The organism is Azospirillum soli, from assembly GCF_017876165.1.
GTDB lineage: Bacteria > Pseudomonadota > Alphaproteobacteria > Azospirillales > Azospirillaceae > Azospirillum > Azospirillum soli.
The window spans coordinates 1-45,329 of record NZ_JAGINQ010000036.1; the positions used below are offsets into that span (position 1 = coordinate 1).

Genomic DNA, 45,329 nt, shown 5'->3' on the forward strand with positions numbered 1-45,329 from the left:
GACGGCGAGGCGCATCTGGTCGAGGAGCCGGTGCCGCTGGGGCCGCGCGCCGCGCCGCCGCGGCCGTCCGGCTGGATGCCGTTCTCGCGCATCTTTGACTGCGTGTGGCACGGGCAGCGGCACGCCATGGTCGGGCCGACGCAGATCGACCGCTGGGGGCAGTCGAACATCTCGTGCCTGGGCGCGTACGCGCGGCCGAAGGTGCAGATGCTCGGGGTGCGCGGCTTTCCGGGCAACAGCCTGAACCACGCCAACTCGATGTTCGTGCCGGCGCACGGGCGGCGGGTGTTCGTGGAGGGCGAGGTCGACATGGTGGCCGGGGTGGGCTACCGGGCGGAGCGCTGGCCGGCCGGGGCGCGGGCGGACTTCGTGGACCTGCGGCTGATCGTGACCGACCTGTGCGTGCTGGACTTCGAAGGCCCGCAGCGGGCGATCCGGGTGCGCTCGCTGCATCCCGGGGTGACCTTCGAGGAGGTGCAGGCGGCGACCGGCTTTGCGCTGCACCGGGACGGGGAGATCGCCGAGACGGCGGCGCCGACGGCGGAGCAGCTGGCGCTGATCCGGCGGCTCGACCCGCACGACCTGCGCGCCGGGGTCTTGCGCGGCAACCCGCCGGGGGTGCGCGCGGCGGCGTGAGCCGCGCGGGGCACGGCACTCGCGGACAGCACTTGCGCTTCCTCCCTGGGCCGGGTGCTCGCCTCGGGCCGGGTCCCCCATCCGGGGCCCGGCCCTTTTTCCGTGCAGGGAAAGGGTCAGCGGCCGACGACGGCGCTCCTCGGGTAGCGGACCGCGTCGTCGAAGCAGGCGCGGTAGCCGGCCTCCCAATCCCGTCGCGGGCCCTCGGCGACCGGGATCCGGCGCACGATGTCGGGACCATCGGGGAACTGGGCTTCGGCCCGCCCGTTCTCGCACCCGTTCACATAGGACGACCGGTCGGCGACGCCGGCCGGCGGCTGCGAGGGATCGGCCGGGCTCTGGCAGGCGGCGAGCAGGGCGCCGACCGCGACGCAGGCGGCGAGGAGCCAGCCACTCCGCCGCGATTCTGCTGAGATGTTCATGATCGATCCGGAATGCAGGGTCTGTGCTCCGCCTGCAAACAGGCGATGGTCGGGCGGGTTCCCGGCTCTACCAATACGGAGCGGGTGGGGCGACGTGCTCTAATCCTAACGGACGATGCCGCGGCATGGCATCGCGGCTACACTCGGCGCCACGACATGCGGAGTGTGGGAAGACGATGTTTGGCGGATCAAGCTGCGACTACTCGAACAAAGTGGTGCTCATCACCGGCGGCACGCGCGGCATCGGCGCCGTCACCGCCCAGACCTATCTGAATGCCGGGGCCAAGGTGATCGTCACCGGCCGGACCCCGCCCGACAGCCTGCCGGCCGTGGGGGACGCCCGTGCGGAGTTCATGGCTCTGGACCTCGCCGACGTCGCCGGCATCGCGACCGTGTTCGACGAGATCGCCGCGCGCCACGGCCGCCTCGACGTGCTGATCAACAACGCGGGCGGCACGCCGCACGTGCCGGCGGCGACGTCGTCGCCGCGCCTGATCGAGGGCGTCGTGCGCTTGAATCTGGTGGCACCGTTCTGGGCCGCCCAGAAGGCCAACGCCATCATGCAGGAGCAGGAGGGCGGTGGTGTCATCCTCTTCGTCGCCAGCGTCAGCGGGCTCCGCCCGTCGCCGGGCACCGCCGCCTACGGTGCCGCCAAGGCGGGCATCATCAACCTCGTTCAGTCGCTGGCGTTGGAATGGGCGCCACGGGTGCGGGTGGTGTCGGTGACGCCCGGCCTCGTCCACACGGAAAGCGCGCTGTACCACTACGGCGGCGACGAGGGCCTGGCGGCGGTCGCCCGCACCATTCCGTTGCAGCGGATGGCCAAGCCCGACGACATCGCCCAGGCGTGCCTCTACCTCACCTCGCCGAACGCCTCCTACGTCACGGGGGCGAACCTCGTCGTGCACGGCGGCGGCGAGGCGCCGGCCTATCTGGCCGCCGCCGCCAGTGTCGCCACCTGACGCTCCGGCGTCCATGGCCATCCCACAACCGTTCCATCACGTTCGGAAAGCACAGACATGAGCGACGACGTTTCGGCAACGGGCATCCTCGCCCGGCTGGACCGGCTTGAATCGCTGGACGAGATCCGGCAACTCGCCGCGAAGTACAGCCTCGCCCTCGACATGCGCGACCTCGACGCGCTGGTCGGGCTTTTCCCGGAGGACATCCGCGTCGGCAAGGACGCGACCGGCCGGCGCGCCCTGCGCGCCTGGTTCGACGACACGCTGCGCAACCAGTTCACCGGCACCGCCCACCACATCGGCAACCACATCATCGAGTTCGACACCCCCGACAGCGCCCAGGGCATCGTCTATTCGAAGAACGAGCACGAGACCGGCGACGAGTGGGTCATCATGCAAATGATGTACTTCGACCGCTATGAGCGCCGCGACGGCCGATGGTACTTCCGGCGGCGGATGCCGCTGTACTGGTACGCCACCGATCTCAACAAGCCGCCGATCGGCCCGCAGAAGATGCGCTGGCCCGGCCGCGATGCCTACGACGGCTCGTTCCATGAACTGTTCCCGTCCTGGAAGCTCTTCTGGGAAGCCGCCGGATCGGCGGATGCGCCCTTGGCCGAACCGGCGCCGCTGGGCGAATTCATCAACCGCATGCGCCGGGGCAACGACGTTGCGTCGGTCCGCGTTCGTTGAGGATCAAGGATGAACGACCGGGCTTCCCCCCTCCTTGAACCGTTCCGGATCGGCGCGCTGGAGCTGCGCAACCGGGTCGTCATGGCCCCGATGTCGCGCTATTTCTGCCCGGACGGCATGCCGACCGAGGCGGTCGCGGCCTATTACGAACGCCGCGCGCGGCACGGCGTCGGCCTGATCATCACCGAAGGGACCTACATCGACCATCCGTCCGCCGCCAGCTATGAAGGGGTGCCGCGCTTCCACGGTGCCGGGCTGGACGGGTGGGCGATGGTGCGGGAGCGCGTGCACGCCGCTGGCGGGCGCATCTTTCCGCAGCTCTGGCACACCGGCAGCTTCCGCCGCCCCGGCGACGGTCCCGATCCCACCGTGCCGGCCTTCGGCCCCTCGGAAAACCTGAACGAGTACGCGAAGACCACCGAACCGACGAAGGCGATGACCGAGGCGGACATCGCCGCGGTGATCGATGCCTACGCGCAGGCCGCGGCCGATGCGCAGAGGCTCGGCTTCGACGGTGTGGAGTTGCACGGCGCGCACGGATACCTGATCGACGAGTTCCTGTGGGCCAGGACCAACCGCCGCAGCGACCGTTACGGCGGCGACCTGGTGGCGCGCACGCGGTTCGGCGTCGAGGTGGTGACGGCGATCCGCCGGCGCGTCGGTCCCGACTTTCCAATCTCACTGCGCTTTTCGCAATGGAAGCAGCAGGACTACACGGCGCGGCTGGCCGAGACCCCCGATGACCTCCAGCGGTTGCTGGAGCCGTTCGCGGATGCCGGCGTGTCGCTGTTCCACGCGTCGACCCGGCGCTACTGGGAGCCGGCTTTCGAAGGCAGCCCGCTGACGCTGGCCGGCTGGGCCAAGCGGGTGACGGGCCGGCCAGCCCTTGCGGTCGGGAGCGTCGGCCTTGACCAGGCAGGTCTGAGATCGGCCGCTCCGGCCAGCATCGACGCGTTGGAGGCTTGCCTCGATCGGGAAGAGTTCGACCTGATCGCGGTCGGGCGCGCGCTGCTCGCCGATCCGCATTGGCTGGAGAAGGTCCGGAACGGACGCTGGTCGGAGGCTCTCGGCTACGACAAGGCTCTGCTTGACCAGCTTTACTGACGGTGTGGGGGGCGGCAACGGGCGCCCGCGCGAAAGGCGCGGCGCCCGTTGCCGCCCCGAAATCGAATGACGAACCAATTCAGCGTTGTTGCGGATGGCGCTTCCCAATAATATCGGGACGCCCGCGCTGTGCAGCGATGAGCGACAATCAAGATGATAACCGGGCCTCGATGGCGAGGCGGAATGCGTAGCGGAGCGAATATGGCCGATAATGTCAGGAAGGAACTTGTAAGGGACGAATTGATCAACAAAGCGGCCGAACTTTTCTATTCAAAAGGCTATGCGCAAACGAGCATTAACGATATTGCTGAAGAATTGGGTTTGAAGCGTTCATCAGTTTACCATTATTTTAAAAATAAGGAACAAATTTTGTCAACGTTGGTGGAGGAAGAATCCACCGTTCCTTACAACAATCTAGTCGCATTGCTCGACCGGACGGACCTGACGCCGACTCAGCGTTTGAAGATGGCGGTCGTTCAGGGAATCGTCCGCCGCCTGAGCGGCGGTCCGCGCTTCCTCGTCCTGAGCCGTCTGGAAGCCGAGATGCCCACCGATCTGGCGGCGCTGTACAGCCGGCACAAGCGCCAGATCCTCGACATCTACACGGAGATGGTGTCCGAGGGGGTCCGTGTCGGGGAGTTCCGCGCGCTCGACGCCCGGATCGCCGCCTTCGCCATCATCGGCATGGCCAACTGGACCAGCTGGTGGTACTCGCCCAAGGGCAAGCGGACGCCGCAGCAGATCGCGGAAGAGATCGTAGACATCGCCATGCGCGGTCTGGCCAGCGACGGGGGTTCCCGGACCACCCCTGCCGCCGACAGCCTGGGGGCCGCCATCCGCAACCTGCGCCAGGATCTCGAAGTTCTGGAACGGCTGGCGGGCAGCGGTTCTTAAGCAAGGTTCCTGAGCAAGAAAGGCGCCCGCACGCGGGCGCCGTCCCCGTTGACGGTCACAGCATCCAGTGGCCGCCGTTCACCAGCAGGGTTTGTCCGGTGACGTAGCGGCTCCGGTCGCTGGCAAGGAATGTGATGGCGTTGGCGATGTCCTCGGGCTCGCCCATCGTCTTCATCGGGATGGTGGACAGAACCTTTTCCGTGACGTCCGGCGGCAACTGTTCGACCGCGCGGGTGCGCGTGATCCCCGGACCGACCGCGTTGACCGTAACCCCCGACGGAGCCACTTCCCGCGCCAGGGCGCGGGTGAATCCGATCACGCCCGCCTTGGCCGCTCCATAATCCCAGGTGAGCGGTGAGCCCATCACCGCCGCTTCCGACGTGATGTTGACGATTCGGCCGTAGCGGCGCTTGCACATGCCCTCGATCACCTGCCGCGACCACAGGATGCAGGATTTGAGGTTGACCGCGAGCAGGAAATCCAGCGTGTCCAGGTCGGCGCTGACGAACGGCGTCATGCGGTTGCGCGCGCTCTGCCCGACGTTATTGACTAGGATGTCGGCCGGCCCCAGCTCGGCTTCGATTCGCCGGTAGGAGTCCCGCGCCACGGCCGAGTCGGAGCAATCCGCCCGGACTGGGAGGGCCCGCCCGCCCTGGGCGCGGATCGTATCGGCAACCTCCTCCAGCGCCGTTTCGTCGAGGTCAACCAGCGCCACGGCGGCCCCCTCGGCCGCGAAGGTCATCGCCGTCACCCGCCCGATTCCGTTGGCCGCGCCGGTCACCACCGCCACGCGGTCCTTTAGAAACAAGTCCATGTTTTCCCTCCCTGGCAGTCCATTCCCGTTGGGTATCGCCGAGGCGCGCCGAAGGGGCCGGAATGGTGGCCGCCAGCGCCAAATACGAAGAGCAATGACTGATTTTCGACATAAAAGACGAACTCGCGTCCGTTGGAAAATCGCAGAAAATTGCAGATTTTGCAACAGGCACAGGAGCGGATGTGGTGGTTCGTCAAACTATCATTGTTGACTCATGACGAATTTTCGTCATCAATGTCGAGAGGCGGCGACAAGCCGTGGCGACCCGGCGCCGAAGCATTGGGCAGTTCGGGATCTCGGGAGGACACGCAATGGAAAGCATCGCATCCCTGCACCGCGCGCCGCTGCAGCGCAGGCTTTCGGCCGAGATGGCCGGCGGGTTCGCGCGGACGACCCAAAACACCGACTGGCCGGTTGCCGCCATGGTCGCCGGCCAGCCGGCCGAGGCGTCCGGCGGCGCCGACCTGAACGCCCTGGTCGGCGTGATCTATGACGGACTCGCGGAGCGGGTTCGCTGGACCGGGCTGCTGGAGCGTTTGCGCGGTCCGCTGGCTGTCGACACCATCATTCTGACCGTCCGCTCGCCGGGCGGCAGCGACGAGACCGTCATGATCGGCAACGGTTCCATGCGGCCGGTGCTGGCGATCGGCGCCGATCCCCTGGCCGCCCTACGGGCCGACCAGATCGAGGCGCTGAACGATCTGGGCGCCGACGCGCGGTTCGCCGACTCGCCTTATGGCCGGGCTCTCCTGGCGCCGGCCGGCATCAATCGCATGCTGGCGGTCAACATCCGCACCGAGGATGGTACGGAGTGCCGCTTGCGGCTGTGCCGCGACGCGCACGCCCAACCGTTCGACGCACGGGAGGAGGTCGCGTGCGCCCTGCTGCTTCCCCATCTCAAGCGCGCGCTCGCGCTGTGCTCGACCATCGACCTGATGGAGTCGGAGCGGCGGCTGTATTCCAGCGCCATGGATCGGCTGATGGTCGGCGCCATCATCCTGGACGAGTCCGGCCGGGTCCTGCGCACCACCGGTCTGGCGGAAGCGCTGCTGGCCGAGAAGGACGGGCTGAAGATCATCAACGGGTGCCTGCATGCGGCCTATCCCGCCGATGACGTGGAGTTGCAGCGGCGCGTGAAGGAGGTGGCGCGCCACGCCAGCGGCGCCGGGGCCGTCGCGGCGTCGATCGCCCGGCCGTCGGGTGTCCGGAACCTCGGCATCGTCATCCAGCGCATCGGGCCGAACGACCGCTTCGCCGGGATCCGCAGCGCCGCCGTCGCGCTGTTCATCCGCGATCCGGAGCGCAAGCCCGAGGTCAAGAAGGACATGCTCCGCCAGCTCTTCGATCTGACGCCCGCGGAATCCGCCCTGGCCATCCTGCTGACCGACGGGTTGTCGCTGGAGGAGGCGGCGGTCGATCTGGACATCAGCCGCAACACGGCGCGCGCCCATCTTCGCTCGATCTTCTCGAAGATGCTGATCAATCGGCAATCGGAGCTGGTAAGCATACTTCTCAGCAGCGCCGCCGCCCTGGGCGGCACCGGGCAGGCGTGACTCTTGCGTCTTCCTGAAAACCGGGCAAGATCGCCCGGAGGATTTCAGGGGGGCGTGCATGACTAGTCTGTTCAGACGATGCTGGTTATTTGCCGTTCGTGCTGTATGAACTTCGTGAGTTCGGGGCTCGGCGTGCCCTGGAGGTGGCGTTGCTGCCGGCGCATGTAGAAACTTAGAAAATGCTGGGAGGAATACAGTGATTCGCAAGCTTTCCGCGATCCGTGCCGCGTCGGGGCGCCGGCGCTTTCTGATGGCATCGGCCGCCATGCTGGCCGGTCTGGCGTTCTCGGCCGCGCCGTCTCCGGCCGCCGCGCAGTCGGACGCTCCGATTCGCGTCGGCGGTCTGTTCTCGCTGACCGGTCCAGGTGGCCTGATCGGCGAGTCCTACGTCCTCGGCGCGAAAATGGCGGTGGACGAGATCAACAAGGCGGGCGGCATCGCCGGGCGCAAGGTCGAACTCGTCCTTGGCGACACCCAGACCGATCCCTCCATCGCCGTCAACGAGGCCAAGCGCCTCGCCCTCCAGGAAAAGGTCGACATGGTGGTCGGCCCGGCGGTGAGCCAGGAAGCGCTGGCCATGGTGCCGGTGCTCACCGAGGCGAAGCTGTTCCAGATCTCCACCGCTGCCTCGCTTGCGCTGACACCGCAGATCGGCCCGTACCATTTCTCGCTGATCCCCAGCGCCGAAGGGCAGGGCATCCGCATGATCGACTACGCCGTCACGGTGCTGAAGTCGAAGGCGCCGGCCCTGCTCGGCGACAACGGCGGCCAGTCCAAGACCGGCATGGAGTCCATCCGCAAGCGCTTGGCCGAGCTGAAGATCGAACCCGCCGGCGTTCAGGAATACCCGTACCATGTCGATGACATGACGCCCCAGCTCCTGTCGCTGCGCAAGAAGAAGCCGGACACGCTGGTCTTCTTCACCAGTTCGCCCGAGGATTTGGCCAAGCTGCTGAAGACGCTTCAGGACATCGACTGGAACATCAAGGTCGTCGGCTCCAACTCGGTGGGCAACTACAGCCCGACCATCGGCAAGAGCCTGGACGACGAAGCCTTCACAAACCTGCTGGGGACGCAGTATCCGGGGCTGACCCACTGCTCGGGCGATCCAGTGGGGTCGTCGGAGTACGCGCAGTTCGTGCAGCGGCTGAAGGCGTACGATCCGAAGATGTCGGCGAAGCTGCCGCCGGCCACGGTGTCGGGGGCCTACATCCCGCTGTACATCATGAAGGCGGCGGTCGAGGCGACGGGCAGCACGGAGGGGCCGAAGCTGGCGGCGTGGCTGGAGGAGAACAGCGGCAGCGTGAAGAACATGTACGCCAAGCTGTCGGCCAGCAAGAGCTCGCACTTCCTGTTCGGCCCGGAGAGCCTGGGGGTGATCGAGACGCCCAACCGCGTGCGTGAGGACGGTCTGCAAAAGCGCGCCGGCTGCTGATCCACCCGTCTTCCATCCCTGGTGGCCCGGCGCCGACCCCCGGCCGGAGCCGGGCCACCCGCAACGGCGCGGCGTTTCCCCATGACTGTCCCGTACTTCGTCAGCTTTCGCGGCCGTGTCCTGGAGGACTGGGTTGACGCCAACCGCCACATGAACGTGGCCTTCTACGATCATGTCTTCCTGTCGGCGGAGATGGCCTTCTTCGCCGAACTGGGGATCGGCGAACCCTACATCGAACGCAATGGGCACGGGATGTTCCGCGTCGAGCGGCACACCCGTTACGAGCGGGAACTGCTCGTGGACAGCGCGATCGAGGTGCGCGGCTGGATCGCAGCGCTCGACTCCCGCCGTGTCCATCACGTTCACGAGATCATCGACCAGCAGAGCGCGCGCCGCGCGGCGTTGACCGAGATCGTCTCGGTCAACGTGGATCTCGGCACGCGGCGCTCCACCCCCATCACCGATCCCGCCGTGCGCGCGGCGCTGGAGCGCCACGCCGCAGCCTACGCCGCCGGCGCGCCGGTGCCGGGGCTCGGCCGCCGGATCGACCTGACTTAGGATCATGCACCATGACTTCTCGTGATCGCGCTTTCCCCGAAGGCGCCGCCATCGTCGTCGGCGGCAGCGGCGGCGTCGGGTCGGTGATCGGACAAACGCTGGCCCGCGAAGGCTGCGACGTCGTCCTGACTTACCTGCGCAACGCGGCGCGCGCCGAGCAGGCGGCGGAACTCGTCCGCGCCGCCGGCCGCAGGGCCGAGGCCGTCCGGCTCGACCTGGAGGACGGCGAGGGCGTGGCCGCGCTCGTCAACGACACCGCCGACCGCTTCGGCGGCATCCACACGGTGGTCTACGCGGCCGGTCCGGTGGTGCCGCTGCTTCATCTCAGCAGGGTCGATCCCGAAACGATGAAGCGGCACCTGCTCCAGGACACGCTGGGCTTCTACACGGTCGTGCACGCGGCGCTGCCGCATCTGCGCGCGTCGAAGGGTTCCATCGTGGCGGTCCAGACGGCGGCCTTCTGGCGCTACGCCCCGGCGGACGGGCTGTCCGTCGTTCCCAAGGCGGGCGTCTACGCCATCATGCGGGGCATCGCGCGGGAGGAGGGGCGCTTCGGCGTCCGCGCCAACGGCGTCGGTCTGGGCCTGATCGAGGCGGGGCAGTTCAACGCGCTGTCGGACCAGGGCTACATCAACGAGACCTATCTGAAGGCTGCGGCCGAGCACACGCCGCTGCGCCGCAACGGCAAGCCCGAGGATGTGGCCGAGGCCGTCGCCTATCTGGCATCGTCGCGGGCGGCCTTCGTGACCGGCCAGGTCATCCAGGTCGACGGCGGCTACACGGTCTGACCTCCGGCACCGTCCGATCACCATTCTTCGTGTATGCAGGGCAGCGACAAGCATGGATTACGAACGCACCACGATTCCGCGTCTGGCGTGCCTCGCGGCGGAACGGTTCGGCAACGCGACGGCCATCATGGCGGATGGGCGGAGCTACAGCTTCACGGAGGTGGAACGGCTGCGCCGGACGGCGGCGCGTGCCCTGCTTACGCTGGGCGTGCGTCATGGCGACCGCGTCGCCGTCTGGGCGCCGAACATTCCCGAATGGGTCTTCGCCGGGCTTGGCATCCACAGCGTCGGCGCCATCATCGTCCCCATCAGCACCCGCATGAAGGGGACCGAGGTCGCCGACATCCTCAACCGCAGCGAGGCGCGCATCCTCTTCTCGGTCGGCGATTTCCTCGGCGAGTATTATCCGGCGATGCTGAGCGGCCATAAGGTCGGTATCGAGCATTGCTTCGTCATCGGCACCCCCCGCAACGGCGACCGGAGCTGGGACGAGTTCCTCGCGCTGGCCGACCGCACGCCGGAGGAGGAGGCCGCGCGGCGCCTGGACGCGGTTTCCCCCGACGACCTGTCGGACATGATCTTCACCTCCGGCACCACCGGCTTTCCCAAGGGCGTGCTGACGGCGCACGGGCAGAACCTGCGCGGCGTGGCGACCTGGGCCGAGGTGGTCGGGGTCGGGCCGCACGACCGGCATCTCGTCATCACGCCGTTCTTCCACACCTTCGGGTACAAGTACGGCTGGGTGCTCGACCTCCTGACCGGGGCGACGATGCTGCCGCAGAGCGTCTTCACGCCGGGCGCGGTGCTTCGCCGCATCGTCGAGGACAAGGTCACGCTCATTCCCGGCCCGCCGACCCTGTTCGAGGGGCTGCTGGCCGAGGACCGGCGCGGGCTCGACCTGTCCAGCCTGCGGGCCGCGGTCACCGGCGCCTCCTCCATCCCGCCGGTTCTCGTGCGCCGCATGCGCGAGGAGTTGGGCTTTTCCAGGGTTCACACCGCCTACGGACTGACCGAGAGCTGCGGCTTCGCCACCATCACGCCGGACGGTGCGCCGGTGGAGGTGATCGCCAACACGTCGGGGGCGGCCATTCCCGGCACGGAAGTGCGCTGCATCGGCCCGGACGGCCAGGCGCTGGGGCCCAATGAAACCGGCGAGATCGTCATCCGCGGCTACAACGTGATGCGCGGCTACTTCAACGACGCGAAGGCGACGCGCGACACCATCGACGAGGACGGCTGGCTGCACACCGGCGACATCGGCTCGCTCGACGAGAACGGCAACATCCGCATCCTCGACCGGCTGAAGGACATGTACATCAGCGGCGGCTTCAACTGCTATCCGGCGGAGATCGAACGGCTGATGGCCGCGCATCCGGACATCGCGCAGGTCGCGGTCGTCGGCGTTCCCGACGGCCGGCTGGGCGAGGTTGGACACGCCTTCGTCGTCCTGCGGTCCGGCGCCTCGGCGAGCGAGGCGGACATCATCGCATGGTCACGCGCGAACCTCGCGAACTACAAGGTGCCGCGCCGTGTCGCGCTGGTGGAGGCCTTGCCCGTCAACGCGGCCGGCAAGGTGCTGAAGCGCACGCTGCGGGGCCAGGCGGCCTCGGCGGTCTGACTCACCGCCTGGCCGGTCCCGCGCCGCAGGAGCAGAAGGAAACGACATGGTTCGACAACAGCACGAGCGGCACGGCGACCGCGTGGCGCTGGTCACGGGCGCCGGGAGCGGCATCGGCCGCGCCACGGCCCTGGCCTTCGCGCGAAGCGGCGCCCGCGTCGTGGTCGCCGACATCGCGCGGCCCAGCGGTGAGGAAACCGTCTCGCTGATCGCTGGCGAGGGCGGCTCGGCGGTCTTCGTCCCCGTCGACGTCGCGGACGCTGCTTCGGTCGAGGCGATGGTGGCCGCCGCCGTCGCCCATTACGGCCGCATCGACTGCGCGTTCAACAACGCCGGCATTCTGCCCGTGAAGGCCAGGACGGCCGAGTGCAGCGAGGACGATTGGGACCGGACGATCGCCGTCAATCTGAAAGGCGTCTGGCTGTGCATGAAGCACGAGATCCGCCAGATGCTGGCGCAGGGCGGTGGCGCCATCGTCAACGCATCGTCGGTCGCGGGGCTGAAGGGCTACGCTCTGACATCGCCCTACGTCGCCAGCAAGCACGCGATCGTAGGGCTGACCCGGACGGCGGCCATCGAGTACGGCCCCGACAACATCCGCGTCAACGCGGTCTGTCCCGGCGCGGTCATGACCGATCTGGTGCGTGGCCTGGGAACGTCGGTGCAGTCGCTGGAGGGCCGCCCGATGGCCCGCTACGCCGAACCGGAGGAGATCGCCGCCGCCGTCCTGTGGCTGTGCTCGGACGAGGCGTCCTTCGTCACCGGCAGCGCCCTTCCCATCGACGGCGGCCTGTCCGCGCAGTGATCCATATCGCCGCCGACGGTGTCCGCCGGCCGGCAAACGAGAGAGGCAAGACATGAAGGTCCTTGTCCCGGTGAAGCGGGTGGTGGACTACAACGTGAAGGTCCGCGTGAAGGCGGACGGCTCGGGTGTGGAGACCGCCAACGTCAAGTTCTCGATGAACCCCTTCGACGAGATCGCCGTCGAAGAGGCGGTCCGCCTGAAGGAGGCCGGCAAGGCCAGCGAGGTGGTCGCCGTCTCCATCGGCCCGGCGACCGCGCAGGAGACGCTGCGCACCGCCCTGGCCATCGGCGCCGATCGCGCTATCCTGGTGCAGACTGATGCCGAGGTGCAACCGCTCGGCGTCGCCAAGGCGCTGAAGGCCCTGATCGAGAAGGAAGCCCCGCAGATCGTGCTGCTCGGCAAGCAGGCCATCGACGGCGACTGCAACCAGACCGGCCAGATGCTGGCGGCGCTGCTCGGCTGGCCGCAGGGCACGTTTGCTTCCAAGGTCGTGCCCGGCGACGGCGTGCTCACCGTCACGCGCGAGATCGACGGCGGTCTGGAGACGGTCGAACTGACGCTACCGGCGGTGGTCACCACCGACCTGCGCCTGAACGAGCCGCGCTACGCCAGCCTGCCCAACATCATGAAGGCCAAGAAGAAACCGCTGGAAACCGTCACGGCGGAAAGCCTGGGCGTCGATCTCTCCCCGCGCCTGACCACGCTGAAAGTGGCCGAGCCGCCGAAGCGCAAGGCCGGCATCAAGGTGTCAGACGTGGGCGCCCTCGTGGACAAGCTCAGGAACGACGCGCGGGTGATCTGACCGCTGCACGCAACCATCGGAGCAAAGGCCTTTCGCATGCAGAGCATAGCGTCCGCCACTTCGGGCCACGAAGCCGGCATCCGGTGCCTCGACGAGTTCGCGGCGCTGCCCGCGCATCTGCGCCCGCATGCCATGGGCATGCTCTTCCAGTTCCTGAACGCGCAGGATGACTGGGCGTTGAGCCGCGAGGAGATCGTTGCCGCGATCACCTCCCCGGCGTTCCGACCGATCCTTGAACAAGAGGCCAGGCTCAGCACGCTCGGCCTCGCGTCCGAATGAAAACAGGGTTTCTCAGCATGCCAATTCTGGTCCTGGCGGAGCACGACAACGCCCGCCTGAAGCCCGCCACGCTGAACGCCGTGGCCGCCGCCTGCCTGCTCGGTTCCGATGTGCACGTCCTTGTCGCCGGCCAAGGCGCGCGGGCGGTGGCCGATGCGGCATCCAAGATCGCCGGCGTCGCCAAGGTGCTGCTCGCCGACGCGGCGGCGCTGGAGCACCAGCTCCCGGAGACGCTCGCCCCGCTGGTCGCCGACACCGCCAAGGGCGGCTACAGCCATGTGGTCGCGCCCGCCACTTCGGCTGGCAAGAACCTGCTGCCACGCGTCGCCGCGCTGCTCGACGTGGCGCAGATCTCCGACATCCTCTCGGTCGAGAGCGCCGACACCTTCACCCGTCCGATCTACGCCGGCAACGTCATCGCCACCGTGCAGTCGGCCGACCCGATCAAGGTCGTCACCGTGCGCACCACCGCCTTCGAGGCGGCGCCGGCCGAGGGCGGTTCGGCCCCTCTAGAGACGCTGGCCGCCTCCGCCTCCAACGGCAAGTCCACCTTCATCAGCCAAGAGCTGACGAAGTCGGAGCGGCCCGAGCTGACGCAGGCCAAGATCGTCGTGTCGGGCGGGCGCGGCATGCAGTCGGGCGAGAACTTCAAGCTTCTGGAAGCACTGGCCGACACGCTCGGCGCGGCGGTCGGCGCGAGCCGGGCGGCGGTCGACGCCGGCTTCGTTCCCAACGACTACCAAGTCGGGCAAACCGGCAAGATCGTGGCGCCGGAGCTGTACATCGCGGTCGGCATTTCCGGGGCCATCCAGCACCTCGCCGGCATGAAGGACAGCAAGGTCATCGTCGCGATCAACAAGGACGAGGAAGCGCCCATCTTCCAAGTGGCCGATTACGGGCTCGTCGCCGACCTCTTCAAGGCGGTGCCGGAGCTGACCGGCCAGCTCTAGTTTCCCAGGCGTTCCCCCGCGTTCCGCTTCACCCCGTAGGGGCGCGGCACTTGGTCGGGCGTGCGCGCCCGACCCTTTTTCTTATCTGGACGGCGAACCCGGACGGCGTTCGCGCGCCCCATCGTTGGCGCACGCGTCCGACGAGGATTGAAGATGAGCACACGTGACAGTCTCGAGTTCGACGTGCTGGTTATCGGCGCCGGCCCGTCCGGCTTGAGCGCGGCCATCCGCCTGAAACAGCTCGCCAATGAGGCCGGGCAGGAGCTGTCGGTCTGTGTGATCGAGAAGGGCTCGGAGGTCGGCGCCCACCTGCTCTCCGGCGCCGTGTTCGAGCCGCACGCGCTCGACGAGCTGATCCCCGACTGGAAGGACAAAGGCGCGCCGCTGACCACGCCGGCCCGCGAGGACCACTTCGTCTTCCTCACCGAAACCAAGGCGCACAAGTTCCCGGTCACCCCGCCGCAGATGAACAATCACGGCAACTTCATCATCAGCCTCGGCAACCTCGCCCGCTGGATGGCCGCCCAGGCCGAGGAACTGGGCGTCGAGATCTACCCCGGCTTCGCCGCCGCCGAGGTGCTGTACGACGAGCAGGGCGCCGTCAAGGGCGTGGCCACCGGCGACATGGGCATCGGCAAGGACGGCGCGAAGACCGCCAACTACACGCCGGGCATGGAGCTGCACGCCAAGCAGACCATCTTCGCCGAAGGCTGCCGCGGCTCGCTGACCAAGACGCTGTTTGAGACGTTCAACCTGCGCGACGGCGTCGACCCGCAGACCTACGGCCTCGGCATCAAGGAGCTGTGGGAGATCGACCCCGCCAAGTCCCAGCCCGGCCTGATCGTCCATACCATCGGCTGGCCGATGGACGCCAAGACCTACGGCGGCAGTTGGCTCTATCACATGGACGGCAATCTGGTGTCGGTCGGCTTCGTCGTCGGGCTCGACTACGCCAACCCGCACCTCAGCCCGTTCGAGGAGTTCCAGCGCTACAAGACGCACCCGGCCATCCGCCCGACCTTCGAGGGCGGCCGGCGCATCGCCTACGGTGCCCGCGCGCTGTCGGAGGGCGGCTTCCAGTCGATCCCCAAGCTGACCTTCCCCGGCGGGCTGATCGTCGGCGACGCGGCGGGCTTCCTGAACGTGCCCAAGATCAAGGGCAACCACACCGCCATGAAGTCGGGCATGGTGGCGGCGGAAGCCGTCTATGAGCACCTGACCGGCGGCAGCAACGGCCGCGAGGTGGTGGAGTATCCGGAGCGGCTGAAGGCGTCGTGGGTGTGGTCGGAACTGCACGCGGTGCGCAACATCCGGCCGGGCTTCCAGAAAGGGCTGTGGGCGGGGCTGGCCAACGCGGCGTTCGAGACCGCGACTAGGGGCAAGGCGCCGTGGACCTTGCACCACCACGCCGACCACACGACGCTGAAGAAGGCTGCCGAGGCGCCGCCGATCGTCTACCCCAAGCCGGACGGGGTGGTGTCGTTCGACCGGCTGTCCTCGGTGTACCTGTCGAACACCAACCACGAGGAAAACCAGCCGGCGCACCTGACGCTGAAGGACGCGGAGACGCCGATCCGGGTGAACCTGGCGCTGTACGACGCGCCGGAGACGCGCTACTGCCCGGCGGGTGTGTACGAGATCGTGCGCGCCGAGGACGGCACCGCCCCGCGCCTGCAGATCAACGCGCAGAACTGCGTGCACTGCAAGACCTGCGACATCAAGGACCCCACCCAGAACATCAACTGGGTCGTGCCCGAGGGCGGCGGCGGGCCGAACTACCCCGGCGGCATGTGAACGAGCTGTTCGGCTTTTGAAGGAGCAAGGACAATGCGTCTGATCGTCTGCGGTGGGAGCAACTATCGCCTGACGCATGCCGATTGCGGCCGTCTGGATGCCCTGCACGAGGCGGGGGGCGTCCGTACGGTGCTGACCGGCGGTGCGCCGGGCGCCGAACTCGGTGGCGAGCTGTGGGCTGCGATGCGGAACATCCCGATCCGCCGCGTCGCCATCGCAAGCGTGGGGCAGGCAAGCCCCCTGTCCAAAGGGCTCGATCTCGCCGCCGTGGCGGATGCGGTGGCGGTGTTCCCCGGGGACCGCAGGGTGCAGGCGCTTCTCGACGATGCCAGGGCGCAGGGGCTGGACGTCCATGACTGGCGCAAGATCGCGGAAGAGCAGAGGGCGGTCGGTGATCTCATCCGCCGGTTCTGCGCCCCCGGCTTTTTCGCCCGCGCGGCCGTCGCACCCGCTGGTTCGCGAAGGTGATGCGCTTTGTCCTATTTCTCGGCATATTCAAGGATCATCGATGAAGATCGCGGTTTCCAAAGACCGGACGCTGATCTTTTGAAACGGAGATGAAAAAGCCATGTCAGACCCCGTTCTCCTGACGCGCGAAGGCGCGGTCGCCTGGGTGCGTTTCAACCGGCCGGCCGCGCTGAACGCGCTGGATGAGAACACGGCGGCCGCCTTCCGCGACGCGTGCCGCGCCGTGGCGGACGATCCCGAGGTTAGAGCTCTGGTCCTCGCCGGCCAGGGGCGCGGGTTCATGGCCGGCGGCGACCTCAGCCGTTTCGGCGCCGATCCGGACCGGGCGCCGGAGGTGGCCTCCGCCATCATCGAGCCCCTGCACGAGGCGCTGTTGATGATGGACGCCCTGTCCGTGCCGGTGATCGCGTCGGTCCATGGCCCGGTCGCCGGTGCCGGCTTCAGCGTCGCCGCCGCGGCGGATCTCTGCATCGCGGCGGACGACGCGCGCTTCACGCTGGCCTACGCCCGCATCGGAGCGACGCCGGACGGGTCAGGCAGCTATCACATCCCGCGTCTGGTCGGGCTGCGCCGAGCCCTGCAACTGGCGCTTTTGGCCGACACCATCGACGCCGACGAGGCGCTGCGCATCGGGCTGGTCAACTGGGTCGTCCCGGCGGCGGCGCTGGAGGAGGAAACGCAGGCGCTCGCCGGGCGGCTCGCCGCCGGTCCCACGGCGGCCTACGCCCGCATCCGCCGGATGATGCGCGATGCGTGGGACGCCGACCTCGGCCGGTGCCTGGAGGTCGAGCACGAGAATTTTCGGGCCTCCGCGGCAACCGCCGACTTTTGCGAAGGGGTCGCCGCCTTCCTGGGCAAGCGTCCGGCCCGTTTTCGCGGCTGCTGACCGTCGCCGCTTCCCGTCACCGCTCCCCGTCGGCGGACGCACCGCCGGTCGGGGAGAACCCGTCGAACAGGGTGTTGACGATTTCGGCGGCGATCTGCGCAGGAGACTTCGGGCCCGGCTTGTACCATTCCCGCGTCCAGATCAGCGTGCCCATCAGCATCTGCGTCGCCAGGGAGGGATCGACCGAGGGGCGGATCGCGCCCGCGTCGTACGCCTCGCGCACCAGCCCCCGCCAGAAGTCGTTGAACGCCGCCAGAAGCGAGAAGTGGCGGTCGCGCACCTCCTGGGGAACCTGATTCACCACATTGCCGTGGGCGGTGATGTATTCGGTCTTGTCCAGGATGGCGCAGAGGAATTCGGTGGCGGCCGCCAGTATCCGGTCCCGGGGAGGCGTCCGTTCGGGCAGGGTCTCTACGCTGGCGCGGACCCGGTGGTGCACCGTGTTCACCAGACTGTTGATCAGCTCCTCGGCCAGCGTGTCCTTGGTGGGGAAATGGTAGCCGATGGCCGTGACGTGCACGCCGACCTCGTTGGCGATGTCGCTGAGCTTGGCGAGCTGATACCCCTTGGTCGCGAAGACCTTGGCCGCGGCGTCGAGGATGCGTTCCTGGACGATCTCGGACTTGCGCGACGGCTTGCGCCCCGCGGCGTTCCGGCTGGTCCGCGTGAGGTCGCGCGCCCGACCGATCGTCGGCGATTCGTGCTTTGTCGTGGTCACCACAGATCCCGATCCGTTGTTGCGGAGCCACCCGGCGCCGCGACACCAGTCTGTAGCGCCCGCGCTCCCCGGCGGCAACGTTTTTCTGTTTGGACCAGAAATTTGCCTTGCCGAGTCGGCGGCTTCCGTTACCCTGCCGTCCATCCGTATGGCGCCGGCGACGCTTCGACCTTGCGGCCGGCGGAAGCAGGGAGAACCTCCATGACACTGGATTTCAGCGGCCGGCGGGTCGTGGTGACCGGCGGCAGCCGTGGAATCGGGCGCGCCGTCGCCGCCGCGTTCGCCAGGGCCGGCGCCTCCGTTTCCATTTGCGCGCGGGGGCGGGCAGGGCTCGACGAGGCGCGCGCGGATCTTGAAGGCCATGGCGGAATCGCGCACACGGCGGTCTGCGACGTCGGCGATGGCGACATGTTGCAGCGGTACATCGACGAGGCCGCCGTGACGCTCGGCGGCATGGACGTGCTGGTGAACAACGCGACGGGGCAGAGCGCCGGCGGGACGGAACGGGACTGGCGCGTCAGCATCGACATCGACCTGATGGCCACGGTGCGGGCCACCAACGCCGCCGAGCCGCACCTGAGCGCCGCCGGGCGCCCGGAGGGCGGGTGTGTGGTCAATGTGGCGTCGCGCAGCGCCTTCCAGCCGACCCCACGGACACCGGCCTATGGTGCCGCGAAGGCTGCGGTCATGCACCTCACGCGTTCGCAGGCGGCGGCTTTGGCGCGCCGGAACATCCGCGTCAACTGCGTCGCGCCCGGCTCGGTGGATTTTCCCGGCGGATGGTGGGACCGTTGCCGAGCCGAGAAGCCGGAGCAATACGAGGCCACGCTGAAAAGCCTGCCCTTCGGCCGCTTCGGCAGCCCGGACGACATCGCGAACGTCGTTCTGTTCCTCGCGTCGCCGTGGGCCGGTTGGGTCACCGGCCAGATCATCCTGGCCGACGGCGGCCAGACGCTCGGCGTCTGACCCCGCCGCCTTTCGGTCCGCGCCGTCAACCCTGGCGCGGATCGCCGCCGGCTCCGGCGGGTTCGGCTCCGGCGGTTTCGGCATCAGCGGCGAAGAACCGCTCGTACTTGCCGGTCATTCCCTTGAAGCGGTCGGCGTCGGCCGGCGGCACGCCCTTGACCGTGATGTTCGGCCACACGGCCGCGTGACGGCGGTTCAGCGCCAGCCAGCGCCCGGCCTCCGGCGCGGTGTCGGCGACGATGGCGCCGGCCGGGCATTCCGGTTCGCACACGCCGCAATCGATGCACAACTCGGGGTCGATGACCAGCATGCTGGGGCCCTCGTGGAAGCAGTCCACCGGGCAGACGTCCACGCAATCCATGTACTTGCACCGGATGCAGGCGTCGGTGACCGCGTATGCCATGGCGTTCTCCTCTCAGTTCTCGTGGTCGGCAAGGCCGGGAGAGTGCCTGAAGGAAATTTCTGTCTCAAACTGAAATTTCTGCTTGAAACAGAAAAATTGGCTTGCGCCCCGGTGGGGCCGCGCATACGCTTGTCCTCAAGAACGAAATTCGCCAAAGGCACGAGGGAGGCTGCTCTGGAATTGGAACTCTTCATATCCGGCATCGGCGGTCAGGGCGTGCAACTCGCCGGGAAGGTCCTGGCTCTCGCCGCCGTGGCCGAAGGGCGGCACGTGATGCTGTCGGGCGATTACGGCGGGCACATGCGCGGCGGCAGTTCGGTCGGAACGGTCGTCGTCGGCCCCGGCCCGCTGCGCGCCCTTCCGGTGCTGCCGAGCGCCGGTTCGGCCATCGCCATGCACAACCAGTATTGGGAGAATGTCGGCGGCCGCCTGCGGCCGGGATCGCTGATCCTGGCGGAGGCGTCCATCGCCCCGGCGCTGCCCGGCATGGAGGGGCACCGGCTGGTCCAGGTTCCGGCGACCGCCATCGCCACCGAGATGGGCGCCCGGATGGCGGCGGGCATGGTGCTGCTCGGGGCCTACGCCGCCATGACCGGCATCGTCGCGGTGGACAGTCTGGTCGCCGCGATGAAGGAACAGATCCCGGTTTACCGCCGCCAGCACATCGAGGCCAACGAGCGGGCGATCCGGGCCGGGGCCGACGCGCTCCCCGCCCTCGGCGCCCCGTTCGACCTCGACGGCGCCCCGCTGCGGGAGGCCGTGTGATGAGGACGGTGACCCGAGGAACGCTGGTGATCGCCGAGGACCGCTGCAAAGGGTGCGAACTGTGCATCGCCGCCTGTCCGCCGAACGTCCTGACCATGTCCCGGACGGGCAACCGGCTCGGCTACCTCTATCCGGAACTCAAGCCGGGCTGCACCGGCTGCACGGCCTGCCAGCAGGTCTGCCCCGACTTCGTGTTCGAAGTCTTCAAGTTCGAGGATCCCGTCCTGTTCGACACGCCGCCGGAAGGAGCGCGCCCATGTCCCTGACCCTTTTCGAAGGCAGCGAAGCGATCGCGGAAGCCGCCATCGCCGCGGGCCTGCGCTTCTACGCCGGCTACCCCATGTCGCCCGCGACCGAACTGCTTGAACATCTCGCCCGCAAGCTGCCGGCCTCCGGCGGCACCTGCATCAACGCGGCGACGGAGATCGAGGGCGTCAACATGGCCATGGGCGCCGCGGCGGCCGGCTTCCGCGCCGCGACCGGATCCTGCGGCCAGGGGCTGGCGCTGATGCAGGAGGCCATCGCCGAATCCGCCCTCAACGAGACGCCGCTGGTCGTCTTCAACATGGCGCGCAACCAGCAGGACTATTTCCAGGCGACGCGGGGCGGCGGCTGGGGCGATTACCGCACCATCGCGCTGGCACCGAAGGATCTGCCGGAGGCGGTGGAGCTGACCCAGCTCGCCTTCCACCTCGCCGACCTCTACCGGGTGCCGGTGATCGTGCTGGGCGACAACCTGCTGGCCCGCACCCAGGTCAGCGTGGACGTCGGGCGCCGCGACTTCGGCCCGCTGCCGCCCAAGGACTGGCAGCTCGACGGCACCTCCGGCGGTTCCGGCAAATCCCGGCAGATCTGGACGTGGGGTGCCGGCAAGCACAACACCCCCGGTCCGGGGCCGAGCGTCCACTGGGCCCGCATCGCCGAGAAGTTCGACCGCATCGCCGAAACCGAGATGCGCTGGGAGGAGGGCTTCGTCGAGGACGCCGAGACCGTGGTCGTCGCGTTCGGCACCGGCGGCAAGTTCGTCGAGCATGTGGTGCACGACCTGCGCGGGCAGGGCCACCGCATCGGCTTCTTCCGTCCGGTGACGCTGTGGCCGTTCCCCGGCGAGGCGCTGGAACGGGCCACCGCCAACGCGCGCCGCGTCCTCGTCTTCGAACTGAACGCCGGGCAGATGATCGACGACGTCCGCCTGAACGTCCGGGACCGGCGCATCGTCCGGCCAATCGGTGGAGTCAGCTTCGACAGTTCGGGCCTGAACCTCGGACCGCTGATGGACGCGACCGTCATCCGGCAGCGCATCCTCGACACCCTGGAAGGAGCCACCCTGTGACCCTGATCGACACGCGGCAACCGCCGGAGCAGGCGAGCCGGAAGGTCGCCGACTACAAGCCGTCGCTCCTGCAATCGGAAGAGCACGGGCTGTGCCCCGGCTGCGGCGAGCCGGTCGCCATCCGGGTCGTCCTCGAAGTCATTGAGGAGCTTGGTCTGGCGCAGAACAACATCGCGGTGCTGGGCCACGGCTGCTACGGCGGCTTCATCATGCTGCTCGACGTGGACAGCACGCTGTGCCTGCACGGTCGCGCCCCGGCGACGGCGACCGGCATCAAGCGGATGCGGCCCGACACCGCCGTGTGGACGCTCCAGGGTGACGGCGACATGGTCAACGAGGGCCTAGCCGAGATCCTGCACGCCACCGCCCGTGGCGAGAACATCACCTGCATCCTCCTGAACAACGGCGTGTTTGGCGACACCGGCGGGCAGATGACGGCCGCGTCGGTGATCGGCCAGCGCACCAAGAACAGCATCGACGGCCGCACCGCCGACGACCACGGCTACCCCATCGCGATCGCCGAACTGGTGGCGTCGTTGCAGGGCTCGGCCTATGTGGCGCGCTGTTCGGTCCACAACGCCGCGTCCATCGCCCAGACGCGGCGCTGTGTGCGCAAGGCGTTCCAGCGCCAGACCGAAGGGCAGGGGCTGTCGCTCGTCGAAATTCTCACAATGTGCCCGACCGGCTGGTTCGTCGCTCCGGAAGCCGGGACGGACTACCTGATGGAATCGCTGGGGAAGACCTATCCGCTCGGCGAGATCAAGGACCGCGCGGCCGCGCCCGCGGCGACGGCGGAGTGAGGCGGCCATGTCCCGTCCTGCCGGATTCCGTCTTGTCGGAACGATCCTCGACCTCGCCGTTTCCGCCACGCCGAACCGCATCGCCGCCACGCTCGGCGAGCGGGCGGTGACCTTCGCCGAGATCGACCGCTCGGCCAACCGCATGGCGCGGGCCCTGCGCTCGCTCGGTGTGGGGCGCCACGGCCGCGTGCTGTTCAGAAGCCGCCTGACGCTGGCGACGCTCGACCTGTTCATGGCGACGCAGCGCATCGGCGCCACCTTCGTGCCGCTGAACCCTGCCCTGTCCGCCGAAGAAACACAGCAGGCCGCCGCCTACATTCGGCCAAGCCTGTTCGTCGCCGACTGGGACCAGCGCGAGATCGCCGAGAGCGTCGGGGCGGCGCTGGCGCTTCCCGTCGCCGTGCTGGGCGCGAACGGGCGGACGGTGCCCGGCGACGACCTGGACCGGAGAGCGGCGGCCGCTTCGGACGCGCCGCTCGACGATGCGACCGTCGGGGAGGAGGACATCCACGCCATCTTCCTGACCAGCGGCAGCACCGGCCGCCCCAAGGGCGTCATGCTGTCCCACCGGGCGAGCTGGCTGCGGGCGCTGCTCGGCGCGTCCAAGTGCGTGACCTCGGGTGGCGGCGGCGAGCTGGTCACCTTCCCGCTGTTCCACTGGGCGGGGTGGAGCTACGTCCTAGACGCCTGGGCGCACCGCCGCACCGTCCATTTCGTGGAGAGCCTGGACGGCGACCGCATCCTGTCCGAGGTCGAGCGGTGGCGCCCGTCGCTGCTCTACTGCATCCCCTCGGTGTGGGAGCGCGTGCTGGCCACCAGCCATCCGTACGACACCCGCTCGCTGCGCAGCACGTCCACGGGCACGTCGCGGGTCGATCCGCGCCTGATCGCCCGCATCCGGGAACGGTTCCCCGGCAGCGCGTGCGGCGTGCTCTACGGTTCGACCGAGTTCGGGACGGCGCTCGGCCTGAACGACAGCGAGATCGACGAGCGGCCGGGGAGCGTCGGGCTGCCGGCGCCGGGCAAGGAGGCGCGGATCGTCGACGGCGAGCTGTGGCTGCGCAGCGATTCCATGATGACCGGCTACTTCGACCTGCCGGAGCAGACCGCCGAGGTCTTCCGTGACGGCTGGTACCTGTCCGGCGATCTGGCCGAGCAGGACGCCGACGGCTACCTGACCATCACCGGACGGCGGCGCGAGGTCATCCGGTCCGGCGGCGAGACGATCGCTCCGGCCGAGGTGGAGGCCGCCCTGTCCTCCTATCCGGGCCTGCGGGAGGTGGCGGTCGTCGGCCTGCCGGACCCGGCCTGGGGCGAGGTGGTGTGCGCGGCGGTGACGCTGTCGCCCGGCGCCGCGTGCCCCGATGTGAACCAACTCCGCCAGCACGTCGGCTCGTCCCTGGCGCCCTTCAAGCACCCGCGCCGCGTGATCGCGGTCGAGAGCCTGCCGCGCACCTCGGCCACCGGCCAGATCATGCGGTCGAGCATCCGGGCCTTCCTCCTCGAACGGCAGGGAGACGCCTGACACCCCTGAAACACCGCTGCTGGTCTGCACACAACGCCGGGAATCCGGCACCGAACATCGGGAGGAAACACGCAGTGACCATGAAGCGCAGAACAGTCCTGACAGGTTTGGCGGCCGGCGCCGGGATTCTTGCCGCACCGGGCATCCTGCGAGCCCAGGATAGCGGCCCCGTCCGCATCGGGCTGATCACCACGCTGAGCGGCCCCGGCCAGTTCTACGGGAACCATATCCAGACCGGCGCTGAGATCGCGGTCGAGCGCATCAACAAGGCCGGCGGCGTCGCCGGGCGGCCGCTCGAACTGGTGGTGCGCGACGACAAGGGGAATCCGAACACCGCCGTCACCGTGTTCCGCGAGCTTTCGGGATCGGGCATCCGCCTCTTCGCGCAAGGCACCTTCACCGCGCTTTTGCTGGCCACCACGCCCCTGCTGAAGGAGGCGAACGCGACCATGGTGATGGTCGGGCCGCAGGCGCTGGCGCTGACCCACGAGGCTTTCACGCCGAACGCCTTCCGCCTCGGCTTCAGCTCGCCCATGGCATACGGCGCCTTCGGCGCCCTCATGGCGCGCCGCTTCCCGGACATCGGGCGTTGGGCGATCATGATGTCCGACGTGGCCGCGCTGCGCGACATCGCCAGATACTTCGAGGTCGGGCTGAAGCGGGAGTACGCCGCGCTGGGGCGGAGCGAGCCCGAGGTCATGAACCCGGTGCTCGCCACGTTCGGCGCCGCCGACTACCGCAACCAGATATCCACGCTGATGGGATCGGGCGCGGAAGGGCTGCTGAACGTGCTGCAAGGCACGGACTCCGTCAGCTACTACAAGCAGGCGCGCACGTTCGGCCTGGACGGCAAGTTCAAGGCCGTCGCCGACAGCGGCAACGAGCTGAGCATCGCCAAGGCCATGGGGGGCAACACCCCACGGTCGATCTGGGGCTGGACCGGCTGGTACCAAGACGCCGCGCCGAACCCGGTCAGCCGCGAGGTGCTGGACGCCCACATCCGCCGCACCGGGGACGGGTACCCGAACTGGTACGTCGGCGTCGCGCACGACAGCATCGCCGTGCTCGCCGCCGCCGTGGCCGCCACCGGCAGCACCGACAGCGCGGCGCTCATCCCCACCATCGAGGCGGGGAACACGATGGGATGCACCGGCACCATCGCCTTCCGCAAGGACGACCACACCTTCGTCGGCGACGTGACCTTCGTCCGCTTCGGACGCGAGACCGGCGATCCCAAGGGATGGCGGGTCTTCGAGACGGCGACCCTGCCCGGCGACCGGTTCGTGGAACCGGCGACGCCCGGCAAGCCCTTCGGCTGAGCGTCCCCCCGCCGCGCGCGGGCCATCGGAGATCCATCCATGTTCGCTTTGATCAACGGCCTGTCGGCCGGCATGGCCATCTTTTTGGTCGCTGCCGGGCTGACGCTCATGTTCGGGGTCATGCGGATCCTGAACTTCGCCCATGGTGCCTTCTTCATGATCGGCGCCTACGTCGCGGCGACGCTCGTCGGGAGCGGGCCGCACTCCATCGCAACGCTGATCGGTGGGGCGGCGGTCGGCGGCGCCGCCGTCGGCCTGCTCGGCCTCGCGGTCGAGCGGGTGGTGTTCCGCCGCATCCAGCACGTCGAGGAGCACTTCATGCTGATCGCCACCTTCGCGGTCATGCTGATCTGCGTCGGCGCCGTGAAGCTGATCTGGGGCCTCGACTTCGTTTCGGTCGATCCGCCGCCGGGGCTGGATGGGGCGGTGTCCATCGGCGACCTGTTCGTGCCGCAGTTCTCGCTGTTCGTCATCGGCGCGGGCGTCGCGGTCTTCCTGGTTCTCGAACTCTTCATCCACCGCCTGTGGATGGGGAAGATGATCGTGTCGATCACGGCGGACCGCTGGATGGCCAACCTGCTCGGCCTCAACGTGCCGGTGGCGGTGACGCTGGCGGTGGTGGCCAGCTTCGCGCTGGCCGGCGTGGCCGGCGGGCTGCTGCTGCCCAACCAGACCCTGTCGCCGGGGTTGGGCGACGCCTATCTCCTGCTCGGCTTCAACGCGGTCATCATCGGCGGTCTCGGCAACGTGCGCGGCGCCTTCGTGGCGGCCATCCTGCTCGGCCTGATCGACAGCTTCAACGCGGTCCTGCTGCCCCAGGCGCCCGGCATCGCGGTCTATGTCGGCATGATCGGCTTCCTGCTGCTGCGGCCCGAGGGCATCTTCGCCGGGAGGCGCGCATGACCCGCGCCGCCCGCCTTGCGGTCCCGACCGCCGCCGTGCTGCTCCTCGTCAGCCTGCCGCTGTGGGCCAACTCCGGCGTGGTGTTCCTGGCCGGCGTGACCATGACCTCGGCCGTGTTCGCGCTGTCGTGGAACCTGCTGTTCGGCTACACCGGCCTGGCGAGCTTCGGCAGCGCCGGCTTCTTCTCCATCGGCGCCTACGTGTCCGCCGTGCTGCTGCGCGAGGGGTACGGGTCGCTGTTCCTGCTGGTGGTCGTCCTGGCCGGGCTGGTCGGGGCGGCGGTGTCCTGGCTGGTCGGCTGCGTGGCTCTGCGCCGGTCCAAGGGCATCCACCTTGCCATCCTCACGCTGGCGCTGGCCGAGCTGCTGCGCATCACCCTCAGCCACACGCGCTGGCTCGGCAGCGAGGACGGCCTGCCCAACATTCCGCGTCCGACCCTGCCGTTCGGGTTCGTCAGCGTCGATCTCGCGGCCGGCAACAACTACTACTGGTTCCTGTGCGCCGCCTGCGGCGTGCTGACGGCCGCCCTCTGGTGGATCGCGCACGGGCGCTTCGGCCGCGTGCTCCGGTCCATCCGGCAGGATCCCGAGCGCGCCGCCTTCATCGGCATCGACGTGCACGCCTGCCGCCTGGGGGCCTTCACCCTGTCCGGCGGCTTCGGAGCGGCGGTCGGCGCGCTCTACGCGCCGTGGTCCCAGATCGTCACGCCCGACCTCGGCAGCATGATGCACTCCACCCAGCCGATCCTCTTCACGCTGATCGGCGGCGCCACCTCCTTCTGGGGGCCGATGATCGGCGCGGCGGCCTTCGCCGTCATCGACTTCGGCACGCGGACGCTGGTCGGCATGTCGGAGATCGTCACGGGTTCCATCCTGCTGGCCATCGTGCTTTTCGCCCCGCACGGGCTGGCGGGGGCGTGGCGGCGGCTTGCCGGTGCGCGGGTGCGGCCCAATCCGAACGGGAACACAGCGGCCGGCGGCGCCATCGGGCGCCCGGCCATGCGGGAGGGAGCATGGTGAACCGGATCCTGGATGTCCGTGGCGTCCGGAAGAACTACGGCGCCTTCGAAGTCCTCAAGGGCATCGATCTCGACGTCGAGGAGGGCGAGACCTTCGCCATCATCGGCCCGAACGGCGCGGGCAAGACCACGCTGTTCAAGGTGATGACCGGCGAGGTCGGGTGCAACGGCGGCCAAGTGCTGTTCGACGGCGCCGACGTGACCCGCCAGCCGTCATTCCGTCGGGTTCGTCGCGGCATGGGGCGTACCTTCCAGGTGGCCCGCGTCTTCAACGAATTCTCGGTGTTCGACAACGTTCTCGTCGCGGTCGAGGCGCAGTTCGCCGCCGCCGGCGTGCCGTCCGGGCCGCGCCACACGGTCCGTCCGGGGAGCGCGGCCGTCGACCGCACGCATGAGCTTCTGGACAAGCTCGACCTGTCCGCCAGGGCCGGCACCCCGGCACAGTCGCTGTCGCATGGCGACCGCAAGCGGCTGGAGCTGGCCATCGCACTGGCCGGAAGGCCGCGCATCCTCATGCTCGACGAGCCGACCGCCGGCATGTCGCCCAGCGACCGGACGGCGGCAGCGGACCTGATCCGCCGGATCCGGGCCAGCGAGAGGATGACCGTGGTCATGACCGAGCACGACATGGGCGTGATCTTCGGTCTGGCGCACCGGATCATGGTGATGAACGGCGGGACGCGCATCGCCTGCGGGACGCCGGACGAGATCCGCCGGGACCCGGTGGTGCGCTCGGTCTATCTGGGCAGGGAGGCGCAGGATGCTTGAGGTTCAGGCCGTCGACGCGTTCTACGAAAGCAGCCAGATCCTCCACAAGGTCAGCATAACGATCAGGGCCGGCGAAAGGGTCGCGGTCATCGGGCGCAACGGTGCGGGAAAGTCCACCCTGCTGAAGAGCATCATGAACGCCGGGCCGCGCACCGAGGGCGTCGTGGCGTGGGAGGGCACCGCGCTGGCGGACCTGCCGCCGTTCCGCCGGGCCCGCCTGGGTATCCAACTCGTCCCGGAGGACCGCCGGGTGTACGGCCATCTCACCGTGGCCGAGAACATCCGCATGGGCACCCACGCCGCCCCGGCCGGTCGAAAGGGGCTGCCGCCCGAGGAGGTGATCGCGCGCATCCCCATGCTCGGCCCCATCGCCCGGCGTTTCGGCAACCAGATCAGCGGCGGCCAGCAGCAGATGGTCGCCATCGCGCGGGCGGTGGCGAGCCGCCCCCGACTGATGCTGCTGGACGAGCCGACCGAGGGCCTTGCCCCCGCCATCGTCGAACGGCTGGCGGAGGACGTCCGCGCCGTCTCCACCGGCGACGACACCGCCCTCCTGCTGTGCGAACAGAATCTCTGGTTCGCGCGCACCACCACCGACCGGGTCTACGTCATCGACGCCGGCACCATCGTCTTCGACGGCGACTGGGCGGCGTTCGAGGAGCGCAATGACATCAAGCAGCGTTACCTCGCCGTTTGATCCCCCCTTGCGGCCGTTCGCGCCGCGCCTTTCCAACATGGACGATCAATGAGCTCCTTCAACGTCGAGCGCGTGCTCAGCGTGCACCACTGGACGGACACGCTGTTCAGCTTCACCACCACCCGCGACCAGTCGTTCCGCTTCCGCAACGGGCAATTCACCATGGTCGGCATGGAGGTCGGCGGCCGGCCGCTCCTGCGTGCCTACAGCTTGGTGAGCGCCAACCACGAGGATGTCCTCGAATTCTTCTCGATCAAGGTGCCGGACGGTCCCCTGACCTCCCGCCTTCAGCACATCCAGGTCGGTGACAGCCTGATGGTGGGGCGCAAGCCGACCGGGACGCTGCTTCTGGACAACCTTCTGCCCGGCCGGAACCTGTATCTGCTCGGCACCGGCACCGGGCTGGCGCCGTTCCTCAGCATCATCAAGGATTTCGAAGCCTACGAGCGGTTCGAGCGCATCATCCTGGTGCACGGCTGCCGGCTGGCGTCCGAGCTTGCCTATGGGAAGCGCATCACGCGGGAGCTTCCGCAGGACGAATATCTGGGCGACTGCGTGCGGGAGAAGCTGATCTATTACCCGACCGTCACCCGCGAGCCGTTCCGCAACCGTGGACGGATCACCACTCTGATCGAATCCGGCCGGCTGTCCGCGGACGTCGGCCTGCCGCCGCTCGACCGGGAGGACCGGGTGATGCTCTGCGGCAGCCCCAGCCTGCTCGCGGACATGCGGGTCATCCTGGAAGATCGCGGCTTCGAGGAAGGAAACCAGGGCGAGCCGGGGCATTTCGTCATCGAGAAGGCCTTCGCCGAACGCTGATCGGTCGCACCCCGGAGACGCCCATGGACTACAGCCACTACACCCACCTGTCCGTCACCAGGGCGGACCGCGTCGCCGTGGTGACGCTGAACCGCCCCGAGGAGGGCAACGGCATCGGCCCCGTCATGCACACCGAGCTGGAGCGGGTGTGGCTCGACCTTGCGGAAGACGAGGCGGTGAACGCCATCGTCCTGACCGGGGCGGGCGACGCCTTCTCCGCCGGGGGCGACCTGCGGGCACTGGCGGAGGCGGCCGGCAGCGAGGAGGCGTTCGCGCGCTCCCTGCGTCTGCCCGCCGCGACGCGCCGGCTGCTTCAGAACCTGCTCGACGTCGGGCAGCCGGTCGTCGTCGCGGTGAACGGGAACTGCCTGGGCCTGGGCGCGACGCTCGCTCTGTTCTCCGACATCGTGGTGGTGGCCGAAGGCGCGAAGTTCGGTGACACGCATGTGCGGGTCGGGCTGTCGGCCGGTGACGGCGGCACCGTCGTCTGGCCGCTGCTCATCGGGCCGCTGCGGGCCAAGGAGTTCCTGATGCGGGGCCGGCCCGTCACGGGCGCGCAGGCCGCCTCCATGGGGCTGGTCAACTACGCCGTGCCGGCCGCGGAGGTTCTCCCCAAGGCCATGGAGCTGGCCGCCGAGCTGGCGGTGGCTCCGGTCTGGGCGGTGCGCTGGACCAAGCTGTCCGTCAACAAATGGCTGAAGGACCAGCTGAACCTGCTGCTCGACGCGTCCATCGCCTACGAGATGCTGACCATGCAGAGCCGCGACCACGGAGAGGCGATGCGGGCTCTCCTGGAACGCCGCCAGCCGGTGTTCCAGGGACGCTGAAAGCCCGCCGGCGTCGCCGTGCCGGTCAGGTCCGTTGCCGCGTGACGCTGTGCTTCTCGACCCAGTCGATGATCAGCCGGCGCTCGGAAAACCGCCATCCCTGGCCGTCGCGACGCAATCGGTCCTGATAGCGAACCGCCCACCGGATCAGCGTTTGTCCTCCATCGTCGGCCTTCACGTGATCGGCGATGCCATAGGTCTCCCCGGTCGCCGTGTCGTCGTCCACAGTCAGAACCTGATTGAAGACGCGATGCTGCGTGATCTCGTAGGTCGCCGCCAGACCGTCGAGCAGGGGAAGGACGTTGGCAAGCCCTTCCGTATGCCGGTCCCGAACGATCAGGGCGATGTCCTGCGTCATCAAGGCGGCCCAGACGGCCTTGTCGCGCCGGTCGGCGCCGAGCGCGTACTGGACCGCCAGATGACGGTAGGCAGCCTCGTCCAGAAGGGTTTCGAGGCTCGGCATGTCAGGCATATTTCGCGACGATCTCATCGATGGCGCGCGTCACGTCACCGCGCGTGTAGCGAAGCAGCGCCACTTCCGCCGGATCGGGTTCGAAGAAGATGGTGCCGCCCAGCCCGGCATAGCTGCCGATCAGGGGGTGGGTCTGCTCGACCAGCGGAATGTCGCCCAGCTTGCCGACCGCGCGGAAGAAGGCGGACAGATACTCCTGGAACGTCAGGTTCTCGTCGCCGACCAGATACGAGGTGCCTCCGACGCCGCGCTCAAAGGCGCCGGCGATCGCCTCGGACAGCGAGCGGGTCGTCATGAAGTTGACGCCCCCCGGCGGCGCGTACACGGGAAGTTCGGGCATCTCGCCGCGCGCGTATTGCAGGATCCGCTTGAACGAACCCAGCTTGGCGCCCTTGAGGGCGCCGAGGATGAAGGGCGGATTGAGCGAAACGGTCTTGAAGCCGGGGGCGTTGAGCGCCTTCACGGCCTCATCGACCGCCAAGCGCGATTCGATGTAGGCGTTCCCGGCGACCAGCTCCGGGGCGACCCAGGGATAGAAGCTGCCGATGTTGACGACTTGGGACACGCCTGCCTTCTTCGCGCGTTCGAGGAAGCGGGGCACGGCGATGGTGTTGGTCTGCTCCCAATACTCCGTGGTGTTGCCGTCCTTGGGGACGTGCCGTGGGTCGTTTCCGGCGGCGAAGAGCAAGGCGTCGAACGCCGAAAGCTGGTCTTCGGAAATCGATTCGTCCGTGTAGCTTCCTTGGAGGAAGGGGAGGTGAGCAACCTCGCTGTCGGCAGCCGGCGGGCGGCGCGACGAGATGGTGACGCTGTGGCCAAGCGACTGCAAATGGAGCGCGGCGGATGCGCCGATCAGGCCCGACCCGCCGATGACGAGAATGTTCATGACAATCCTTTCTTCTATAATCCGGGTGGCAGGAGTTCAGGCCCGGGAACTGCGGTGGGCGGGCTGCGGTGGGCGTTGGCCTCGATCACCGGCCGGTTCGTCCACCGTCCGTCCCGCGTCTGCCGCCAGCCGCCGGCGGCCAGTGCTCCGCCATCGAGGTTGATCGTGGTTCCGGTAATCCAGGCCGCCAGCTCCGACGCCAGGAACACGGCGCTGCCGGCGGCGTCGCGCGGTTCGCCGTAGCGGCCCAGTGGAATGAAGCGTGGCACCAGATCCCGGTACTCCTCGGGGATCCAGCGGCTGATCGGAACCTGTTCCGTTTCGGTGGTTTCCGGCGCGATCGCGTTGACCCGGATGCCTTCCGGGGCCAGTTCCAGGGCGAGGCTGCGGGTGAAGCCGGTGATCGCCGATTTGAACGCGCTGTAGACGGCGGCGTTCGGGATGCCGCGAAACGCCTCGATGGTCGAGACGTTGATGATGCTGCTTCCCGCTCCGGTCCGCCGAAGCAGGGGAAGGGTCGCGTGCGTCACCAGGAAGACGTGGTGCAGATTGACTTGGTAAAGCGCGTTCCAGCCGGCCGGCGTGGTCTCGGCGAACGGCGCCGCCATTCCGAGGAAATCGCCGACGTTGTTGACCAGCACGTCCAGGCGGCCGAAGCGCGCGTCGATCGCCGACATCAGCGCATCGACATCGCCCGCGTCGGCGGCGTCGCCGCGCTGCACCAGGGCATCGACACCGGCCTCCACCAGGAGCGAGCGCACGGCCTCGCATCGGTCCTGGGCGATTTCCAGCACGGCGACCCGGGCGCCCAGCTCACCGAACAATTCGGCCGTCGCGCGGCCGATGCCGGCACCGCCGCCCGTGACCAGAACCACCTTGCCCTTGAAGTCGAACATGCTCCGCTCCCATGCATGGCCGGCAGTCGGTCGGCCTCCGGTCGCCTCCCAGGAACCCGCCCAGGAACCGTTGTGTGGCGGCCGCCTTCGCTGGCGGGGGGACTGGCGACAGGTATGGGGGCGTCGGCGGCGGCCGGCATCGTCCGTTTGAACGACGCCGGCCGAGGCGAACAGGGTGGGTGCGGCAGGGGAGCGCGTCCGGCGATGTGGATGCCTTCGTGGATGATCCGCCGGTCAGGCGGTGTCGTGGTCGAGGGCGTTGCCGCCGTACAGCCACGCGAGGTGGCCGTAATAGTCCTCCGACGTTTTGGCGCGCATCACCGCGTTGCGGGCTGCGGCGTGGGCACCGGCGGGGTGGTAGACGTGCTCCCCGATGGCGCGGGATTGCAACTGGACCCGCGCGGTGCGGACGGCGCGGCGTCGGCGGTAGGCTTCAAGCGCCGTCGGCACGTCGTCCGGCCGGGCGCCCAGCGCGTCGGCGATGCAGACGGCGTCCTCCATTGCCATGCAGGCGCCCTGGGCGAAATACTGGAGCATCGGGTGGGCGGCGTCGCCGAGCAGGACGACGCGGCCGTCCACCCAATTCTCCACGGGCTCGCGGTCGCACAGCACCCACAGCTTCCAATCGCGGCCGTGGCGGATGATCGACTGCGCGCGCTCATGCACGTGCGTGAAGCCGGCGAGCACCTCCTCCACCGTCACCGGCTTGCCGGCGACGGGTTCGGGCGCGTCGTTGTGGTAGGTCACGACCAGATTGAACAGCTTCCACCGCGACAGCGGGTAATGGACGATGTGGCATTTTGGGCCGGCCCACAGCGTGGCCGCGTTCCAGCGCAGATCCTCCGGCATGTGTTCGGTCGGAATGACCGAGCGGTAGGTGGTGTGGCCGGACACGCGCGGCTGGCCGTCGCCGACGACGCGCGTGCGCACCTTCGACCACAGGCCGTCGGCGCCGATCAGCAGGGCGCCTTCGACCGTCGCGCCCGAGGCGAGGCGGGCGGTCACCCGCTCGGCCGTCTGCTCGTAGTCCACGACCTCGCTGGCCACCCGCAGGTCGATGTTCGGGTGTGCCTGGCAGGCCTTGAGGAAGACGCCGTGCAGGTCGCCGCGATGGACCACCGCGTAGGGGTTGCCGAAGCGCTTGCGGAAGGCGTCACCCAGGTCGATCGAGGTGATCTCCTCCGCCGTGAGGGCGTCCATCAGGCGCAGGGCGTCGATGTAAACCGCCATGCCGCGGGCCTGCGCGCCGACGCCGAGCGCGTCGAAGGCGTGGAAGGCGTTCGGGCCGAGCTGGATGCCGGCGCCGATCTCGCCGAGCTGTGGCGCCCGTTCCAGGACGACCACCGAAAAGCCCTTGTTGGCCAAGCCGACCGCGGCCGCGAGTCCGCCAATTCCGCCGCCCGCGATCAGGATCGGCAGGTCGTTGAGGCTGTCTTCCGACATTCCCTATCTACTCCAGTGCGATGGTCTAGCGCTTCGGCGGCGTGCTCTGGGGCACCCGGGAGGCGTTGTTGTTGAGTTCGACGAGCTGCGTCAGCAGCGCGATGAAATGGTCCCGGTCGGCGGGGGCGAGCGGCGCGAGGATGCGTTCCTGGGTGCGCTGCACGCCCAGCTCGGCCTTTTCGACGATGTCCACGCCCGCGTCGGTGATGTGCAGGAGCTTCAGGCGCCGGTCCTCCGGGGAATTGACCCTCACGATCAGGCCCTTGCCCTCCAGGCGTTCGAGCACGTTGCCGACGGTCGAGCGGTCGAAGGCGACCAGCGCCGACAGGCGCGTCGCGTCCAGGCCGGGCTGGCTGCGGATGGCGACGAGCGCCGCGTACTGCACCGGCGTCAGGTCGAGCGCGCCGCATTCCTCGACGAAGATCGAAACAGCGATCTGCTGGGCCCGCCGGATGAGGTGACCGGGCCGGCTGTAGAGGCGTTCCACGGACATGACCGTTTCATCACTCGGCATCGGGCTGCTCCTCGGGTAAGGCGGCGGTGAAGGCCGGAAGCTCCAGCGCCGCGCGTTCGGCGGCGAGCAGCCGGGGAAACCGCTCCACGTCCACGCCGAAGCGGCGGGCGTTGCCGAACTGAGGAACAAGGCAGACGTCCGCCAGCGTCGGCGCGTCGCCGAAGGCGAAGGGACCCGGTTCGTCCGCGATCATCGTCTCAAGAGCAGCGAAGCCCTCCTCGATGACCCATTTGGCCCAGCCGCCGACATCCTCCTCGGCCACGCCGAGATGGCGCAGGCGCGCCAGCACCTTCAGGTTCTGGATGGGGTGAATGTCGCAGGCGATGGCCAGGGCGAAGGCCCGGACCCTGGCGCGCCGGCCGGGATCGCTCGGGAGCAGCGCCGGTTCGGGATAGTGCTCCTCCAGCCATTCGATGATCGCCAGCGACTGCGTCAACACCGGGCCATCATGCGCTGGGCCGTCATGCGCCGGGCCATCCTCCGGGAGCAGAGCGGGCACCAGCCCTTGCGGGTTGAGCGCCAGATATCCGGGGTCCCTTTGCTCGCCCCGCCGCAGATGGCGGGGCACGAGATCGGCCTGAAGCCCTTTCAGGTTCAAGGCAATGCGCACGCGCCAGGACGCGCTGCTGCGAAAATATCCATAGAGCCGCACCCGTTCTCCCCCCTCAAAGCGTCGTGTCGTTTCTGCAATCCGCAGAGTGCGGTGCCGCCCGCCGTCCGGAGCGGTTTGGAACCGGATTCTTCGCCGTTCCCTGGGCCGGGCGATCATTAAAGGCCGTCACCCAAACCATCGACATCCGGATCGTCAGCAAGGCGATTGACAGCATACATAAGTTCAGCATACTGTCAATTAGCACACAGATGATTGCATATATAAACCATCAGTGCCCGAACGAACGGGCCAACCGGGGGAGGGAATTGGCAGTGGAGCACGTCGCCCACGACACGCCTGAACGGCGAGCCTTCTACGAAGCCATTGACAAGGAAGGGCTTTCAGCGCTCTGGACGAACCTGTCCACCCTCATCACGGCGGAACCGCGCAGCACCTGCCAGCCCTTCCTGTGGCGCTTCGACACCATCCGCCACCGCATGATGGAGGCCGGCGGCCTCATCACCGCCAAGGAGGCAGAGCGCCGCGTGCTCGTGCTGGAGAATCCCGGCCTGCACGGCCAGTCGAAGGTCACCACCTCGCTGTACGCGGGCGTCCAACTGGTGCTGCCCGGCGAGGTCGCGCCGGCCCACCGCCACAGCCAGACCGCCCTGCGCTTCGTGCTGGAAGGGAAGGGGGGCTACACGTCGGTCGACGGCGAGCGCACGATCATGTCGCCCGGCGACTTCGTCATCACCCCGGCGATGACGTGGCACGACCACGGCAATGACACCGACGCGCCGATGTTCTGGCTGGACGGCCTGGACATTCCGGTGGTGCAGTTCTTCGACGCCTCCTTCGCCGAACGGCTGGACGAGGACGAACAGCCGGTCACGCGCCGCACCGGCGATTCGCTGGCCCGCTACGGCCGCAACCTGCTGCCGGTGGACCTCAAGCGGACGACGCACAGCTCGCCGATTTTCAATTACCCCTACGAGGAAACCCGCGACGCGCTGGAACGCATGAAGGCGCAGGACGAGTGGGATCCCTGCCACGGGCTGAAGCTCCGCTACACCAACCCGGTCACCGGCGATTTCGCCATGCCCACGCTGGGGGCCTTCATCCAGATGCTGCCCAAGGGCTTCTCGACCCTGCGCTACCGGGCGACCGACGCCACCGTCTACGTCCCCATCGAAGGGCGCGGCCGCTCGCGGGTCGGCGACCGGACGTTCGAGTGGGGGCCGCGCGACATCTTCGTCGTGCCGAGCTGGCATCACGTGACGCACGAGGCCGACGAGGACGCCGTCCTCTTCAGCTGCTCCGACCGTCCGATCCAGGAAAAGCTCGGCCTGTGGCGCGAAGACCGCAGCAACGCCTGACCAACGCCCAGACCCCACGCTCTGCCCAAACGCCCTGCCGGAGAGACTTTGTGAGCCAGTTCACCTTTTCGCCGCCGCCGCAGGCGTCCGTCGCCGTCGCCGGTGAGGACGCGCGCTTCCCGGTACGCCGCATCTTCTGCGTCGGCCGCAACTACGCGGCGCACGCGCGTGAGATGGGCAAGGACCCGGACCGCGAACCGCCCTTCTTCTTCACCAAGCCGGCCGACGCCGTGGTCGATGACGGCACGTCCATCCCCTATCCGCCGGAGACCGGCAACTTCCACTATGAAATCGAGCTGATCGTGGCCATCGGCAAGGAAGGCGCCGACGTCCCGGTGGCCGAGGCCAACGGCCTGATCTGGGGGTACGGCGTCGGCATCGACCTGACGCGCCGCGACCTGCAACTCGACGCCCGCGACAAGGGGCGGCCCTGGGACTGGGGCAAGGCCTTCGACCGGTCGGCGCCCATCGCGCCGCTGCATCGCGCCAGCAAGATCGGCCATCCGACCAGCGGGCGGATCTGGCTCGCGGTCAACGACGCGGTGAAGCAGGACGCCGACATCGCCGATCTGATCTGGGACGTGCCCGAGACCATCTCGATCCTGTCACGCTCGATGACGCTGAAGCCCGGCGACCTCATCATGACCGGCACCCCCGCCGGTGTCGGCGCCATCGTCCCCGGCGACCGGGTGACCGGCGGCATCGACGGTCTCGGCGACATCGCGATCACCATCGTGGATGGGGCCGCCGCGGTCCCGCAGGCGCGCTGAACGGGGACATCCGATCATGCAACTTACCGGATTCAAAGACGCCGTCGCCCTGGTCACGGGCGCCGGCGGCGGGATGGGCGCGGCCACGGCGGTGGCGCTGGCGGCTGCGGGCGCCAAGGTCGCGCTGCTCGACCTCAAGGCCGATGGGCTGAACGAGACGCTGGCGGCGATCCAGGCCGCCGGCGGCGAGGGCCGGGCCTATCGCGTCGACGTGTCGGACCGCGCGTCGGTGGACGAGGCGGTCGCCTCGGCTGAACGGGACCTCGGCCCCATCGGCCTGCTGGCCCACGCCGCCGGCATCTTCCGCACCGCGACCGCGCTGGAGATGACGGCCGAGGACTGGAACGCCTGCCAGGCGGTCAACGCCACCGGCGTCTTCAACGTCACCCAGTCGGTGGCCCGCCGCATGGCCGAACGCCGGTCGGGCCGCATCGTCGTGGTCGCCTCGCAGACCACGGTGGTCATCCGCACCGGGCAGGGCGCCTACGGCGCGTCCAAGGCCGCCGCCGAATATTACGCCAAGTGCCTGGGCCTGGAACTGGCGCCGCTGGGGGTCCGCGTCAACATCGTCCATCCGGGCGTGACCGAGACCCCGATCGCCACCGCCACCTGGGGCGATCAGGCCGACGCCATGCGCAAGGGGCACATCGACGGCAACCTCGACCGCTACCGCGTGCCGATCCCGCTGCGCAAGGTCGGCCGGCCGGAGGACGTCGCCAACACGATCCTGTTCCTGCTTTCCGACCAGTCCGGCCACATCGCCTTGACCGACATCGTCGTCGACGGCGGCTCCGCGCTCGTCGCGTGACGCCGGCCCGTCCGCCTTCCGGGAATTTGAGATCATGAAGATCGAACGAGTCACGCTGTCCGTCGTGGTCATGAGCCTGCACACGCCCTTCAAGGCCAGCACCCACGGCGCCGACGCCCTGCGCCACATTCTGGTCAAGCTGGAGGGCGACGGCATCACCGCCTGGGGCGAGTGCGCCGCCCCGACCGAGCCCTATTACATGGGCGAGACGACCGAGACCTGCTGGCACATCATGAAGGACTTCCTGGCCCCGGCGGTGGTCGGCAAGGAGTGGTCCGACCCGTACGAATTCGCTAGGCTTTACGAGCGGACCAAGGGCAACGGCTTCGCCAAGTCCGGGCTGGAAATGGCCGCCTGGGACTTCGCGGCGCGGGCCAACGGCCGCTCGCTGTCGGCGGAGCTGGGCGGCACCCGTCCGGAGATCCTGTCCGGCGTCAGCCTGGGCATCCAGCGCGACCTGGACAAGCTGATCGCCACCATCCAGAAATACGTCGATCAGGGCTACCGCCGCGTGAAGATGAAGATCGCGCCGGGCTTCGACGTGGAGCCGGTGCGGGCCGTGCGCGAGCGCTTCCCCGATCTGGCCGTGATGGCCGACGCCAATTCGGCCTACAGGCTGGCCGACGCCGACCACCTGCGCCAGCTCGACGCCTTCGACCTGATGATGATCGAGCAGCCGCTGGAGTGGGACGACATGGTCAACCACGCCCAGCTTCAGACCATGATGACGACCCCGATCTGCCTGGACGAATCGGTCCGCACCGTGGCCGACGCCCGGCGCATGATCGACAGCAAGGCCGGCAAGGTCATCAACATCAAGGCGCCGCGCGTCGGCGGCTTCGGCGAGGCCAAGGCGATCGCTGAGCTGGCCGCCGCCAACGGCATCGGCGTGTGGTGCGGCGGCATGCACGAATTCGGCGTCGGCCGCGCCGGTGCCGTGGCGCTGTGCAGTCTCGCCGCCTTCGACCTGCCCGGCGACATCTCCGGTTCGGACAAGTACTTCGACGAGGACATCGTCGAACCCGTGATCCTGGCCGAGAACGGCGCCATCCGCGTGCCGACGGAGCGCGTCGGCCTCGGCTGGGAACCGGTCGAGGGCCGCATCGCCGCGCGCACCCTGGCCACCGACGTCATCACCGCCTGATGTCCGAATCATAAAAAAGGGAGGGACACAAGAATGTCGATGAAGAGTTTCATGACCTACGCCGTCACGGTGGCGGCCCTTAGCAGCATGGCCATGGGCACCATGGCCACGGCAAGCACGGCGCGCGCGGACTCGCTCGCCGATCTGGCGAAGAAGGCCGCCGCCGCCGGTCCGATCCTCTGGTACGAGAGCAGCCCGACCGAGGAGATGAAGCCGCTCATCAAGAAGTTCCAGGAGCGTTTTCCGGGCGTCGAGCTGCAACACGTGCGCGACACCGGCGGCAACGCCATGGCCGCCCGCATCATCCAGGAGACCCAGGGCGGCGGGCGTACCGCCGACGTGGCGTCCAACGGCCCGCCCATCCTGATGCAGCTCGCCAAGCGCGACATGCTGATGAACGTGGACTGGAGCGCGCTGGGAGTCGCCAAGGAGATGGCGCCGGAACCCTACGCGGTCTCCATCGCCGCCAGCGCCTACGTCATCATCTACAACAACAAGGCGGTGAAGGAGGCGGAGGCCCCGAAGACCTTCGAGGCCCTGCTGGATCCGCGCTGGAAGGGCCGTATCGGCCTGTGGAACCGGTCGGAGTCCGAGACCTCGCTGTCGGCCGTGTGGGGCGAGGAGAAGACCACCGCCTACATCGAGAAGCTCAAGCAGCAGAACCCCATGCTGTTCCCCAGCTCCTTCCCGATGGTTCAGTCGATGGCGTCGGGCGAGCTGGCCGTGGGTTGGGGCGCGGCGCACGCCACGCTGCCGACCGTCCGCAAGGGCGGCCCGATCAGCCTGGTGATCCCGAACCCGATCCCGGTCACCACCATCTACACCTTCATCCCCAAGGGCGGAAAGAACCCGGACGGCGGCAAGCTCTTCGCCGCCTGGCTGACCACCACCGAGGGCGCGCTGGCCTACGAGGGGGCCACCGGCCGGGGTAACCTGCGCGTTCCGGAGACCAACTACGGCAAGATGGCCGCCGGCAAGGAGGTCGCCGAAATCCCGCTGTCCCGCTACGACGAGTACGCGCGCATCTACGAAGCGTACAACGCCCTGCTGGCCAAGTAAGCGACCATCATGCCCGCAGACATCGCGACGCACTCCCCCGTTTCGGCGGCGCCCGTCCGTCGGAGCGGCCGGGGGTGGAGGGAATGGATGCCGACGCTCGCGCTCGGCGCCATCCTCGCCTATCTCGTCGTCGCCCCCCTGGCGGCGCTCATCATCAGCAGCCTGCGGCCGACCGGCTTCCCGCTGGATGACGGCTGGACGCTCGGGAACTACGCCAAGGCCTACGGCAACGTCGAGTTCCTCAGCCTGCTGTCCAACACGGTGGTGTTCGCCGTCGGGGCGACGGCCGTCGCGGTGTCCACGGCGCTTCTGCTGGCCTGGGTTCTGGAGCGGACGGACGTGCCCGGCCGCGTCCTGTTCCGGATCATGGTGCTGATCCCGATCGCGATTCCCCCGCTGCTGCTGGCCCTCGGCTGGGCGTTGCTGGGGAACCCGCGCAACGGCCTGATTAACCAGATGCTGCGGCCCTTCATCGACGGGCCGCTGCTGAACCCCTACACCATGACGGGGATGATCCTGATCCAGGGGCTGTCCCTGGTGCCGACCGCCTTCCTCATCATCGCGCCGACCCTGCGCAACCTCGACCCCAGCCTGGAGGAGGCGGCGCGCACCTGCGGCGCCGGCTTCCTGAAGACGGTGACGCGCACGGTCCTGCCGATGATCGCCCCGGCGCTGGCGACCGCCGGCATCATCATCCTGATCGCCTGCTTCGTGCTGTTCGACATTCCCGGCGCGCTCGGCATGCCGTCGCGGATCTACGTGCTCAGCACCCGCGTCTTCTACCTGATGAACAATTCGCCGACCGGCGCGCCGCTCTACGGCGAGGTCAGCGCGCTGGCCATGCTGTTCCTGGTGATGCTGCTGGCGATGGGCTGGGCCTACCGGCGCATGACCGCGCAGTCGCGCCGCTTCGTGACGGTGACCGGCAAGGCCTTCCGGCCGCGCATGTACCGTCTGGGGCCGTGGAAGTGGGCCGTCGCCGGCCTGCTCGGCCTCTATGTGCTGGTGGCGCTGTTGCTGCCGCTCGGCGTGCTGGCCTGGATGAGCCTTCTGCCCTATCCGACCGCCCCGACCATGGACAGCCTCAGCCTGCTGACGCTGGAGAACCACGCCGGCCTGTTCGAGAGCGACGCCTTCGTCGGTTCGGTCGGCAACTCGCTGACCGTGGCCGTGGTCGCGGCGACGCTGGTGACGATCATCGGCGGGCTGGTCTCTTGGATGGTGGTGCGCAGCCGTTTGCCGGGGCGTGCCGTCATCGACAACCTGGCCTTCATCCCGCTGGCCATTCCGGGCGTGATGATCGGCGTCGCCCTGATCTACGTCTATCTCGCCCTCGGCAGCGCCGTTCCGATCTACGGCACCATCTGGATCATCGTCGCCGGCTATCTGACGCAGTATCTGCCCTACGGCGCGCGTCTGGCCGGAAACGTGATGCTTCAGGTCCACAACGAGCTGGAGGAGGCCGGGCGCACGTCGGGCGGCTCGCCGGCCAAGGTCATGCTGCGCATCACCCTGCCGATCGTGCTGCCGGCCCTGCTCGGCGTCTGGGTCTGGGTCGCCTCGCACTCCCTGCGCGAGCTGTCCACCGCGCTGATGCTGCAGGGCTACGACAATTCGGTCGTCACCACCCTGCTGTGGGACGCCTGGGCCGGCGGCGACGTCACCCGCTCCGCCGCGATCGGCATCTGGCTGATCGTCGGCACCTCCAGCCTGCTTCTGCTTTGGCAGCTGGTCTCCCGCCTGACCACGCGCACCGCCACGAACTGAGCCTTACGGAGATCCCCATGCCCTTCATCCACGTCATGCTCACCGAAGGCCGCAGCCTGGACCAGAAGCGCGACCTCATCGCCTCCTTCACGCGGGAGACCGTCCGCGCCATCGGGTGCAACGACAGCTCCGTCCAGATCGTCATCACCGACGTCGCCCGCACCGACTGGGGGTCGGCCGGCCTGAACCTGGAGGACAAGGCGGCCGCCAAAACGACCGTGGCGGCCACGCCGCCGGCCGAGCCACGTTGACGCCCCAAGGAAGCGAGAGAGACCATGCTCGAGGTCAATGATCTTCAGCTCACCTACCGGTTGGGATCCCTGTCCCACCACGCCCTGAAGGGCGTTTCGCTCTCGGTGGGGCGGGGCGAGTTCTTCACGTTGCTGGGGCCTTCGGGCTGCGGAAAGACCACCTGCCTGCGCAGCATCGCCGGCCTGGAAAATCCGGACACCGGCCGCATCGCCATCCAGGGCGCCACCGTCTTCAAGGATGGGGCGAGCGTCCCGACCGAGAAGCGCGACATCGCCATGGTCTTCCAGTCCTACGCGGTGTGGCCGCACATGACGGTGGCGCAGAACGTCGCCTTTCCGCTGGAGATGGCCCGCGTCGGCCGGGCCGAGCGCGACGAGCGGGTGCGCAAGGCGCTGGCGATGGTCGGGCTGGAGCCCTACGCCGACCGCTCGGCGACGATGCTGTCCGGCGGCCAGCAGCAGCGCGTGGCGCTGGCCCGCGCGCTGGTCAAGAACGCCAAGCTGATCCTGCTGGACGAGCCGCTGTCGAACCTGGACGCCAAGCTGCGCGACCAGATGCGCGTCGAACTGCGCGAATTGCAGCAGCGGATCGACACCACGGCGATCTACGTGACGCACGACCAGGACGAGGCGATGTCGATGTCCGACCGCGTCGCCCTGATGCGCGCGGGCGAGCTGATCGAACTTGGCAACCCGGCGGACCTCTACCTGCGTCCGCGCCACCGCTTCACCGCCGAGTTCCTCGGCCAGGCGACGTTCCTGCCGGCCCGCTTCGAGCGCGACGAGGAGCGGGGCGCGGTCTTCTCCACCACGCTCGGCACCGTGGTCACGACGCAGCGCCGCTACGGCGAGGCATCGGCGCACACCCTGGCGGTGCGGCCGGAGCACGTCCACATCGGCACCGCCGACGAGTTGCCGGACGGCCTGGACGCGACCATCGTCTCGCGCCTCTTCTCCGGGCGGATGCTCGAATATGTGGTGCGCATCGGCGAAACCGTCCTGCCGGCCCACGCCACCTCGCGCCTGCTGTTCTCGGCCGGCGACCGGGTGAAGGTGTCCATCGCGGCGGAAAACTGGATCGTTCTCGAGGACTGAAGTCCTTCACGCTTTCAATTTTTAAACGACGGCCTCACCGAAGGGGAGGCCGCAGGGAGCATATTGTCATGACGGCACAGAACACCGACGCCATGGTCGTCGAGAAGGACGTTTTCGTCACCATGCGCGACGGCGTGCGCATCGCCACCGATGTGTACCGCCCCGAGGGCGCCGAGAAGGTTCCGGCGCTGCTGGCGCTTGGCCCCTACGGCAAGGAACTCCAGGCGCTGTCATTGACTCTGCCGCCGCAGGCGCGCCCGAGCCCGTTGTGGGACGGCTGCATCGAGGCCGGCGACATCCGCCGCATCGTCGCGAACGGCTACGCCCACATCATCGCCGACGTTCGCGGCACCGGCCAGTCCGAAGGCGAGCTGTGCGGCAACTACAACACCGGCGGCCATGGCGAGGGGCAGGACATCTACGACCTCGTGGAATGGATCGCCGCCCAGCCCTGGTGCAGCGGCAATGTCGGCATGGTCGGCATTTCCTACTACGCCTCCGTCCAGATCCTGGGCGCCGCCGAAAACCCGCCGCACCTGAAGGCGATCTTCTGCAACGGCGGCCATTTCGACCTGTACGAGCTGGCGTACCACGGCGGCATCCTGTGGTTCATGCCGCGCGCCTCGCGCGAGGGGCGCGGCGGCGACAGCGGCATCGCCGTGCGCGAGGTCATTTCGCGCACGCTGCGCGACACCCCGCCGGAGGAGCTGAAGGCCCGCGTCGCGGAGCGGCTGGCCGATCCCGACATCGCCAACTGGCCGAACCTCGTGCATCTGGTCAACTACCCCAAGACGCGCGAGCTGTATTTCGACTTCGTGATGAACCCGACCAACGGGCCCTTCTACGAGGAGAACGCGCCGCTGGCCAAGGCCCACAACGTCACCATCCCGACCTACATCCAGACCAAGTGGGGGCGCGGCTGGACCGTCGAGGGCCACATCAACACGTACCACGCGCTGAAGGGGCCGAAGAAGCTGGACCTCCAGCCGCTGCCGCCGATGCAGGAGCGGCCCTTCCACGAATCCCACGAGGAGATGTTCCGCTGGTACGACTACTGGCTGAAGGGCATCGACAACGGCATCATGGACGAGCCGCCGGTCAACATCTTCGTCGAGGGCAAGCGCGCGTGGCGGCAGGCCGACCAGTGGCCGCTGCCCGAGCGCCAGCTGACCGAATTCTACCTGCGTCCGCGCGGTCGCCTGTCGCGCACGTCCGAAGCCCTGCCCACCGTCAGCGCGCCGCCCGACGGCTTCTATCAGGCGCCGATGACGGTGACCTCGACGGTGGAGACGTTGCGCTGGACGTCGCCCGCCTTCGAGGAAGCGGTCGAGATGACCGGATCGGGCGCCCTGAACGTCTTCGTGTCCATCGACAGCGATGACACCAACCTGATCGCCAAGTTGTACGACGTCACTCCCAACGGCACGCGCCAGATGGTCACCTCGGGCTACCTGAAGGCGTCGCACCGCGAGCTGGATCCGGAGAAGTCGCGTCCCGACGCGCCCTTCCACCCGCACACCCGCGCCGTGCCAGTCCCGCCGGGCGAGATCATCGAATACGCGATCCTGCTTTATCCCTTCTCCAACCAGTTCAAGCCCGGCCATCGCCTGGAGCTTGAGCTGTCCTGCAACGAGTCCTTCACCGACGCGCACGCAGCCCTGCTGCCGCCCGACAGCTACCACCTGCCGAGCGGCCGTGCCGTGAGCCACAAGATCTATCGTGACTCCACGCACCGTTCGCGATTGATCCTGCCGGTCGTCCCATGACTGTGCCGTCGGTTGTCCTGCGACCGGTCCCGGTGGACTTAAGCGCACAAATCGGCGTGAGGGCAGTGTCCGCGGTTGTGTCAGATCTTGCGCCACAACGTGATTGAGGGCCTGGCGGCGTGCTGAATTGGATGGGGTGAGTTACGCGACGGCGATCATGTCGCGTAA

General features: G+C 68.5%; 49 protein-coding genes. 39 read left to right on the forward strand and 10 right to left on the reverse strand.

All coding sequences use genetic code 11. The annotated features are described in order from the left end of the window. On the forward strand, positions 1 to 636 hold a 636-nt coding region (locus J2852_RS29350; protein ID WP_343206848.1), incomplete at its 5' end, for a CoA-transferase. A gap of 116 nt (positions 637 to 752) precedes the next feature. Here J2852_RS29350 and J2852_RS29355 read toward each other — a convergent pair. Continuing rightward, positions 753 to 1,058, reverse strand: a complete 306-nt coding sequence (locus J2852_RS29355; RefSeq protein ID WP_209882537.1) for a hypothetical protein — start codon at positions 1,056 to 1,058, stop codon at positions 753 to 755. Between the two features lie 176 nt (positions 1,059 to 1,234). Between J2852_RS29355 and J2852_RS29360 the strand changes: the two genes are divergently transcribed. The 4 genes from J2852_RS29360 (at position 1,235) to J2852_RS29375 (ending at position 4,711) form a co-directional block, all read left to right on the forward strand. Further along, positions 1,235 to 2,020 (forward strand): SDR family oxidoreductase, encoded by a 786-nt coding sequence (locus J2852_RS29360; RefSeq protein WP_209882538.1) that lies wholly within the window; start codon positions 1,235 to 1,237, stop codon positions 2,018 to 2,020. A gap of 57 nt (positions 2,021 to 2,077) precedes the next feature. Then, positions 2,078 to 2,713 (forward strand): nuclear transport factor 2 family protein, encoded by a 636-nt coding sequence (locus tag J2852_RS29365; protein ID WP_209882539.1) that lies wholly within the window; start codon positions 2,078 to 2,080, stop codon positions 2,711 to 2,713. A gap of 9 nt (positions 2,714 to 2,722) precedes the next feature. Continuing rightward, positions 2,723 to 3,817 (forward strand): NADH:flavin oxidoreductase, encoded by a 1,095-nt coding sequence (locus J2852_RS29370; RefSeq protein WP_209882541.1) that lies wholly within the window; start codon positions 2,723 to 2,725, stop codon positions 3,815 to 3,817. Positions 3,818 to 4,018: 201 nt separating this feature from the next. Next, the gene (locus tag J2852_RS29375) at positions 4,019 to 4,711 is read left to right on the forward strand and encodes a TetR/AcrR family transcriptional regulator (RefSeq protein WP_209882543.1); all 693 of its coding nucleotides are present in this window, start codon (positions 4,019 to 4,021) and stop codon (positions 4,709 to 4,711) included. A 55-nt stretch (positions 4,712 to 4,766) separates the two neighbouring features. On the opposite strand, the gene J2852_RS29380 is transcribed toward J2852_RS29375, so the two are convergent. Then, complete coding sequence (locus J2852_RS29380; protein ID WP_209882544.1) at positions 4,767 to 5,525, reverse strand: SDR family NAD(P)-dependent oxidoreductase; 759 nt, start codon at positions 5,523 to 5,525, stop codon at positions 4,767 to 4,769. A gap of 311 nt (positions 5,526 to 5,836) precedes the next feature. Between J2852_RS29380 and J2852_RS29385 the strand changes: the two genes are divergently transcribed. From J2852_RS29385 to J2852_RS29440, 12 genes are all read left to right on the forward strand, one after another. Further along, on the forward strand, positions 5,837 to 7,078 hold the full coding sequence (locus J2852_RS29385) for a helix-turn-helix transcriptional regulator (protein ID WP_209882546.1): 1,242 nt from the start codon (positions 5,837 to 5,839) through the stop codon (positions 7,076 to 7,078). Positions 7,079 to 7,274: 196 nt separating this feature from the next. Then, positions 7,275 to 8,513, forward strand: coding sequence for an ABC transporter substrate-binding protein (locus J2852_RS29390; protein ID WP_209882548.1), 1,239 nt, complete (start codon positions 7,275 to 7,277; stop codon positions 8,511 to 8,513). Between the two features lie 81 nt (positions 8,514 to 8,594). Further along, a complete protein-coding gene (locus tag J2852_RS29395) occupies positions 8,595 to 9,071 on the forward strand; it encodes an acyl-CoA thioesterase (protein ID WP_209882550.1) in 477 nt (158 codons plus the stop codon). Positions 9,072 to 9,082: 11 nt separating this feature from the next. Then, complete coding sequence (locus J2852_RS29400; protein WP_209882552.1) at positions 9,083 to 9,859, forward strand: SDR family NAD(P)-dependent oxidoreductase; 777 nt, start codon at positions 9,083 to 9,085, stop codon at positions 9,857 to 9,859. Between the two features lie 52 nt (positions 9,860 to 9,911). Further along, entirely contained in the window at positions 9,912 to 11,477 is a 1,566-nt protein-coding gene (locus J2852_RS29405) for a FadD3 family acyl-CoA ligase (protein WP_209882554.1), read from the forward strand. 46 nt (positions 11,478 to 11,523) lie between these two features. After that, positions 11,524 to 12,282, forward strand: coding sequence for a glucose 1-dehydrogenase (locus J2852_RS29410; protein WP_209882556.1), 759 nt, complete (start codon positions 11,524 to 11,526; stop codon positions 12,280 to 12,282). Positions 12,283 to 12,334: 52 nt separating this feature from the next. Then, the gene (locus J2852_RS29415; protein ID WP_209882558.1) at positions 12,335 to 13,084 is read left to right on the forward strand and encodes an electron transfer flavoprotein subunit beta/FixA family protein; all 750 of its coding nucleotides are present in this window, start codon (positions 12,335 to 12,337) and stop codon (positions 13,082 to 13,084) included. Between the two features lie 36 nt (positions 13,085 to 13,120). Beyond that, a complete protein-coding gene (locus J2852_RS29420; protein WP_209882560.1) occupies positions 13,121 to 13,363 on the forward strand; it encodes a hypothetical protein in 243 nt (80 codons plus the stop codon). A gap of 17 nt (positions 13,364 to 13,380) precedes the next feature. Next, positions 13,381 to 14,313: an electron transfer flavoprotein subunit alpha/FixB family protein gene (locus J2852_RS29425; RefSeq protein ID WP_209882562.1), complete on the forward strand. Its 933-nt coding sequence runs from the start codon at positions 13,381 to 13,383 to the stop codon at positions 14,311 to 14,313. Positions 14,314 to 14,466: 153 nt separating this feature from the next. Further along, positions 14,467 to 16,107, forward strand: coding sequence for an electron transfer flavoprotein-ubiquinone oxidoreductase (locus J2852_RS29430; RefSeq protein ID WP_209882564.1), 1,641 nt, complete (start codon positions 14,467 to 14,469; stop codon positions 16,105 to 16,107). A gap of 33 nt (positions 16,108 to 16,140) precedes the next feature. Beyond that, on the forward strand, positions 16,141 to 16,575 hold the full coding sequence (locus J2852_RS29435) for an SLOG family protein (protein WP_209882566.1): 435 nt from the start codon (positions 16,141 to 16,143) through the stop codon (positions 16,573 to 16,575). A 100-nt stretch (positions 16,576 to 16,675) separates the two neighbouring features. Then, the gene (locus tag J2852_RS29440; protein WP_209882568.1) at positions 16,676 to 17,461 is read left to right on the forward strand and encodes an enoyl-CoA hydratase/isomerase family protein; all 786 of its coding nucleotides are present in this window, start codon (positions 16,676 to 16,678) and stop codon (positions 17,459 to 17,461) included. A 16-nt stretch (positions 17,462 to 17,477) separates the two neighbouring features. Here the strand turns inward: J2852_RS29440 and J2852_RS29445 are convergent, their stop codons facing one another. Then, a complete protein-coding gene (locus J2852_RS29445; RefSeq protein WP_209882569.1) occupies positions 17,478 to 18,179 on the reverse strand; it encodes a TetR/AcrR family transcriptional regulator in 702 nt (233 codons plus the stop codon). 201 nt (positions 18,180 to 18,380) lie between these two features. On the opposite strand from J2852_RS29445, the gene J2852_RS29450 reads away from it, so the two are divergent. Further along, positions 18,381 to 19,145, forward strand: a complete 765-nt coding sequence (locus J2852_RS29450; RefSeq protein WP_209882571.1) for an SDR family NAD(P)-dependent oxidoreductase — start codon at positions 18,381 to 18,383, stop codon at positions 19,143 to 19,145. A 25-nt stretch (positions 19,146 to 19,170) separates the two neighbouring features. Here J2852_RS29450 and fdxA read toward each other — a convergent pair whose 3' ends face one another. Continuing rightward, the gene (gene fdxA / locus J2852_RS29455) at positions 19,171 to 19,548 is read right to left on the reverse strand and encodes a ferredoxin FdxA (RefSeq protein ID WP_209882572.1); all 378 of its coding nucleotides are present in this window, start codon (positions 19,546 to 19,548) and stop codon (positions 19,171 to 19,173) included. Between the two features lie 180 nt (positions 19,549 to 19,728). Between fdxA and J2852_RS29460 the strand changes: the two genes are divergently transcribed. From J2852_RS29460 to J2852_RS29515, 12 genes are all read left to right on the forward strand, one after another. Next, on the forward strand, positions 19,729 to 20,313 hold the full coding sequence (locus tag J2852_RS29460; RefSeq protein WP_209882574.1) for a 2-oxoacid:ferredoxin oxidoreductase family protein: 585 nt from the start codon (positions 19,729 to 19,731) through the stop codon (positions 20,311 to 20,313). Continuing rightward, on the forward strand, positions 20,313 to 20,579 hold the full coding sequence (locus J2852_RS29465; RefSeq protein WP_209882576.1) for a 4Fe-4S dicluster domain-containing protein: 267 nt from the start codon (positions 20,313 to 20,315) through the stop codon (positions 20,577 to 20,579). The genes J2852_RS29460 and J2852_RS29465 overlap by 1 nt, the downstream gene beginning before the upstream one ends. Then, the gene (locus J2852_RS29470) at positions 20,570 to 21,646 is read left to right on the forward strand and encodes a thiamine pyrophosphate-binding protein (RefSeq protein ID WP_209882578.1); all 1,077 of its coding nucleotides are present in this window, start codon (positions 20,570 to 20,572) and stop codon (positions 21,644 to 21,646) included. The genes J2852_RS29465 and J2852_RS29470 overlap by 10 nt, the downstream gene beginning before the upstream one ends. Then, the gene (locus tag J2852_RS29475) at positions 21,643 to 22,446 is read left to right on the forward strand and encodes a thiamine pyrophosphate-dependent enzyme (protein WP_209882580.1); all 804 of its coding nucleotides are present in this window, start codon (positions 21,643 to 21,645) and stop codon (positions 22,444 to 22,446) included. The genes J2852_RS29470 and J2852_RS29475 overlap by 4 nt, the downstream gene beginning before the upstream one ends. A gap of 7 nt (positions 22,447 to 22,453) precedes the next feature. Further along, the gene (locus J2852_RS29480; RefSeq protein WP_209882582.1) at positions 22,454 to 23,971 is read left to right on the forward strand and encodes a class I adenylate-forming enzyme family protein; all 1,518 of its coding nucleotides are present in this window, start codon (positions 22,454 to 22,456) and stop codon (positions 23,969 to 23,971) included. Positions 23,972 to 24,051: 80 nt separating this feature from the next. Continuing rightward, positions 24,052 to 25,290, forward strand: a complete 1,239-nt coding sequence (locus J2852_RS29485; protein WP_209882583.1) for an ABC transporter substrate-binding protein — start codon at positions 24,052 to 24,054, stop codon at positions 25,288 to 25,290. A gap of 39 nt (positions 25,291 to 25,329) precedes the next feature. Continuing rightward, positions 25,330 to 26,193, forward strand: coding sequence for a branched-chain amino acid ABC transporter permease (locus J2852_RS29490; protein WP_209882585.1), 864 nt, complete (start codon positions 25,330 to 25,332; stop codon positions 26,191 to 26,193). Continuing rightward, positions 26,190 to 27,212 carry a branched-chain amino acid ABC transporter permease gene (locus J2852_RS29495; protein WP_209882587.1) on the forward strand — a complete coding sequence of 341 codons (1,023 nt, stop codon included), beginning with the start codon at positions 26,190 to 26,192 and terminating at the stop codon, positions 27,210 to 27,212. The genes J2852_RS29490 and J2852_RS29495 overlap by 4 nt, the downstream gene beginning before the upstream one ends. After that, entirely contained in the window at positions 27,206 to 27,979 is a 774-nt protein-coding gene (locus J2852_RS29500) for an ABC transporter ATP-binding protein (protein ID WP_209882588.1), read from the forward strand. Before J2852_RS29495 ends, J2852_RS29500 begins: the two co-directional genes overlap by 7 nt. Continuing rightward, complete coding sequence (locus J2852_RS29505) at positions 27,972 to 28,676, forward strand: ABC transporter ATP-binding protein (RefSeq protein WP_209882590.1); 705 nt, start codon at positions 27,972 to 27,974, stop codon at positions 28,674 to 28,676. The genes J2852_RS29500 and J2852_RS29505 overlap by 8 nt, the downstream gene beginning before the upstream one ends. A gap of 48 nt (positions 28,677 to 28,724) precedes the next feature. Beyond that, on the forward strand, positions 28,725 to 29,495 hold the full coding sequence (locus J2852_RS29510; RefSeq protein WP_209882591.1) for a ferredoxin--NADP reductase: 771 nt from the start codon (positions 28,725 to 28,727) through the stop codon (positions 29,493 to 29,495). Positions 29,496 to 29,518: 23 nt separating this feature from the next. Further along, positions 29,519 to 30,322, forward strand: a complete 804-nt coding sequence (locus J2852_RS29515) for an enoyl-CoA hydratase/isomerase family protein (protein ID WP_209882593.1) — start codon at positions 29,519 to 29,521, stop codon at positions 30,320 to 30,322. A gap of 25 nt (positions 30,323 to 30,347) precedes the next feature. Here the strand turns inward: J2852_RS29515 and J2852_RS29520 are convergent, their stop codons facing one another. The 6 genes from J2852_RS29520 to maiA form a co-directional block, all read right to left on the reverse strand. Further along, positions 30,348 to 30,785, reverse strand: coding sequence for a nuclear transport factor 2 family protein (locus J2852_RS29520; RefSeq protein WP_209882595.1), 438 nt, complete (start codon positions 30,783 to 30,785; stop codon positions 30,348 to 30,350). A 1-nt stretch (position 30,786) separates the two neighbouring features. Further along, entirely contained in the window at positions 30,787 to 31,680 is an 894-nt protein-coding gene (locus tag J2852_RS29525; RefSeq protein ID WP_209882597.1) for an NAD-dependent epimerase/dehydratase family protein, read from the reverse strand. A 14-nt stretch (positions 31,681 to 31,694) separates the two neighbouring features. Then, positions 31,695 to 32,576 (reverse strand): SDR family NAD(P)-dependent oxidoreductase, encoded by an 882-nt coding sequence (locus J2852_RS29530; protein WP_209882598.1) that lies wholly within the window; start codon positions 32,574 to 32,576, stop codon positions 31,695 to 31,697. Between the two features lie 234 nt (positions 32,577 to 32,810). Next, positions 32,811 to 34,019 carry a 3-hydroxybenzoate 6-monooxygenase gene (locus J2852_RS29535; protein ID WP_209882600.1) on the reverse strand — a complete coding sequence of 403 codons (1,209 nt, stop codon included), beginning with the start codon at positions 34,017 to 34,019 and terminating at the stop codon, positions 32,811 to 32,813. A 25-nt stretch (positions 34,020 to 34,044) separates the two neighbouring features. After that, positions 34,045 to 34,533, reverse strand: coding sequence for a MarR family winged helix-turn-helix transcriptional regulator (locus tag J2852_RS29540; protein WP_246500076.1), 489 nt, complete (start codon positions 34,531 to 34,533; stop codon positions 34,045 to 34,047). Continuing rightward, a complete protein-coding gene (gene maiA, locus J2852_RS29545; RefSeq protein WP_209882602.1) occupies positions 34,523 to 35,185 on the reverse strand; it encodes a maleylacetoacetate isomerase in 663 nt (220 codons plus the stop codon). Before maiA ends, J2852_RS29540 begins: the two co-directional genes overlap by 11 nt. A 272-nt stretch (positions 35,186 to 35,457) precedes the next feature. Between maiA and gtdA the strand changes: the two genes are divergently transcribed. The 9 genes from gtdA to J2852_RS29590 all read left to right on the forward strand — a co-directional run bounded on the left by gtdA (position 35,458) and on the right by J2852_RS29590 (position 45,161). Continuing rightward, positions 35,458 to 36,501, forward strand: coding sequence for a gentisate 1,2-dioxygenase (gene gtdA, locus J2852_RS29550; protein WP_343206849.1), 1,044 nt, complete (start codon positions 35,458 to 35,460; stop codon positions 36,499 to 36,501). Positions 36,502 to 36,551: 50 nt separating this feature from the next. After that, the gene (locus tag J2852_RS29555) at positions 36,552 to 37,271 is read left to right on the forward strand and encodes a fumarylacetoacetate hydrolase family protein (protein WP_209882606.1); all 720 of its coding nucleotides are present in this window, start codon (positions 36,552 to 36,554) and stop codon (positions 37,269 to 37,271) included. A 16-nt stretch (positions 37,272 to 37,287) separates the two neighbouring features. Beyond that, on the forward strand, positions 37,288 to 38,079 hold the full coding sequence (locus tag J2852_RS29560; RefSeq protein ID WP_209882608.1) for an SDR family oxidoreductase: 792 nt from the start codon (positions 37,288 to 37,290) through the stop codon (positions 38,077 to 38,079). Between the two features lie 34 nt (positions 38,080 to 38,113). Beyond that, on the forward strand, positions 38,114 to 39,223 hold the full coding sequence (menC, locus tag J2852_RS29565) for an o-succinylbenzoate synthase (RefSeq protein WP_209882610.1): 1,110 nt from the start codon (positions 38,114 to 38,116) through the stop codon (positions 39,221 to 39,223). 33 nt (positions 39,224 to 39,256) lie between these two features. Next, positions 39,257 to 40,282, forward strand: a complete 1,026-nt coding sequence (locus J2852_RS29570; RefSeq protein ID WP_209882612.1) for an ABC transporter substrate-binding protein — start codon at positions 39,257 to 39,259, stop codon at positions 40,280 to 40,282. Between the two features lie 87 nt (positions 40,283 to 40,369). Next, the gene (locus J2852_RS29575) at positions 40,370 to 42,049 is read left to right on the forward strand and encodes an ABC transporter permease (RefSeq protein ID WP_209882614.1); all 1,680 of its coding nucleotides are present in this window, start codon (positions 40,370 to 40,372) and stop codon (positions 42,047 to 42,049) included. A gap of 17 nt (positions 42,050 to 42,066) precedes the next feature. After that, complete coding sequence (locus J2852_RS29580) at positions 42,067 to 42,300, forward strand: tautomerase family protein (protein WP_209882616.1); 234 nt, start codon at positions 42,067 to 42,069, stop codon at positions 42,298 to 42,300. Positions 42,301 to 42,324: 24 nt separating this feature from the next. Beyond that, positions 42,325 to 43,395 (forward strand): ABC transporter ATP-binding protein, encoded by a 1,071-nt coding sequence (locus tag J2852_RS29585; RefSeq protein WP_209882617.1) that lies wholly within the window; start codon positions 42,325 to 42,327, stop codon positions 43,393 to 43,395. A gap of 68 nt (positions 43,396 to 43,463) precedes the next feature. After that, a complete protein-coding gene (locus J2852_RS29590) occupies positions 43,464 to 45,161 on the forward strand; it encodes a CocE/NonD family hydrolase (RefSeq protein WP_209882619.1) in 1,698 nt (565 codons plus the stop codon). Positions 45,162 to 45,329 lie beyond the last annotated feature (168 nt).

Coding starts and splice junctions, on each gene's coding strand:
- J2852_RS29385 (WP_209882546.1), top strand. CDS start 5,837: ATGGAAAGCATCGCATCCCTGCACCGCGCGCCGCTGCAGCGCAGGCTT.
- J2852_RS29570 (WP_209882612.1), top strand. CDS start 39,257: ATGTCGATGAAGAGTTTCATGACCTACGCCGTCACGGTGGCGGCCCTT.
- J2852_RS29525 (WP_209882597.1), bottom strand. CDS start 31,680: ATGAACATTCTCGTCATCGGCGGGTCGGGCCTGATCGGCGCATCCGCC.
- J2852_RS29510 (WP_209882591.1), top strand. CDS start 28,725: ATGAGCTCCTTCAACGTCGAGCGCGTGCTCAGCGTGCACCACTGGACG.
- J2852_RS29450 (WP_209882571.1), top strand. CDS start 18,381: ATGACACTGGATTTCAGCGGCCGGCGGGTCGTGGTGACCGGCGGCAGC.
- J2852_RS29485 (WP_209882583.1), top strand. CDS start 24,052: ATGAAGCGCAGAACAGTCCTGACAGGTTTGGCGGCCGGCGCCGGGATT.
- menC (WP_209882610.1), top strand. CDS start 38,114: ATGAAGATCGAACGAGTCACGCTGTCCGTCGTGGTCATGAGCCTGCAC.
- J2852_RS29380 (WP_209882544.1), bottom strand. CDS start 5,525: ATGGACTTGTTTCTAAAGGACCGCGTGGCGGTGGTGACCGGCGCGGCC.
- J2852_RS29400 (WP_209882552.1), top strand. CDS start 9,083: ATGACTTCTCGTGATCGCGCTTTCCCCGAAGGCGCCGCCATCGTCGTC.
- J2852_RS29580 (WP_209882616.1), top strand. CDS start 42,067: ATGCCCTTCATCCACGTCATGCTCACCGAAGGCCGCAGCCTGGACCAG.
- J2852_RS29465 (WP_209882576.1), top strand. CDS start 20,313: ATGAGGACGGTGACCCGAGGAACGCTGGTGATCGCCGAGGACCGCTGC.
- J2852_RS29495 (WP_209882587.1), top strand. CDS start 26,190: ATGACCCGCGCCGCCCGCCTTGCGGTCCCGACCGCCGCCGTGCTGCTC.
- J2852_RS29470 (WP_209882578.1), top strand. CDS start 20,570: ATGTCCCTGACCCTTTTCGAAGGCAGCGAAGCGATCGCGGAAGCCGCC.
- J2852_RS29435 (WP_209882566.1), top strand. CDS start 16,141: ATGCGTCTGATCGTCTGCGGTGGGAGCAACTATCGCCTGACGCATGCC.
- J2852_RS29405 (WP_209882554.1), top strand. CDS start 9,912: ATGGATTACGAACGCACCACGATTCCGCGTCTGGCGTGCCTCGCGGCG.
- J2852_RS29530 (WP_209882598.1), bottom strand. CDS start 32,576: ATGTTCGACTTCAAGGGCAAGGTGGTTCTGGTCACGGGCGGCGGTGCC.
- J2852_RS29540 (WP_246500076.1), bottom strand. CDS start 34,533: ATGCCGAGTGATGAAACGGTCATGTCCGTGGAACGCCTCTACAGCCGG.
- J2852_RS29505 (WP_209882590.1), top strand. CDS start 27,972: ATGCTTGAGGTTCAGGCCGTCGACGCGTTCTACGAAAGCAGCCAGATC.
- J2852_RS29440 (WP_209882568.1), top strand. CDS start 16,676: ATGTCAGACCCCGTTCTCCTGACGCGCGAAGGCGCGGTCGCCTGGGTG.
- J2852_RS29560 (WP_209882608.1), top strand. CDS start 37,288: ATGCAACTTACCGGATTCAAAGACGCCGTCGCCCTGGTCACGGGCGCC.
- J2852_RS29360 (WP_209882538.1), top strand. CDS start 1,235: ATGTTTGGCGGATCAAGCTGCGACTACTCGAACAAAGTGGTGCTCATC.
- J2852_RS29590 (WP_209882619.1), top strand. CDS start 43,464: ATGACGGCACAGAACACCGACGCCATGGTCGTCGAGAAGGACGTTTTC.
- J2852_RS29375 (WP_209882543.1), top strand. CDS start 4,019: ATGGCCGATAATGTCAGGAAGGAACTTGTAAGGGACGAATTGATCAAC.
- J2852_RS29415 (WP_209882558.1), top strand. CDS start 12,335: ATGAAGGTCCTTGTCCCGGTGAAGCGGGTGGTGGACTACAACGTGAAG.
- J2852_RS29535 (WP_209882600.1), bottom strand. CDS start 34,019: ATGTCGGAAGACAGCCTCAACGACCTGCCGATCCTGATCGCGGGCGGC.
- J2852_RS29500 (WP_209882588.1), top strand. CDS start 27,206: ATGGTGAACCGGATCCTGGATGTCCGTGGCGTCCGGAAGAACTACGGC.
- J2852_RS29515 (WP_209882593.1), top strand. CDS start 29,519: ATGGACTACAGCCACTACACCCACCTGTCCGTCACCAGGGCGGACCGC.
- J2852_RS29585 (WP_209882617.1), top strand. CDS start 42,325: ATGCTCGAGGTCAATGATCTTCAGCTCACCTACCGGTTGGGATCCCTG.
- J2852_RS29490 (WP_209882585.1), top strand. CDS start 25,330: ATGTTCGCTTTGATCAACGGCCTGTCGGCCGGCATGGCCATCTTTTTG.
- J2852_RS29420 (WP_209882560.1), top strand. CDS start 13,121: ATGCAGAGCATAGCGTCCGCCACTTCGGGCCACGAAGCCGGCATCCGG.
- fdxA (WP_209882572.1), bottom strand. CDS start 19,548: ATGGCATACGCGGTCACCGACGCCTGCATCCGGTGCAAGTACATGGAT.
- J2852_RS29430 (WP_209882564.1), top strand. CDS start 14,467: ATGAGCACACGTGACAGTCTCGAGTTCGACGTGCTGGTTATCGGCGCC.
- J2852_RS29365 (WP_209882539.1), top strand. CDS start 2,078: ATGAGCGACGACGTTTCGGCAACGGGCATCCTCGCCCGGCTGGACCGG.
- J2852_RS29520 (WP_209882595.1), bottom strand. CDS start 30,785: ATGCCGAGCCTCGAAACCCTTCTGGACGAGGCTGCCTACCGTCATCTG.
- J2852_RS29355 (WP_209882537.1), bottom strand. CDS start 1,058: ATGAACATCTCAGCAGAATCGCGGCGGAGTGGCTGGCTCCTCGCCGCC.
- J2852_RS29480 (WP_209882582.1), top strand. CDS start 22,454: ATGTCCCGTCCTGCCGGATTCCGTCTTGTCGGAACGATCCTCGACCTC.
- J2852_RS29425 (WP_209882562.1), top strand. CDS start 13,381: ATGCCAATTCTGGTCCTGGCGGAGCACGACAACGCCCGCCTGAAGCCC.
- J2852_RS29410 (WP_209882556.1), top strand. CDS start 11,524: ATGGTTCGACAACAGCACGAGCGGCACGGCGACCGCGTGGCGCTGGTC.
- J2852_RS29395 (WP_209882550.1), top strand. CDS start 8,595: ATGACTGTCCCGTACTTCGTCAGCTTTCGCGGCCGTGTCCTGGAGGAC.
- J2852_RS29575 (WP_209882614.1), top strand. CDS start 40,370: ATGCCGACGCTCGCGCTCGGCGCCATCCTCGCCTATCTCGTCGTCGCC.
- J2852_RS29370 (WP_209882541.1), top strand. CDS start 2,723: ATGAACGACCGGGCTTCCCCCCTCCTTGAACCGTTCCGGATCGGCGCG.